This is a genomic window from Halomonas sp. CH40 (genome assembly GCA_041875495.1).
Lineage (GTDB): Bacteria > Pseudomonadota > Gammaproteobacteria > Pseudomonadales > Halomonadaceae > Vreelandella.
On the sequence record CP112982.1, the window covers coordinates 1,496,360 to 1,554,030 of the forward strand.

At 54.1% G+C, this 57,671-nt stretch carries 47 protein-coding genes, 1 tRNA gene, 1 other RNA gene and 7 pseudogenes (2 of these 56 running past the window's edge); 25 read left to right on the top strand and 31 right to left on the bottom strand.

The genetic code is table 11. From position 1 onward, the window contains the following. The 11 genes from OR573_06815 to betI form a co-directional block, all read right to left on the bottom strand. On the bottom strand, positions 1 to 678 hold the 5' portion of the coding sequence (locus tag OR573_06815; protein ID XGA81339.1) for a glycerol-3-phosphate dehydrogenase/oxidase. 975 nt of this gene lie to the left of the window's left edge; 678 of the gene's 1,653 nt are visible here — the first part of the coding sequence; its start codon is at positions 676 to 678; its stop codon lies off the left edge, out of view. Between the two features lie 199 nt (positions 679 to 877). Continuing rightward, positions 878 to 2,644: an ABC transporter substrate-binding protein gene (locus OR573_06820; protein XGA81340.1), complete on the bottom strand. Its 1,767-nt coding sequence runs from the start codon at positions 2,642 to 2,644 to the stop codon at positions 878 to 880. 180 nt (positions 2,645 to 2,824) lie between these two features. Beyond that, a complete protein-coding gene (locus OR573_06825) occupies positions 2,825 to 3,097 on the bottom strand; it encodes a DUF2160 domain-containing protein (GenBank protein ID XGA81341.1) in 273 nt (90 codons plus the stop codon). Between the two features lie 14 nt (positions 3,098 to 3,111). Continuing rightward, positions 3,112 to 4,008, bottom strand: coding sequence for a carbohydrate ABC transporter permease (locus tag OR573_06830; GenBank protein ID XGA81342.1), 897 nt, complete (start codon positions 4,006 to 4,008; stop codon positions 3,112 to 3,114). Between the two features lies 1 nt (position 4,009). Further along, entirely contained in the window at positions 4,010 to 4,897 is an 888-nt protein-coding gene (locus OR573_06835) for a sugar ABC transporter permease (protein XGA81343.1), read from the bottom strand. Continuing rightward, entirely contained in the window at positions 4,894 to 5,991 is a 1,098-nt protein-coding gene (locus OR573_06840; protein XGA81344.1) for an ABC transporter ATP-binding protein, read from the bottom strand. The genes OR573_06835 and OR573_06840 overlap by 4 nt, the downstream gene beginning before the upstream one ends. Then, a complete protein-coding gene (locus OR573_06845; GenBank protein XGA81345.1) occupies positions 5,984 to 7,081 on the bottom strand; it encodes an ABC transporter ATP-binding protein in 1,098 nt (365 codons plus the stop codon). Before OR573_06845 ends, OR573_06840 begins: the two co-directional genes overlap by 8 nt. Before the next feature lie 486 nt (positions 7,082 to 7,567). After that, entirely contained in the window at positions 7,568 to 10,054 is a 2,487-nt protein-coding gene (locus OR573_06850) for an acyl-CoA dehydrogenase (GenBank protein XGA81346.1), read from the bottom strand. A gap of 195 nt (positions 10,055 to 10,249) precedes the next feature. Next, positions 10,250 to 11,923, bottom strand: a complete 1,674-nt coding sequence (betA, locus tag OR573_06855) for a choline dehydrogenase (protein XGA81347.1) — start codon at positions 11,921 to 11,923, stop codon at positions 10,250 to 10,252. A gap of 9 nt (positions 11,924 to 11,932) precedes the next feature. After that, entirely contained in the window at positions 11,933 to 13,402 is a 1,470-nt protein-coding gene (betB, locus tag OR573_06860) for a betaine-aldehyde dehydrogenase (protein XGA81348.1), read from the bottom strand. 12 nt (positions 13,403 to 13,414) lie between these two features. Then, positions 13,415 to 14,038: a transcriptional regulator BetI gene (gene betI / locus OR573_06865; protein XGA81349.1), complete on the bottom strand. Its 624-nt coding sequence runs from the start codon at positions 14,036 to 14,038 to the stop codon at positions 13,415 to 13,417. 235 nt (positions 14,039 to 14,273) lie between these two features. On the opposite strand from betI, the gene OR573_06870 reads away from it, so the two are divergent. Together OR573_06870 and ffs are read left to right on the top strand one after the other, a co-directional pair. Further along, positions 14,274 to 14,350 (top strand) — tRNA-Met (locus OR573_06870). Positions 14,351 to 14,393: 43 nt separating this feature from the next. Next, positions 14,394 to 14,490, top strand: an RNA gene (gene ffs, locus OR573_06875) — signal recognition particle sRNA small type. A gap of 362 nt (positions 14,491 to 14,852) precedes the next feature. Here ffs and OR573_06880 read toward each other — a convergent pair. The 7 genes and pseudogenes from OR573_06880 to OR573_06910 form a co-directional block, all read right to left on the bottom strand. Then, a pseudogene (locus OR573_06880) lies at positions 14,853 to 15,560 on the bottom strand (transposase). Positions 15,561 to 15,613: 53 nt separating this feature from the next. Continuing rightward, entirely contained in the window at positions 15,614 to 17,209 is a 1,596-nt protein-coding gene (locus OR573_06885; protein ID XGA81350.1) for an IS66 family transposase, read from the bottom strand. 56 nt (positions 17,210 to 17,265) lie between these two features. Next, positions 17,266 to 17,601 (bottom strand): IS66 family insertion sequence element accessory protein TnpB, encoded by a 336-nt coding sequence (tnpB, locus tag OR573_06890; GenBank protein XGA81351.1) that lies wholly within the window; start codon positions 17,599 to 17,601, stop codon positions 17,266 to 17,268. Positions 17,602 to 17,633: 32 nt separating this feature from the next. After that, complete coding sequence (locus OR573_06895) at positions 17,634 to 17,954, bottom strand: hypothetical protein (GenBank protein ID XGA81352.1); 321 nt, start codon at positions 17,952 to 17,954, stop codon at positions 17,634 to 17,636. Positions 17,955 to 18,040: 86 nt separating this feature from the next. Next, positions 18,041 to 18,583: pseudogene (locus OR573_06900) on the bottom strand (transposase family protein). Further along, positions 18,562 to 19,173 (bottom strand): tyrosine-type recombinase/integrase, encoded by a 612-nt coding sequence (locus OR573_06905; GenBank protein XGA81353.1) that lies wholly within the window; start codon positions 19,171 to 19,173, stop codon positions 18,562 to 18,564. The pseudogene OR573_06900 and the gene OR573_06905 overlap by 22 nt, the downstream one beginning before the upstream one ends. 63 nt (positions 19,174 to 19,236) lie before the next feature. Continuing rightward, positions 19,237 to 20,254 (bottom strand): IS630 family transposase gene (locus tag OR573_06910; GenBank protein ID XGA81354.1). Its coding sequence is split into 2 segments (ribosomal slippage): positions 19,237 to 19,863 and positions 19,865 to 20,254, totalling 1,017 coding nucleotides; the frame shifts between segments, so codons are not numbered across the junction. 515 nt (positions 20,255 to 20,769) lie between these two features. On the opposite strand from OR573_06910, the gene OR573_06915 reads away from it, so the two are divergent. Both OR573_06915 and OR573_06920 read left to right on the top strand, forming a co-directional pair. Continuing rightward, positions 20,770 to 21,000, top strand: coding sequence for a hypothetical protein (locus OR573_06915; GenBank protein ID XGA81355.1), 231 nt, complete (start codon positions 20,770 to 20,772; stop codon positions 20,998 to 21,000). Positions 21,001 to 21,339: 339 nt separating this feature from the next. Continuing rightward, positions 21,340 to 23,115 carry a DUF4209 domain-containing protein gene (locus tag OR573_06920; GenBank protein ID XGA81356.1) on the top strand — a complete coding sequence of 592 codons (1,776 nt, stop codon included), beginning with the start codon at positions 21,340 to 21,342 and terminating at the stop codon, positions 23,113 to 23,115. 413 nt (positions 23,116 to 23,528) lie between these two features. On the opposite strand, the gene OR573_06925 is transcribed toward OR573_06920, so the two are convergent. The 3 genes and pseudogenes from OR573_06925 to OR573_06935 form a co-directional block, all read right to left on the bottom strand. Beyond that, positions 23,529 to 23,939: a rhodanese-like domain-containing protein gene (locus tag OR573_06925; protein ID XGA81357.1), complete on the bottom strand. Its 411-nt coding sequence runs from the start codon at positions 23,937 to 23,939 to the stop codon at positions 23,529 to 23,531. A gap of 184 nt (positions 23,940 to 24,123) precedes the next feature. Beyond that, positions 24,124 to 24,681, bottom strand: coding sequence for a rhodanese-like domain-containing protein (locus OR573_06930; GenBank protein XGA81358.1), 558 nt, complete (start codon positions 24,679 to 24,681; stop codon positions 24,124 to 24,126). A 68-nt stretch (positions 24,682 to 24,749) separates the two neighbouring features. Then, positions 24,750 to 24,878: pseudogene (locus OR573_06935) on the bottom strand (IS3 family transposase). Between the two features lie 272 nt (positions 24,879 to 25,150). Here OR573_06935 and OR573_06940 point away from each other — a divergent pair. From OR573_06940 to OR573_06980, 9 genes and pseudogenes are all read left to right on the top strand, one after another. Further along, entirely contained in the window at positions 25,151 to 25,513 is a 363-nt protein-coding gene (locus OR573_06940) for an NADH-quinone oxidoreductase subunit A (protein XGA81359.1), read from the top strand. A gap of 50 nt (positions 25,514 to 25,563) precedes the next feature. Then, positions 25,564 to 27,336: a hypothetical protein gene (locus OR573_06945; GenBank protein XGA81360.1), complete on the top strand. Its 1,773-nt coding sequence runs from the start codon at positions 25,564 to 25,566 to the stop codon at positions 27,334 to 27,336. Beyond that, entirely contained in the window at positions 27,333 to 28,229 is an 897-nt protein-coding gene (locus tag OR573_06950) for an NADH-quinone oxidoreductase subunit H (protein XGA81361.1), read from the top strand. Before OR573_06945 ends, OR573_06950 begins: the two co-directional genes overlap by 4 nt. Beyond that, positions 28,229 to 28,765 carry an NADH-quinone oxidoreductase subunit J gene (locus OR573_06955; protein ID XGA81362.1) on the top strand — a complete coding sequence of 179 codons (537 nt, stop codon included), beginning with the start codon at positions 28,229 to 28,231 and terminating at the stop codon, positions 28,763 to 28,765. The genes OR573_06950 and OR573_06955 overlap by 1 nt, the downstream gene beginning before the upstream one ends. Continuing rightward, the gene (gene nuoK / locus OR573_06960) at positions 28,762 to 29,073 is read left to right on the top strand and encodes an NADH-quinone oxidoreductase subunit NuoK (protein ID XGA81363.1); all 312 of its coding nucleotides are present in this window, start codon (positions 28,762 to 28,764) and stop codon (positions 29,071 to 29,073) included. Before OR573_06955 ends, nuoK begins: the two co-directional genes overlap by 4 nt. Next, positions 29,070 to 30,971, top strand: a complete 1,902-nt coding sequence (locus OR573_06965) for a proton-conducting transporter membrane subunit (GenBank protein XGA81364.1) — start codon at positions 29,070 to 29,072, stop codon at positions 30,969 to 30,971. The genes nuoK and OR573_06965 overlap by 4 nt, the downstream gene beginning before the upstream one ends. A 15-nt stretch (positions 30,972 to 30,986) precedes the next feature. After that, positions 30,987 to 32,456 (top strand): NADH-quinone oxidoreductase subunit M, encoded by a 1,470-nt coding sequence (locus OR573_06970; GenBank protein XGA81365.1) that lies wholly within the window; start codon positions 30,987 to 30,989, stop codon positions 32,454 to 32,456. After that, the gene (locus OR573_06975; GenBank protein ID XGA81366.1) at positions 32,456 to 33,808 is read left to right on the top strand and encodes an NADH-quinone oxidoreductase subunit N; all 1,353 of its coding nucleotides are present in this window, start codon (positions 32,456 to 32,458) and stop codon (positions 33,806 to 33,808) included. Before OR573_06970 ends, OR573_06975 begins: the two co-directional genes overlap by 1 nt. 404 nt (positions 33,809 to 34,212) lie before the next feature. Beyond that, positions 34,213 to 34,353, top strand: a pseudogene (locus OR573_06980) (AEC family transporter). On the opposite strand, the gene OR573_06985 reads toward OR573_06980, so the two are convergent. From OR573_06985 to OR573_07020, 8 genes and pseudogenes are all read right to left on the bottom strand, one after another. After that, positions 34,338 to 35,567, bottom strand: coding sequence for an EAL domain-containing protein (locus OR573_06985; GenBank protein ID XGA81367.1), 1,230 nt, complete (start codon positions 35,565 to 35,567; stop codon positions 34,338 to 34,340). The pseudogene OR573_06980 and the gene OR573_06985 overlap by 16 nt on opposite strands. A gap of 86 nt (positions 35,568 to 35,653) precedes the next feature. Continuing rightward, positions 35,654 to 35,854: a hypothetical protein gene (locus OR573_06990; protein XGA81368.1), complete on the bottom strand. Its 201-nt coding sequence runs from the start codon at positions 35,852 to 35,854 to the stop codon at positions 35,654 to 35,656. Positions 35,855 to 37,112: 1,258 nt separating this feature from the next. Beyond that, positions 37,113 to 39,218, bottom strand: coding sequence for a diguanylate cyclase (locus OR573_06995; GenBank protein ID XGA81369.1), 2,106 nt, complete (start codon positions 39,216 to 39,218; stop codon positions 37,113 to 37,115). A 49-nt stretch (positions 39,219 to 39,267) separates the two neighbouring features. Further along, positions 39,268 to 40,992 (bottom strand): EAL domain-containing protein, encoded by a 1,725-nt coding sequence (locus OR573_07000; GenBank protein XGA81370.1) that lies wholly within the window; start codon positions 40,990 to 40,992, stop codon positions 39,268 to 39,270. A gap of 8 nt (positions 40,993 to 41,000) precedes the next feature. After that, a complete protein-coding gene (locus OR573_07005) occupies positions 41,001 to 42,143 on the bottom strand; it encodes a hypothetical protein (protein XGA81686.1) in 1,143 nt (380 codons plus the stop codon). Between the two features lie 117 nt (positions 42,144 to 42,260). Then, positions 42,261 to 42,464: a hypothetical protein gene (locus tag OR573_07010; protein ID XGA81371.1), complete on the bottom strand. Its 204-nt coding sequence runs from the start codon at positions 42,462 to 42,464 to the stop codon at positions 42,261 to 42,263. Between the two features lie 470 nt (positions 42,465 to 42,934). Continuing rightward, complete coding sequence (locus tag OR573_07015) at positions 42,935 to 43,474, bottom strand: hypothetical protein (GenBank protein ID XGA81372.1); 540 nt, start codon at positions 43,472 to 43,474, stop codon at positions 42,935 to 42,937. 113 nt (positions 43,475 to 43,587) lie between these two features. Further along, positions 43,588 to 43,827 (bottom strand): annotated as a pseudogene (locus tag OR573_07020) (transposase). A 129-nt stretch (positions 43,828 to 43,956) separates the two neighbouring features. Between OR573_07020 and OR573_07025 the strand changes: the two are divergent. Beyond that, complete coding sequence (locus tag OR573_07025; protein ID XGA81373.1) at positions 43,957 to 45,663, top strand: diguanylate cyclase; 1,707 nt, start codon at positions 43,957 to 43,959, stop codon at positions 45,661 to 45,663. Positions 45,664 to 46,169: 506 nt separating this feature from the next. Beyond that, positions 46,170 to 46,361: pseudogene (locus tag OR573_07030) on the top strand (AEC family transporter). On the opposite strand, the gene OR573_07035 reads toward OR573_07030, so the two are convergent. Continuing rightward, positions 46,341 to 47,507, bottom strand: coding sequence for an EAL domain-containing protein (locus OR573_07035; GenBank protein XGA81374.1), 1,167 nt, complete (start codon positions 47,505 to 47,507; stop codon positions 46,341 to 46,343). The pseudogene OR573_07030 and the gene OR573_07035 overlap by 21 nt on opposite strands. A 989-nt stretch (positions 47,508 to 48,496) precedes the next feature. On the opposite strand from OR573_07035, the gene OR573_07040 reads away from it, so the two are divergent. The 6 genes and pseudogenes from OR573_07040 to OR573_07065 all read left to right on the top strand — a co-directional run bounded on the left by OR573_07040 (position 48,497) and on the right by OR573_07065 (position 53,763). Beyond that, positions 48,497 to 48,853 carry a hypothetical protein gene (locus OR573_07040; GenBank protein XGA81375.1) on the top strand — a complete coding sequence of 119 codons (357 nt, stop codon included), beginning with the start codon at positions 48,497 to 48,499 and terminating at the stop codon, positions 48,851 to 48,853. After that, on the top strand, positions 48,854 to 49,453 hold the full coding sequence (locus OR573_07045; GenBank protein ID XGA81376.1) for a hypothetical protein: 600 nt from the start codon (positions 48,854 to 48,856) through the stop codon (positions 49,451 to 49,453). Further along, positions 49,453 to 50,394: pseudogene (locus OR573_07050) on the top strand (ADP-ribosylglycohydrolase family protein). Before OR573_07045 ends, OR573_07050 begins: the two are co-directional and overlap by 1 nt. Before the next feature lie 61 nt (positions 50,395 to 50,455). Continuing rightward, the gene (locus tag OR573_07055; protein ID XGA81377.1) at positions 50,456 to 50,710 is read left to right on the top strand and encodes a hypothetical protein; all 255 of its coding nucleotides are present in this window, start codon (positions 50,456 to 50,458) and stop codon (positions 50,708 to 50,710) included. Positions 50,711 to 50,757: 47 nt separating this feature from the next. Then, the gene (locus OR573_07060; protein ID XGA81378.1) at positions 50,758 to 52,476 is read left to right on the top strand and encodes a class I SAM-dependent methyltransferase; all 1,719 of its coding nucleotides are present in this window, start codon (positions 50,758 to 50,760) and stop codon (positions 52,474 to 52,476) included. Positions 52,477 to 52,536: 60 nt separating this feature from the next. Further along, positions 52,537 to 53,763 carry a DUF4236 domain-containing protein gene (locus tag OR573_07065; protein XGA81379.1) on the top strand — a complete coding sequence of 409 codons (1,227 nt, stop codon included), beginning with the start codon at positions 52,537 to 52,539 and terminating at the stop codon, positions 53,761 to 53,763. Positions 53,764 to 54,216: 453 nt separating this feature from the next. On the opposite strand, the gene OR573_07070 is transcribed toward OR573_07065, so the two are convergent. Beyond that, positions 54,217 to 54,450, bottom strand: coding sequence for a helix-turn-helix transcriptional regulator (locus OR573_07070; protein XGA81380.1), 234 nt, complete (start codon positions 54,448 to 54,450; stop codon positions 54,217 to 54,219). Between the two features lie 120 nt (positions 54,451 to 54,570). Between OR573_07070 and OR573_07075 the strand changes: the two genes are divergently transcribed. The 4 genes from OR573_07075 to OR573_07090 form a co-directional block, all read left to right on the top strand. Further along, a complete protein-coding gene (locus OR573_07075; protein XGA81381.1) occupies positions 54,571 to 55,191 on the top strand; it encodes a hypothetical protein in 621 nt (206 codons plus the stop codon). Beyond that, the gene (locus OR573_07080; protein ID XGA81382.1) at positions 55,188 to 56,543 is read left to right on the top strand and encodes a helicase-related protein; all 1,356 of its coding nucleotides are present in this window, start codon (positions 55,188 to 55,190) and stop codon (positions 56,541 to 56,543) included. The genes OR573_07075 and OR573_07080 overlap by 4 nt, the downstream gene beginning before the upstream one ends. A gap of 292 nt (positions 56,544 to 56,835) precedes the next feature. Next, positions 56,836 to 57,078: a type II toxin-antitoxin system PrlF family antitoxin gene (locus OR573_07085; GenBank protein XGA81383.1), complete on the top strand. Its 243-nt coding sequence runs from the start codon at positions 56,836 to 56,838 to the stop codon at positions 57,076 to 57,078. 561 nt (positions 57,079 to 57,639) lie between these two features. Then, on the top strand, positions 57,640 to 57,671 hold the beginning of the coding sequence (locus OR573_07090; protein XGA81384.1) for an ISL3 family transposase. Its footprint extends 1,225 nt past the window's final position; the window shows 32 of its 1,257 coding nt (coding positions 1-32); its start codon is at positions 57,640 to 57,642; its stop codon lies off the right edge, out of view.

Genomic DNA, 57,671 nt, shown 5'->3' on the forward strand with positions numbered 1-57,671 from the left:
CCCTGCCGCGTTGACCAGCACCTTGGCGCGGATAGGGAAGCTCGTGCCGTCGATCACATTGCGCGCCTGTACTACCCAGCGGCCGTCTTCATAGGACGCCCCGTTGGACTCCACATAGTTGGCAATGCTGGCGCCATAGTCGATGGCATGCCGGATAAAGTTGAAAACAAAGCGCGCATCGTTGTCGTGCAGGATGGCATCGGAATATTCAAAGCCGCCGACGGCATTGTCAGTATTCACGATGGGTTCAGAATTCTTGATTCCCTTGGGAGTAAACAGTTTAGGAATCTTGGTAAACGCATTGCCCATCAGCCAGTAAAGCCAGGTGCCCGCGTAAAGGTAGCTGGGGTGATGGCGAAACCCTTTGCTGATGGTGGTCAGAAAGCGGATCTCTTCCACGGTGGAAGGATAGTTTTTGATCAGATGATTACGGCTTTTGCATAATTTACGCACCAGGCCGAAATCTTTACTCTCCATGTACTTGATGCCCCCCCAAACCAGATTGGAGGAATGCATGCTGGTACTGCCAGCGAAATCGCCGCGGTCAATCAGACCTACTCTGGCCCCTTTGCCCGCCAGCGCTGCCGCCGCTGAGGCACCGTTGATTCCGCCGCCGATAATCAGGACGTCGAAATCATCGTTAGCCAGCTTATCAAGATTGCTATTGCGAAGTTTCATAAGTGACCCATTACAGATAAAGAAGCCTCGTTTGTTCTGCCCAACGAGGGCATGGTGTTTTTGCGAGCAAATCAGGGCTGAAAAGGCGACTTTTGGGCATTAAAAATTCGCCTTGAACAGCAGTGCAATTCAAGTCAGTTCATCTTCCTCAATGTACGAAGGCTGACTGGCGAACCCCGCAGGGTTCGCCATCCAGGAATCAGCGCGTACCGGCTGACATCCAGGCTTCCATCATTTCGTCATAGGGAATGGTCTCGCCCTGTGGCATTTCATTGTCGAGCTTAGCCTTGGGTGAGCCTTCCATATTCAACCAGTACTCAGGGTCGCGCTCTTCGTTGAGGTTCGGCGCATAGGTGTCAAAGACGTTGGCACGTGCCAGACGGAACATGGTGTTGTCCATATCGGCTGCCAGATTGTCCAGACCTTCCTGAGCTGTCATATCACCGCTCATGACCGGTGCCAGATTCTGCCACCATAGCGGTGCCAGACGCGGATAGTCAGGTACGTTAGTACCCGTTGGCGTCCAGTTGGACTCATTGGGGCTGCGGTAGAATTCCACCAGACCACCCAGCTTGGGTGCCATTTCGGTCATCTGCTCAGAGAAGATGTCAGATTCACGAATAGGCGTCAGGCCAGCCATCAGCTTTTCAAGAGAAGTACTCTTGGCAACCGTAAACTGGGCAAACAGCCAGGCAGCAGTACGGCGGTCTTCAGGCGTGGAATCAAAGAAGGTCCAGCCGCCCACATCCTGATAGCCGACTTTCATGCCTTCTTCCCAATACGGGCCAGTGGGAGACGGCGCCATGCGCCACAGCGGGTTACCCTCGTCATCGGTAACCGGCAAGGAAGGTTCAGTCATATCCGCAGTGAAGGCGGTGTACCAGAAGATCTGCTGGGCAATATGGCCCTGCGACGGTACTGGGCCTGCTTCACCAAAGGTCATGCCCTGAGCTTCCGGCGGCGCGTAGTCGCCCAGCCAGTCAACCGCTTTCTGCATGGCAAACACAGAAGCCGGTGAGTTGGTGGCGCCGCCACGGCTGACGCTGGCGCCGACCGGCTGGCTATCTTCATTGACGCGGATACCCCAGTCATCCACCGGGTTGCCTGACGGTACGCCCGGGCTACCCATGCCAGCCATGGAGAGCCAGGAGTCATGGAAGCGCCAGCCCAGTGACGGGTCACGGCGGCCGTAGTCCATGTGGCCATATACCTTGGTGCCATCGATTTCATCAACGTGGACGCTGAAGAACTCGGCGATATCTTCGTAAGCCGTCCAGTTGGTCGGTACACCCAGGTCGTAACCGTAAATTTCACGGAACTGTTCCTGGAAATCTTCGCGCTGGAACCAGTCATAGCGGAACCAGTAGAGGTTGGCGAACTGCTGGGTAGGCAGCTGGAAAAGACTACCATCCGGGCCGGTACCGTACTGCAGGCCGATAAAGTCATCCAGGTCGAGTGTTGGCAGGGTGTAGTCCGCCCACTCGTTTTCCATGGCATTGCTCAGGTTGATGGTGGTGCCATAGCGGATATGCGTGCCGATGGCATCGGTATCGTTGACAAAACCGTCATAGATGCTGTTACCCGACTGCATCTGGTTCTGCATGGTATCAACCACATCGCCTTCGCCGATGATGTTATGAGTGATGTTGATACCGGTCAGCTCGCTAAAGGCTTCAGCCAACACTTCACTTTCATAGACGTGAGTGGTAAGACCTTCAGCGACAGTCTGAATCTCCATGTCGCGGAAAGGCTCAGCGGCTTCAGCAAACCACACAAGCTCCTCGATCTGTTCTTCGCGGGTAAGGGTCGAGTTCTGGAAATGCTCGTCAACCAGGCGCTCCGCAATGGCACGGGCATCGTGGTCGTCAGCGGAGAGAGAACCGGAAGCCAGCATCAGACTCGCCGCCAGTGTGGTGAGTTTGAACGGGCTGATGTTGACGTGCTTGTTGAAATTATTGTGTTGCATGATGACCTCGTTTTACGTTGAGGAGTTATCAACCAGGCTTTGTAGCAAGACTGGCGTTGGTACTGCTTTCTATCGCTACTTTCTATCGCTACTTTCAATAACTACCTGGCATCCTTGCCGTTTGGGTCTTTCCTGAACTTAAGGCTGTTTCAGATGCGGATTGCCAGTTGGCCAAAGGGCTTAGCCCCAGCGCATCAATATAAGCAGCCATAAAACTGAAATGGCGGATGCCACCAGAAGGGGCAATGTCGTAAAGCCGATAATACCCAGGTGAATAAAGGCCGCTGACAGCAAGCTGACAAACAGGCGGTCACCTCGGGTGGTTGAAATCGGTAAAAAGCCTTTCCTTTCAACTGTCGGAGAACGCAGTTCCCAGATCGTCATGCCAGCCAGCATGGCCGCAATCGAAGAAAAGAAAATAGCCGTAGGTAAAGTCCATACCATCCAGGTCATGAGATTTCCTCCTCTTAGGTGCGGCCCAGGGCAAAGCCCTTGGCGATATGGTTGCGGACGAAGTACACCACCAGAATGCCGGGGATGATGGTTAGCATACCGGCAGCCGCCAGCGTACCCCAGTCAATCCCTGATGCTGTTGACGTACGTGTCATGATCATCCCGATAGGCTGAGCGTCGGTCGACGTCAGCGTACGGGCCAGCAGTAGCTCCACCCAGGAGAACATGAACAGGAAGAACAGGACGACGCCAATACCCGAGCTGATCATGGGGATAAAGATCTTGACGAAGAACTTGGGAAAGCTGTAGCCGTCGATATACGCCGTTTCGTCAATTTCCTTGGGTACGCTGCTCATGAAGCCTTCCAGAATCCAGATCGCCAGCGGAATGTTGAATAGGCAGTGGGCCAGGGCCACGGCGATATGGGTGTCAAACAGCCCGACCGAGTAATAAAGCTGGAAGTAAGGCAGCAGGAAGACCGCCGGCGGCGCCATTAGGTTGGTCAGCAACCAGAAGAACAGGTGCTTGTCACCAATGAACTTGTAGCGGCTGAACGCATAGGCGGCTGGTAGCGCGACCAGCATGGTGATGATCATGTTCATCACCACGTAGAGAATGGAGTTGACGTACCCCATGTACCAGCTTGAGTCGGTAAAGATGCCGATGTAGTTGTCAAACGTCAGGTTCTGCGGCCATAGCGTCATCGAACCCAGAATCTCGCTATTGGTCTGCAGCGACATATTGAGCAGCCAGTAAATCGGCAGCATCAGGAGCACAATATAGGTGCTCAGCAGAATCCGCTTGCGCAGCCGGGAGCGAGAGTTACGCTTGCGCCGCTCGGCGGCCGGTACCTTGCTGAAAATGGTGTTGTACTTTTCACCCTGCTGGGTGTTTTCAATCTGGTAAGCCATCTTACGCGCCTCCCTGTGAATTCTTGTCTTTCTGCATATGCATGATGGTGGTGTAGAACACCCAGCTCACCAGCAGGATGACGAGGAAGTAGATGATCGAGAAGGCAGCCGAAGGCCCAAGATCCTGTTGGCCGATGGCCATGGTGGTCAGCGACTGGCTCAGGAAGGTGGTTGAGCTGCCTGGACCACCGCCGGTCAGCACGAAGGGCTCGGCGTAAATCATGAAGGAGTGCATGAAGCGCAGCAGTACCGCTATGACCAGGACGTTGGTCAGCTTGGGCAGCTGGATATAGCGGAACACTGCCCACTTGGAAGCGCGGTCAATGCGCGCTGCCTGATAGTAAGCTTCCGGGATGGAGCGCAAACCGCTGTAGCAAAGCATCGCCACCAGAGGCGTCCAGTGCCACACATCCATCAGGATGATGGTAAACCAGGCATCACCGGCATTACGGGTAAGGTTGTAGTCAAGGCCGAGCTCGCTCAGGCTCCAGCCCATCAGACCAATGTCATTACGCGTGAAGATCTGCCAGATGCTGCCAACCACGTTCCATGGGATCAGCAAGGGTAGGGTAATCAGGATTAGCACGGCAGACGCCTGCCAGCCTTTCTTTGGCATCAACAGGGCAATGCCGATGCCCAACGGCACCTGAATGGCCAAAATGATCAGTGAAAACGCGACCTGCCGACCAAAGGCCGCATGCAGGGCCGGGTCGTTGAGCATGGTGCGGAACCACTCAGTACCGGTAAAGAAACTGGCATTGGGGCCGAGTACATCCTGCACAGAATAGTTCACTACCGTCATCAAGGGAATGATGGCGGAAAATGCCACCAGCACCAGCATTGGCAGTACCAGTAGCCAGGCGCGGTTATTTTGGACTTTATTATTCATGAGGTAACCTCCACCCGGTATTCGTCAACAAACAGCCCCAGCTGGTCGGGGTCAAAGGTGAGATAGATATCTTCCCCAAACGCTGGGTGACCTTCGGACAGGCGCGCCTTGAACGTCTGGCCGCCCAGCTCAAAGGTGACGATGGAATAGGTGCCCAGATCCTGCACCTGACGCATGCGCGCAGGCAGGGCACCATCACGTTTGGCCGCATGCACGGAGACAAACTCGGGGCGAATACCGATTTTCACATTCGAACTTTCAGTATTGGCAACGGCATCAACAAACTTCTGCGGGACAGGCAGTGCCATATCCGCAAAGATGACCTCACCGGCGCGATAGGTGACATCCATGAAGTTCATGCCGGGGCTGCCGATAAAGTAGCCAACAAAGGTGTGGGCAGGAACTTCAAACAGCTCCTGGGGCGTACCGAACTGGACCACCTGGCCTTCATACATCACCGCAATCTTGTCGGCAAAGGTGGAGGCTTCGAGCTGATCGTGGGTAACGTAGATCATGGTGATATTGAAGCGCTGGTGAATCTCCTTCAGCTTGCGGCGCAGCTTCCACTTGAGCTGGGGGTCAATCACCGTCAGCGGCTCATCGAACAGAATTGCCGAGACATCGTCACGCACCAGACCACGGCCCATGGAAACTTTCTGTTTCTCATCCGCCGTCAGCCCCTTGGCCTTGCGCTTGAGCAGTGGGGTCAACTCCAGGATATCGGCGACTTCCTCGACCTTGGGGGTGATGCGGTGGTCAGGAATATTGATGTTGCGCAGCGGAAACGCCAGGTTATCAAACACCGTCATGGTGTCGTAGATCACCGGGAACTGGAAAACCTGCGCAATGTTGCGCTCTTCAGGCGGCAGTTCGTTAACCCGTTGGCCGTCAAACAGCACATCCCCTTCGGAAGGCTCCAGCAGGCCAGAAATAATATTCAGCAGGGTGGATTTGCCACACCCGGATGGCCCCAGCAGGGCATAGGCGCCGCCCTGGTGCCAGACGTGTTCCATCTTGCGGATGGCATAATCCTCAGGCGACTGCGGATTAGCGCTGTAAGTATGCGCAAGGGTTTTGAGTACGATCTCAGACATGCTGGCTGCCTCCCCGTGTTTCCGGCGTATGAACGATATTGCCCTGCTGATCAAACACAAACAGCTTATGGGTGGGGAAGTAGACCTTGATGCGTTGGTTCACCTCAGGCGTTTGAATGCCCAGCAGGTGAAGCACCAGGGGGAACAGTTTGTGGCGCACGTGGAGAAAGGTTTCAGAACCGCTGATTTCGGCCACATCAACGGCCACTTCCAGTTCCAGGTCATCCGCCGCATTGGGCTTCAGGCTGACGTGGGAGGCGCGCACGCCAAAACGGTATTCACCGGCGGGCAGGTTGCGCAGGCCTTCATCGCAAGGGAAATGAATATCCTTATCAAAGGTGATTTCATTTTCGGTAAGGTGGCCCGGCACGATATTGATCGGCGGTTCAGAAAACATTTCAGCGCTGAGGATACCGTTGGGCTCGCGGTAGACCTGTTCCGTTGGGCCGTATTGCAACAGCTTGCCTTCATGTAGAACAGCCGTGTTACCGCCCAGGGCCAGCGCCTCGTTAGGCTCAGTGGTGGCGTAAACCGCAATGCAGTTCCGCGCCTTGAAAAGCTCGCGCAACTCGTCGCGCAGGTCTTCGCGCAGCTTGTAGTCCAGGTTGACCAAAGGCTCGTCAAACAGGATCAGATCGGCATCCTTGACCAGGGCGCGGCCCATGGCGGTGCGCTGCTGCTGGCCACCGGAAAGCTCCAGCGGTAGGCGGTCCAGCAGGTGATCAATCCCCAGCATGGCAGCTGTTTCGCGCACCCGCTTGTCGATTTCCTGCTTGGAAGCCTTGGCCAGTTTGAGCGGCGAGGCGATGTTGTCATAGACGTTAAGGCTTGGGTAATTGATGAACTGCTGGTAGACCATGGAAACGTTGCGATGACGCACCGAAACTCCGGTCACGTCCTTGCCATCCATTTTGATCCGCCCACGAGTAGGTGGCTCAAGGCCCGCCATCAGGCGCATCAGGGTCGTTTTACCCGCCAGTGTTCTCCCCAGCAAGACGTTGAAAGAGCCCGGTTCGAGCTCTAGGTCGATGCCGCTTATATGGGTTTCACCACCGACGATATGATCGATGTGCTGCAGGTGTAATGACATGCAAATCTCGCTGACGTCGTTGTTGTTCGTTATCGGGTTGTTAGGTTTTCTGGTGATTGAATTTTATGGTTGTTAACCAGAATGGCGTTTTTGTGTTGCTGCTGTGCTGTTTTAGGGGTCGCTTATAAGCTCGAAATGATTTTGTGATCGATTTTTTTCATAAACGAAAGCCTAGTTGATCGTAATTGAACCTGCAACACGTTTTTACGCCTGACTGTCACTTTATGAAAACCACTTCTTGGATAACCTTTTTGTTAATTAACTATTTGATTTAAATAGATAAATATATTTATTTCGAAGCCGGGAGGGCACTTTTAAGAATGGGCTTAGACTATCGTCTTAAGACGAATGTTCGAAATCAAACACCTTAAATTATCGTCAGCAAGTGCGTTTGTAGAAATAACGCCACGATCACGCACAAAAAAGCCCCGGATTTCTCCAGGGCCAAAGGTTGATCAAGTAAAGCGATTGAGCGCTCGCGGCTTCCTAGCTGGTCTCAGCCTGGGGTTGAGTCGTCGCGCTTTTGGCCACTTTAGCGTTGTGGTCAATCAGGGTGGACTTGTCGTTGGCAAAAGCATCATAGGCAAAGTCATCGACGGTCAGCATTTCCAGCACTTCAGCTTCGAAAGTGCGCATGAACTGAGCATCCTCTGCACTGATCAAGCCCTTTTCCAGGCCTGCTTCAATCCGCTGTTCAGGGTGCAAGGCGGTTGGCGGCAGCTCGCCCTTGGCATAGGCCTTGTTAACAGTGCGGTAAAGGGTTTCAGCGCGCTCATAGTCGAGCAGCAAGGCGTTATAGCGGGCCAGCGGGTTGCGCACCTCACCATCCTCACTCCAGGTGTTGCCAAGCAGTTTGCTGCGCAAGGTGCTATGGGTGGATACCCGCTGGGCAATATCACGCGCCAGATCGTCATGGGGTTTGTTCCAGCGCCGACCCGTGGGCATGACCATGACCTTAAGCGCCTTGCCAAGCGCACGGTTGGGCAGGTTGTCGAAAAGTTCCACAAACGCCTGCTCAGCACGCTGCAACAGGAAACGGCAGCTGTAATGCAGCAGGGCTTCTTCACCGTCTACCTTGTCGCTGCTTTGCCACTGCTTGAGTACCATGGACGCCAGGTAAAGATTGGAGAGTACATCCCCAAGGCGCGCCGAGATCATTTCGCGTTTTTTCAGGGATGACCCCAGGCTGGCCATGGCCGCATCGGCACACAGGCTGAAGCCTGCAGAAAGCCGGGCAATATCCTCGGCATAGGCCTTGGCTGGTCCATCAAAGGGAACCGCCGGTTTACCCAGCCCCAGCCCTTGGGTAAAGGCGCGGGCGGCATTGCCAAAGATCATGCCTGCATGGCTGAAGAAGGCTTTATCAAAGGCCTTGACATCATTGGCGTCTTTAGCTGCCAACTCCTCAAGCACATAAGGGTGGCAGCGAATGGCCCCCTGGCCAAAGATCATCAGGTTACGGGTCATGATATTGGCGCCTTCCACGGTAATCGCCACCGGGTTGGCACTGTACGCAATACCCAGGTAGTTGCGTGGGCCTAAGGTCACCCCTTTGCCGCCGTGGACATCCATGGCATCGCTGAGCAGCACACGCTGGAACTCGGTCAGCTGGCTTTTCAGAATTGCCGAGGGCACCGCCGGTTTTTCCCCATGGTCAATCAGGTTGGCAGTCTGATAAACGGTCGCCGTTGAGATATAGGCCAGTGAGGCAATTCGCGCCAGCGGCTCCTGAACGCCTTCCATTTCCGCCACCGGCACGTTGAACTGACGGCGAATGCGGGTAAAGCCACCGCTCCAGCCCAGAGCGTAGCGAGCAACGCCGCTGGCACCGGAGGGCAGGGTGATGCAGCGCCCGATGGAAAGGCATTCCACCAGCATGCGCCAGCCTTCACCAATCATTTCCTTGCCACCGATAATGGTATCCAGCGGTACAAAGACATCCTTGCCCTTGATCGGGCCGTTCATGAAGGGGCTGCCAATCGGATGGTGACGACGGCCAATTTCCATGCCTTCGGTTTCACGCGGAATCAGCGCCAGGGTAATACCTCGATCTTCTTCTTCGCTGATCAGCTTGTCCGGGTCAAACAGACGAAACGCCAGGCCAACCACGGTGGCAATCGGTGCCAGAGTGATCCAGCGCTTTTCAAAATTCAGGCGTACGCCCAGCACTTCTTTGCCATCCACTATCTGCTTGCAGACGATGCCGGTATCCGGCAGGGAGGTGGCATCCGAGCCTGCACGCGGGCCGGTCAGGCCAAAGCAGGGGATTTCACGTCCATCGGCCAGGCGCGGCAGATAATGGTTTTTCTGCTCATCCGTACCGTATTTAAGCAGCAGCTCACCTGGGCCGAGGGAGTTAGGTACGCCGACGGTGACCATCAGGGTTTCATTGAAAGAAAGCTTTTGCAGCACCATGGACTGCGCCTTGGCCGAGAAGCCCAGGCCGCCGTATTCCTTGGGAATGATCATCCCAAAGAAGCCTTCCTTCTTCAGGTAATCCCAGACTTCCTGAGGCAGGTCGGCGCGTTCACGGGCAATATCCCAGGCGTTGCACAGGCTGGCAGCCTGGGTGCACTGTTTATCCAGAAAAGCCTGTTCATCATCGCGCAGGCCGTCATCCTTGAAGGCCAGCAAGGTTTCCCACTGGGGCTTGCCGGAAAACAGCTCGCCATCCCAGGAAACGCTGCCCGCTTCCAGCGCGGTGCGTTCGGTATCAGAGACCTTGGGCGCGACCTTTTTGAAAATCGCAAAAATCCGTGGCGTCAGCCACTGGCGGCGCAGGGCGGGCAAACCGGCGATGGCCGTGACAGCGGCACCGATCAGCAAGAGGGTGCCGATGACGGCAGCGTCCAGAACAAGGCCGGCAACACCGAGCACCACCAGCACCGCGAGGGCGGCTTTGGCACCCGCTTCGCGGCGCATGACCACCAGCAGGCCGACAATTGCCAAGAGGATGAGTAGTAAAGTGAACATAGCGCACTCCTGTTATTTGAGTTAGGTAGCGTCAGAGGTCATCGTTAAATGAAAGATTTAAACGCATGTTTGAATATTGGCAGAGGCCGGGCGACGAACGCAAGTTTTTTGGTGTTTTTTTACCGGCAACAAAAAACGCCATGACAGGATGTCATGGCGTTTTGATCGCGATTTTTACCAGAAAGTGCGTATTTTTCAGGCCTGTTTGGCAGGCGCGCCCTTGGCAACGTAATAATCGACCTGAGCACGGGGCAGAGGTGTCTTGCCGCGTACCTGGTCGGCAATCTTTTCCGCCAGCATGATAGTCGGGGCGTTAAGGTTGCCGGTGGGAATCACCGGGAATAGGGAAGCATCTACCACCCGCAGGCCTTCAAGGCCATGAACGCGCCCCTGGCCGTCAGTCACCGCCATATCGTCTTCCCCCATGCGGCAGCTGCCACAGGGGTGATACGCGGTTTCGGCGTGCTGCTTGACGAAGCTGTCAAGTTCCTGGTCGCTCTGCACATCCGGGCCGGGGGAAATTTCACGGCCACGGTACTTGTCAAACACCGGCTGGGCGATGATATCCCGGGTCAGGCGGATGGCATCGCGAAATTCCTGCCAGTCCTTTTCCTGGGACATATAGTTGAACAGAGTGCTGGGCGCCGCATGGGGGTCTTTGGAGGTCAAGCGGATACGCCCGCGGCTTGGGGAGCGCATCGAGCCCACATGGGCCTGAAAACCATGGGCCTGAACGGCACTCTTGCCATTGTAGCTGATCGCGATGGGCAGGAAGTGGTACTGCAGATTCGGCCACTCCTCCGCATCATCGCTGCGTATAAAGCCACAGGCTTCAAACTGGTTGCTGGCGCCGACCCCGGTGCCATTAAACAGCCACTGCGCGCCAATTTTGGGCTGGTTGTACCATTTCAGCGCCGGGTAGAGGGAGATCGGCTCCTTACACTCATACTGAATGTACATTTCAAGATGATCCTGCAGGTTTTCACCCACACCCGGCAGGTCATGAACCACCGGGATATCCAGCTCTTTCAGCCATTCAGGGTTACCCACCCCGGAGCGTTGCAGGATCTGCGGCGAGGCAATCGCCCCGCCACACAGCAAGACCTCGCGACGAGCGCGCACCTGGTGCGTCTGGCCTTTGTGTTCGTAACGCACGCCCGCGGCACGCTTGCCCTCAAACTCGATCACATCAGTGACCGCATGGGTTTCGATGGTCAGGTTGCTGCGCTGTTTGGCGATATCCAGATAGCCCCGCGCGGTAGATGCCCGCCGCCCCTTGGGGGTGACGAAACGGTCCATAGGGCCGAAGCCTTCCTGCTGGTAGCCGTTGACGTCCTCGGTTTCCGGGTAACCTGCCTGCTTGCCAGCCTCAATAAAGGTGCGATACAGCGGGTTGTTGCCCGCTTTTGGCGTGGCCACACTGACCGGGCCATCGCCACCGTGATAGTCGTTAGGGCCGATATCGCGGGTTTCGCACTTTTTGAAGTAGGGCAGGCAGCTGAGGTAATCCCAGTCTTCCAGGCCGGGCTGTTTGGCCCAGTTGTTGTAGTCCAGAGCATTGCCGCGAATGTAGCACATACCGTTGATCAGCGAGGAACCGCCCAGGCCCTTGCCGCGTCCGCATTCCATGCGTCGGCCATCCATGTGCGGTTCCGGGTCGGTCTCAAAGGCCCAGTTATAGCGCTTGCCCTGCAGCGGGTAGGCCAGCGCCGCAGGCATCTGGGTGCGAAAATCGAAACGGTAATCAGGGCCACCGGCTTCCAGCAGCAGGACGCTGACGTCGCTGTCTTCGGTCAGCCGAGTAGCCAGCACGTTACCCGCCGAGCCTGCGCCGATAATGATGTAATCAAATTCACGTAGTTCAGACATGGGGACTCCTTAAAACACTGACTCAAACGAACCCATTTCAATCTGCACAGACTTGGTTTGGGTGTAGTGGTTAAGGGTTTCGATGCCGTTTTCGCGGCCAATGCCTGATTGCTTGTAGCCACCCACTGGCATTTCAGACGGTGACTCGCCCCAGGTATTGACCCAGCAGATACCCGCCTGCAACTGATGAATAACCCGATGCGCACGGTTGAGGCTTTCACTGAATACCCCAGCGGCCAAGCCGTAATGGGTATTGTTGGCGCGGCCAATCACCTCGTCTTCATCATCAAAGGCCAGCACGGACATCACCGGGCCGAAGATCTCTTCCTTGACGATGCGCATCTCGTCACTGCAGTTGGTGAATACCGTCGGCGAGGCCCAGGCACCCTTGGCCCAGTCGCCGCTGTTCCAGTGTTCTCCGCCGACCAGGGTGCGCGCGCCTTCCTGTTGGCCGATGGCAATATAGGAAAGCACTTTTTCCTGATGTTCAAAGCTGACCAGGGGGCCGAAGTTGACCTCAGGGTCCATGGGGTCGCCGGCCTTGATGCGCTTGACGCGCTCAACCAGCTTGGCCTCAAAGGCTTCTTTAACGTTACGCTCAACAAACACCCGGGTGCCGTTGGTACAGATCTGGCCGCTGGAATAGAAGTTGGCCATCATGGCCGCGTCCGCTGCACGATCAAGATCGGCGTCAGCAAACACAATCAGCGGCGATTTTCCGCCCAGTTCCATGGTGACGTCTTTAAGCGTCGAGCCACCGGCAGCGGCCATGACCTTCTTGCCTGTGCCCACTTCACCGGTAAAGGTGACCTTGTCGATGCCTGGGTGCTCGGTAAGCATGGCGCCCACGCGGCCATCACCCTGTACCACGTTGAACACGCCATCCGGCAGGCCTGCCTGGGTGAAAATCTCCGCCAGACAGGTGGCGGTCAGCGGGGTCACTTCGCTGGGCTTGAAAACAATGGCGTTACCGGCTGCCAGGGCAGGGGCGGCTTTCCAGCAGGCGATCTGGATGGGGTAGTTCCAGGCGCCAATCGCACCAATCACTCCCAGTGGCTCACGGCGGGTATAGACAAAGGAGCTATCGCGCAGCGGAATCTGGCTACCTTCAATAGCAGGAGCCAGGCCCGCGTAATATTCCAGCGCATCGGCACCGGTCACAATATCGACGCTTGCAGTCTCGCTGATTGGTTTGCCGGTGTTGCGGGTTTCCAGTTCGGCCAGTTCATCGTTGTGCTCGCGCAGTAGCTCAACGGCGCGCAGCATGATGCGTGCGCGCTGCATGCCGCTCATGGCGGCCCACTCGCGCTGGCCGCGCTGGGCGGCTGCCACGGCGCTATCCACATCGGCCTGGCTTGCCTGGCCGATGGTGGCCAGATGGCTGCCATCGTAGGGGTTGGAAACACTGAAGGTTTCGCCGGAAGTGGCGCTTACCGGGCGACCGTTGATATAAAGCGGCTGAATCTCCTGAGTGGCCATGGGGGTCTCCTGTTAATACGTGAGTGTGGTAGAGGCCGACTGGTGGCAGCCATGATGACGCAGTAATTGATCCAGATAGGTGTGGGCCAGATAGCGCGCTTCGGCGGCATCAAGCCCTTCGGGCGCCAGCGCACCGCGCAACCACAGGCCGTCGATCATGGCAGCCAGGCCATGGGCGGCGTTTCTGGCATCACGGCGGGGCATTACCCGCTGAAACTGGTAGCAGAGGTTGGCGTACAGGCGGCGATCATTGACATACTGCAGCCGTTGCAACACGGGTTTGTGCATACTGCTGGCCCAGAACGCCAGCCAGGTTTTGGCCGCAGGGCCGGTGACCTGGGTGCGGTCGAAGTTGCCTTCAATAATGGCGCCGATATGGGCGCGGGGCGTATCGTCTTCCAGCGCCTTGCGCCGAGCTGCAACGGCATTGTTAAGGTCTGTCAGAATCTGGCGCATGGTGGCCTCTAAAAGGCCATTCTTGCCACCGAAATAATGGCTAATAATGCCAGCGGATACGCCCGCACGGCGGGCAATCTGAATAACAGTAGCTTCCGCCAGGCCCACTTCGTCAATGGCTTCCATGGTGGCTTTGATCAACTGTTGACGGCGTATTGGCTCCATTCCTACCTTAGGCACAGCAATCTCCTGATAACCTGAAACACCCTAAAGGCAGGTCTGCCATCCGGGCGTAAACGAAAGCCATATGGTGACATTTTTTTATTGAACGTTCAATCAATAAAGTGGCGCTGCATTCAGCAAGGCCTACCGATAGTGTTGTTTATGCCTATTAACAAGGCCAAAGATTCTTCGCATGCAAGGCTTGCCTTTCGTTAACCAAGCATGCATAATCTGCACCCGCTGTGAGGGAAAAGGCTACGTAGCTCAGCTGGTTAGAGCACATCACTCATAATGATGGGGTCCCCTGTTCAAATCAGGGCGTAGCCACCACAGCGTAGGCGCAATTTTTATGACGGCGCCGTTATGGTGGCCCCTTAGGTCCTCCCGCAACGCTAAACTGCAAACCCCGCCAGGCCCGGAAGGGAGCAACGGTAGTGGTGGCTGCGTGTGCCGGGATGTGGCTTTTGGGGCCGCCTCCATTTATGTCGTTTCCGGTCTGTTTTGACATAAATTCCGGATAAAATGACATAATTTGCGGTTTCTCGTGACATAACCTATTTTTGTAGTAAACCTACGAAATGGGGTGTTGTCATGTACAGGCGTAAGCTCCGTCATTCCCGTGTCAAGAACCTCTACAAATTTGCTAGCTTCAAAACTGCCTCTGCTCACACTGTAGAGTCTTCCCTAGAATTTGATGCCTGCTACCATTTTGAATACTCCCCCCAAGTTAAGTCTTTCATTGCCCAGCCTATAGGCTTTACTTACTCAATTCATGGGAAAACTAACCCTTATACTCCTGATTTTAAGATAATAAATAAGGCTCTTCGTCATTTCATGTGGATTTGGCCTGATCAAGCAGGCGGCCCACCGGGCTACCAATCAGGTAAATCATAGCAATGAAATTAGCTTCATTTCGGTAGCCCCGTGCACGTGAACGAGCCGCCTGAAACAGGCCGTTCATTCCTTCTAGTCGCGCGTTTGTCAGCCCCGAGTGCCAGCGCCTGACTACCGCTTTAGCGTGTCGCTCAAGTGTCTCCAGCGCTTTCCCCATCGGCTTCAGTAGAGGCTTCTCAGAAACTGCTGCTTTCATGATTTTTAGGTAGTTCGTGATCCGCCAACGCGCTGCCCTGGGCGTTGACGCTTTCTGGATCCAGCTTAACTTTTCCTTGATCACCCAAGCATCGGCCGTGGCGCTCTGATCGGCAACCAGCTCCTGAAGTGCCGATATCTGTTTAGGTGTGTGGTTCTCATTTTCCAGGCTCTTCAACAGTGCCCAGCGCAGCGACTTGGGGTGTTTCTGCTCGCGGCGTTCTTTCTTGCGCACCTCGTCCAGTCGCTTGGTGAAGGTCTGCACGATATGGAACCAGTCGACCGTTACCTCCGCCTTGGGAAGAGACTCGGTGACGCCACTAAGGAAAGCAGGTGACATGTCACAGACAACCTCGACCACATTGTCCACATCGCCACCATGAGCCGCCAGGAAGGCACTGAACGCCTTGATGGTGTCCTTGCCGCAGCCTGGAACAGCGAAAATCACCGGTTCCTGCTTGGTAAGCGCCCTTAAATCGACACACTTGACCTAGCCGTGTTCTTTCACTTTTTTTCGGCGGGCGCCAAGTTCACGTTCCAGGGCAGCAGCGTTTCCAGTGCCTCTAACGTATCAGCGGTGGCGATGTGCTCCAGCACATAATGGATATAGGCAGCAGGCTCCAAGCCATTGGCTTTTGCCGTTTCGATGAGTGAATAACAGGTGGCACTGGCGTGAGCGCCGCGGGAGGTATCCGCGAACAGCCAGGCTCTTCGACCAACGGCAAACGGGCGAATGGCGTTTTCTGCCAGAACATTACTGATATGCAGGTCGCCGCGCGCACAATAGCCGATGAGGAAGTCCCATTGGTTCAGCGTATATTCCATCGCCTGACGCGTCAGGCTGCCTTTCATGACGCGGGTAACATTAGCCTCTAGCCAAGCCTTGAAGGCCTCAAGACGCGGAAGGCTCAGCTCCTGGCGGACACGGTAGCGTTCCACTTCGCTGAGATCCTTGATCTGCCGTTCGATGGCGTAGAGTTTGTTGATATGGCTAAGCCCTACCTCGGCCTTGGCCGGCGTGGCGCCCTTGCCTTTCGCGTTGACCTTGGCTGCCTTAGACGCTTCCACGAACTTGCGTCGCGCATGGTCCCAACAGCCAATGCGGGTAATGCCGTTGGCACGGCATACCTGGCCGTAACCGGCGTAGCCATCGGCCTGCAGGATCCCTGAGAAGTCGTCGAGTAGGCGCACCGGCACGCTGCCGCCGCGGGACGGGTCGTAGGCAAAGAGCACCGACGGTTGATCCGGTGGGCCACCTCGGGTGACCCACATCCATTTATCTGACTGAGCGGTCTTGCCGTCTTCCTTGAGCACTTGCAGCCGCGTTTCATCGGCTTGCAGATACGCGCTGCTGTTTTGCACTTCGCGCATCAGCGTGATCAAGGGCGTGAAGACGTCATTCAGGCGGATGATCCAGTTGGCCATCTGCGTGCGGCTAACAGCGTGGCCTAACCGCTTGAACATGCCTTCCAAGCGGTACAGCGGCAAACCGTCTGCGTACTTGGAGGTGATCACGTACGCTAGCAGTGACGTCGACGCCGTGCACTTGCCTAGCGGATGAACCGGACGCTCCGCAGTAAGGAGATGGTCGTTGCCCTCAAGCGGGAACACCGCTTTTTCCTGCCAGTATTCGAGGACTTTCAGCTGCGCGGGGATGAACTGAAGCTCTTCTTTTACCTTGGCGAAGAAGGTCTTGGTCGCCCCGACTTTTTCTTCTTCGCTGAGCGTAAGCTCAATACGCTCACGGACCAGAGTGTCGGAGAAGCCACGTTGGCGACGTTGACGTGAGGGACGCGGCGCGTCTTGCTCTTCGACATCGTCGGGTAACTGATCGCGTAGCGCCTCGATGTCAGCTTCCAACTCCGTCTCATCGAACAGATGAGCCTGGTTCGCAGACTTTTCACTGCGCGCGGCGAACTGCTGAATGCGCTGCAAGCGCAGCTTCTCTTCGAGCAATTGAATATAGAGATTACGTTGCTGTAACGCCGTCTGTTGAGCCGTCACCTGTTGCTGAAGCCCCGCCACAAGAGCCACTACCTCAGCGGCGGAGAGGCCACTGAGATCAGGCAGTTGGGAGGAGACTTCGGGGTGCTTTTTCATGGGCCAATGATACCAGATTCGGTGTGTTAAAGCACTGAAAATAAGAGCTTTATGGCCTATCCGACGCTGTCGTAATGCAGTGTTTTATGGCCGCGCATCAGGGTGATATCGTAGCCATCCAACAGCCAGTTGATCTGCTCGCCAGTCAACGCCATAACGTCATCCGAGGGGCCGGGCCACTTGAAGCGCTCCTCGGCCAGCGCCTTGTAGTAGAGCACGAAGCCATTGTCTTCCCACATCAGGCACTTGATTTTATTTCGCTGCCGGTTAGTAAAGGCATACAGCGCCCCGCTAAAGGGGTTGTGTCCCAGTTCTTGCTCCACCAGTAACGCCAGGCCGTTGGCTTGCTTGCGAAAATCGACCGGTGCGCGGTACAGGTAGATCTCGGGCATTTCCCACGCGGGGCGTAAATAGCGCGGCCGCTTCACAGTTGCCTCAGGATATCGCCCAGTAACGCCACGTTGCCCGCGTGCAAGCCCGTGACCGTGATACCGCCGGGCAGTGATACCGTAAGCCCCGTGGAGTCTATTTCTTTTGCGGTGCCGGTATTGGGATATGCGACGGTGGCAAAACTGGCGACTGGCTCTTTTGTTGACGATGCGCTGGCCAAGAGCTTTTGACGCCAGTAAGAAAACTGATGGTACTTTAGCGCTTGTTGCTTGCAAAACGCCATGCCGGACAAGCCAGAGGTTTGCCATTCGGTGACTTGTTGCTGCCAATATTGCTCACGTTCTTGATGCGTCATGACACCCCCTCACAAAGATCTGATGGCATCAGTGTGAGGGGATAAAAGCGAGAGCGGTAGATGCCGGTTTAAGGGCGCTTACCCTGCTTGCGCTGCATATCGAGGAACACGGTGACGTAACGATGCCCGCGTCGGGACGCGGTTTCGTCCACGCCAACCATGGTCACATTGGACAGATCCAGCTCTCCCAGCATGCGGTTCACGTAGTGGTGCACGATGCGCCATAGTCGTTTGTCGGAAATCTCCAACTGCCGGGAGACAGCCAGCACTGGCATCTCCTTGACGAGCGACATGGCCGCCTGCTCGAACAACAGGGTAAAGTCACTGCCGGGCCGCGCCCAGGGCACCTTTATGCGTTTGACGCCATGTTCAGGACACTTTGTACGAGGGACGCGAGCATGCAAGTAACAATGGTGCTGAAAGAAGTTCAGATGTCGCCAGGTTTTGTCAGCAAAGTCGTGGGCTTGGCAGGCCTTACCGCACTCTGGACAGGGATAGAGGCTGCCACGCTCCGCCTCGACATACAGCTCCAGGCGGTGAGGCGACACAGCGGTATCCAGGTGCTGATCCTTGAGAATCCAGGGCGCTTCCAGGCCAAGGCCGAGTGTTAAAATCTGGGTGCCGTCCATGTCGTACCTCCTGCTAATATGGAGGCAATATTCTGGCTCAGCTCAGAGGGCGAATTCCACACCCAACGACGAAGAGCCAAGTTTTTCGTACGACGATATATCAGTGACGCTTTGGTGCGGCGCATCGTGTGCGTGCCATAAATTGACGCATCTAAACCTATTTCGGTGACCCAGGCTTTCACGATACGGGCATATTGGCGCGTGGACAGATGCTTTGCGCTATTAATGCGGCTGGGAAACAAGAAGTCTTCGCTTCTGAGTTGAGCAAGCTTTATCCAGTCCACAATAGCGACACGGGTTTGCTCGGTTATTTCGAACTGGACAGGTCTATGTGTCTTTTGCTGCATCACAATGGCTCGTGGGGATATGCACGCACCATGGGCTATATCCCGTACTCGTAAATTGACGAGGTCGCAGCCTCGTAATTTGCTATCGATGGCTAAATTGAAGAGGACGAGGTCTCTTGTCTTATTGGCAATCTGTAGACGCACACGGATGGCCCAAATATCTCTAAGGCGCAGTGGAGCCTTCTGGCCAACCAGCTTACCTTTATTCCAAGGTGTACATGAGATTTCATTCGTAACGTTCATGGCATGATCCTCCAGGTGGAGGTTAAAGAATGGCTCAATTCACGCTCGTCATGTGCTAAGTGCCTATTCAAAATTAATCGCGTGCAAAACTCCATAGCCGCCGAGTAGGCGATGAACCTCATTGCAGAGGCGGTCAAACGAAAGGTAGGCGCTTAGCGGCAACCATGCATACTTCATCTGCTTCCACAAAATCTCAATCAGATTCAGCTCTGGCGAGTAAGCTGATAGGTAGATCAGATGCACACGATGCGACATCCATTCCACTATTTTTCTTCTGAAGGCCATGGAGCGATGCATACTGGCATTGTCGAGCACCACAACGGCGAAGGTGTCAGGGTCTTTCTGAGCCACAAACTTGTCGAAGGCTTCGATGACCGTCTCGGCCGTCACTGATTCCGTCGTGGTATGGTAGACAAGCTTCCCTGCACGGCTGAGGAACCCTAATACGTTTAGTCTTCGGCTACGAGAGTAGGCGGTCACTTCGCAGGGTTGACCGACAGGGCTCCACGCGTATGGCACTGACGACGATTGGGAAAAACCCGATTCATCAAAATAGTAAAGCTCGTGCTCGCCTTCGTCTTCCTGCTGCTGAAGCGCCTTAAGAAGGCCCTGAGTATTGCGGAAATCCCTTTCGTTACGCCGTGCCTTCAGTGAATGCCGAATGCGCTTGAAGCTGAGATCATTTTTTTTTCAACGCCCGGCGAAGGGTCACCGTGCTAACTGTCTTGCCAGTCTCTTCCTGAAACCGAGCCTGTAAGGATCGAATCTGATGAGGCTGTTCAACAACCATTTCTTTCAATCGCTGGTAGTCGTGCTCGTCCAGAATAGGTGTCCGACCACTGCGGGGCTTATCGGCGAGCCCGTCAAGCCCCAACGTTTCCCATTGTTTGAGCCATCGAGAGACGGCATCGCGGCGAACCTGCAGAATGTCACTGATCTGGTTGATGGTATGGCTCTGATCACTCAGCAGGATGGCGTGCGCACGTCGACGTAAAGCCCGCTTCTCGCTTTGATGATAGGCCGTGGTTAGTGCCTGCTGTTCAGACTTTGTGAGAGGATCAACAAAGCGACGCCTTGCCATAGGTTTATCCGTGTCAGTGATTTTAAAATCGATGTTACACGGAAATTTATGATCAGGCACTTAAGGTTAATTTACAGTCAGGGTTCGACCCTGAGCGGACATTCCGGAAAATGCAGCAGGTGCGCGAAATTTAATTATACGGCCTGATGGAAATTAATAGCATAAGAATCATAGGCTTGGAAGAAGCTGGTAGGCTGAATTTGCCGGAAAAAAGTGCCAACACGCTCACTCAATCATAGAACGCGCCATCTAATACGCTGTTGAGAGCTGCTGGTGTGCTGCAAAGCCAAGGCGCTAAGCACTAAGAGCCCTGTAAATTTGTTCGTTAGGAGCTTATCTATTGAAAGTTAAAGACATGAGCAAGTCGAAGCGACTGGAGCTATGAGCTGGTTACAAGGGCGCAGTCTTTGCAGAATGAGTTCAACCATTATTGTGGCGGCAAGCAATACTATGTTGAAGACTATGAGGCCGTTAGCTCAGTTTTAGTGTTTTATATTATCTATTAAGGATGGGGTATGAATTTTTTTACAAATGCTTTTAACCTTTTCTTTGGCATCCTCATGTATGGGGGTATGCTTTTGCTTGGTCTAGGTGGGCTGTACTGGCTATGGGTTGCAATACAGATTGGCAGTTTTATGATGTTTGTTGTTGGGCTGTTTCCTCTTTTCTATATTGTAACAGTCCCTGTTGGTGCCTGGTCAATTTTATTCGGAGTGCCTGATTGGGTGTTTAGATTCTTCGGATGAAAGAGGATGACAGCCTCCTGATTCTGAAGCTACAGTGTAGTTATACAGAACAGGAGGCTATTTTTATGTCTATTTTAGACTCGCTTAAGCTTGTTCAACACAACCCGTAGTCTGCAAATAATCCGGTTGTTAATCGTAGGAAAAAGTTGGTTGAATTGGTTCTGGCAAAACGCGCCCGCGCGCGAATTTTAGATAGGTGGCAGAGATATGGTTATACGCATTTAAAATCAATGGGTTGGAAGAAATGTGGTGCGTCGGATAAAACTGTTAAACGCGCGACGTTGTTCATCCAATATCAGGACGCGCAGCCCAATCACTGTTAGATTTCCGGGGTAACGTATGAGCGATGCTGAAGAAGCGGCGGTGATGGTCAATGCGATCGTCGAAAAAGCCCGAAAGGGTGAGTGCGTCTATTGCCACGGCGAGATACTCTCGAAAGCGCGGGATGACGCGACAGCCGAAAAGCTCAAGCCGTACCTCAAGCCGGTTGGTGAAGTCGCTTCGTATCAGTTCCGCCAGTCCAATCCAACAGAACCATTCGATGCCTTGTTTCAGAGCTCAGATAGACGTTCTGCAATTCCGTCAGATTTGGGCGAGGATGATCTAGAACGGTTGCAAGCGATTCTCCCTCACATTCGCAGCATCGAGATTCGAGCTAGGATTTCTGATGTCTTGTGGTTGCGTCAACGACGACCAGAGGATGCAAAGGCTGCGGTTGCGAGCTACATCGAAGCAGCTCATGATGGTTTCGATCTGGACCATTGGACTTTTTCAGCGGAAGCGGCCGAACGCGCTCTACGGCTTGCCAGCTTATTCCGCCGAAAAGAGCCGGATTTGTGCCAATCGGTCGCCAATGTTCTGCTGGGCTGGATAGAGGAGCACTCTGCAACAGGCCAGCGGTTTCTGACCGCAAGGTCAATATCGCTGTTGTTGCAATTTGGCTACGGCGATCCCTCCGATCTGCATCAGCGCGCCACGGCCATTGCGAAAATCGCTCAAGAAGCTTCCGACTATCATCGAGCGGAAGAATACTGGCGCCTGGCCGTTGAAGCAGCCCGGGCAGCGGGTGACGAAGCAGCGGCGAACGGGGCTCAAGTTCAGCTAGCGGAGTCGTACGCTGCATGTGCTCGGATGCACGGCAAATCGGGAATGCTTGCATCACACTGGATGCAGAAGGCGGTGGAAGCGTATAAGGCCGTTCCTGGCTCAAAAGAGACGCGCGAAGAGCTCTATCAGGAACTGCTCAATTTCCAAAAGCAATCTCTCTCAGAGATGGGACAATTCGATCATTCTGTTGATATCACTGACATTTTGAAGGCGACCGTTGAGGCGATGGAGGGGCTCGAAGCCACTGACGCCCTCTTCAAGCTTGCTTTTGGACTTGCGGCACAACCGAACTACGAGAAACTTAGGGCACAAGCGCAAGAGTTGGCGCAAAAATACCCGCTTTCATCATTGTTTGGTGGCGTGCATCTTGATAGAGAAGGCAAGGTGATTGCGAAGTCTGAGGGTAGTTTCCGTAGCGAAGACGGGGTATCGAGCCGAGAGGTCTATCGCCTCGCGGCGCATGAGCACCAGTTCATAGTCATTGGTCAACTAGCTCCCGCGATTGATGTCCTGATCACCGAACACGCCATATCTGAGCAAGACATTTTGTCCGTCGTTGTCAACAATCCTTTTGTGGAGCCCGGGCAAGAGAGGCTATATGCGAAGGCGTTGTGGGCGGGCCTCAGTCGGGATTTCATCGTTGCAACCTCTCTCCTGCTCCCCTTGCTGGAGAATTCACTTCGACACGTACTCAAAGGAGCGGGGGAACGCGTTTCGACACTGAACCCATCTGGGATTCAGGAAGCGCTGAGAATCGGAGCCTTGCTGGATCACCCAAAGACTGAAGAAATCTTCGGGAAAGACGCCGTCGCAGATCTCAAGGGAATCTTGATCGAGAGAACCTACGGAAATCTGCGAAACCAAGTGTCACACGGATTGGTGACATGGGGAACGTTCCAGCAACCGTACTGTGTCTACCTGTGGTGGCTCGTTCTACGGTTCGTCCTGATGCCGTACTACGAAAATTGGGCCACTCAAGAGCGAGGCGATGGCGAGCCGGAAATCTAACAAATCGCTGCAGAGGACGTTTGACCCGCCAGCCAAATGCGCTTCCGCAAAATCGTCTGTCGCCTCAAACGCCACTGAGCTCAGGCGTTAAGTCGCTACATCAGTAATGCCTAAAAGACCGCTCCTGGCCGGCTGCGGAGCTTCACGCTAATCTTATAGAGGTGAGGCTGTTGACGACCCAAAGCGGCCTTTTAGGTGTTTCAAATATACGCCCAAAGCTTTTCACTATGTGCAAAAGTTAAAATGAATGATTTTTGCACATTTCTAAATGCTCATAGGGAGTAGTGGAGAGGTCAGCCACAACACCTTGAAAGGCACTTTGTAATCCAGGGCCAGATTCAAAGAGATAATGGTGGCTTGCTTCAGACCAATGACAGGCTAAGTGTTTTACTCAAGCTACAACACACCGAAAGCTATGCTTTTTCGGTCTCTATTCCGGCATCAGCAAGCTCCTTGAATCCGCCGATGTTAAAGACGGTTTCGTAACCCATGTCCAGGAGCGTTTTTCCGGCGACGGCAGAGCGAATGCCCACGACGCAGTAAACCAAAATCGTCTTGTCATTTTGGAATACCTGACTGTAGTGAGGACCCTCGGGATCGACGCTCAGTTCTAACAGACCACGCGAGACGTTCACTGCGCCTTTGATCTTGCCGCTTTCCTCTACCTCGGACGGGTCACGCACGTCCAATATGAGCACCTCTTCTGAACGAAGCTTCTCTGCTGCCTCGGCGGGTGAAAGCTTCGGTACTACTGCATTGGCTTCAGACAGTAGATCATTAAAACGGACAAGCGTGTTGTTATGAGATTGGCTACCGTTGCTCATGTTCATCTCCAGTTAACGTTCTTATCAGGTGTGGTAGTAATAATCATGATACTAAGTGCGGCCATTAGTAGGCCGGTTCAGAACAGTTCCTGGGCCAGCTTTGCCAGCGCTATTCTCGCTAGGATGCTGAAGAAAATGGCTAGCCAAACCCACAGTTTCTGAGTCAGCAGTGAGTTGCTCATGGCTAGTTCACAGGCAGGCCCGCCGCTTTCCACTCGGGGTAGCCTTCTTCGAAGCGTCGAACCCGGTACCCCAACTGTCGAAGGCGTTGGACGGCTTCATGCGAGAGTGCGCAATAGGGGCCTCGACAGTAAGCAACAATCTCCTTGTCGCGGGGCAGATTGTCGAGCATCGCCTTCAGCTGCTTCAGCGGGATATTAATCGCCTCCGGCAGATGTCCTGCCCGATATTCGTCCTCAGGGCGCACGTCAAGCAGGGCCACCTCGCCGCGCTCCAAGGCGGCCAAAAGCTCACGTCTCGATACGGCTTCCAGGGCCCCACTCGCGTCGTCTTCGGCAAATAGCTGGCTTACCAACCGCTCCATCTCAGCCAGGTTGGTCTCGGCGACCTGCCTGAGCAGCCCCTGCAAGGTGATAATTCGCTCGTCGGTCAGCCGATAAATCATCTGCTTGCCCGAACGATTAGCGATCACTAAACCGGCTCGCCTCAGCTGCTGGAGGTGCTGAGAGGCATTACCTATGGAAAGATCGGCAGCGCTGGACTGCGCTAATCGTTCGAGCAATGCCAAGCGATGACCATTGCCCAGAGCGCGGGCAACTTGGAGTGGTCAAGTAATTTGTGACAACTCAATTAAGCTACTTTTTTCAACTCAACAACCATCGCTGATTCGTAGTCGTTGGGGCTGGTGTAATCCAGCTTCGAATGCAGCCGACGACTGTTGTAAAACATCGCAATGTAATTCAAAACATCTTGCTGAGCTGAAGTGGCTTGGCATCTAGCAGAACAGCCGGTGCCTTATGAGAGCTACAACCGTTATACACCGGGCACGGTGTCTCGGTATGCTTGGGCGTATGGGTGGATGTCCGGTCAACAATTCGCCGCGCAACTTAACGGCTCTTGTTGTAGATAAGGGGCAAGGTATACACATTTTTTGCCAGCATTTTATAGCTCTCAGGAGACCGTAGACCAGAATTTTGCTGGATTCAGCGCTACCCTTATGGTGGGTGGTTGCATGAAATGGAGAACAGTTGATGAATCTTTTGGAACAATATGGCCTGTTACTAGCCTTGACGATCAGCATCGCAGGTACGGTTTTCTGTCTGTACGGGCTTGCTCGCGCGATAGGCCCAACCCGTCAGGAGCCGGGCAAGGATGTGCCGGCGAGTTCCGGAGTGTTGTCGCGGGATCCGGTATGGGGTCGCTATCACGCACGTTACTACGGTTACGCGCTACTGTTTCTGGCCTTCGATATGGAGATGGCTTTCATGTACCCGTGGGCGGTTGTTTACAAGGAAGTAGGAATGGTTGCTTTGCTTGATATGGGCGTGTTTCTGGCCATCCTGTTTCTTGGCCTGCTTTACGGATGGAGCCAGGGGGCTTTCAGGCGGCAATGAGTTCTGATTCAGCAATAAACATAACGGGCGCACGACAGAAATGGCCCTCAGTGCTGCAGAGACTGGTTTCCCGGGCTCTGGCGCATAATCTGGGCTGTCTGGTCGTTCCCGGGCCCGAGATTGCCCTGGCACATGGTCTGGACGTGACCGCGGCAGGCATGCGAACTAGTAATACGCCTCGCGATGCCAGCGTACTCCTGATCGTCGGTGAGCTGTCAGAAAAAATGAGCGATGCTGTGGCCGTGCTCTACGCCCAGATGCCCCGGCCGCGCGCGATTCTCATGGTCGGCGGGCAGGCACCGTCAACTTTACCTGGCGCCGATATTTCTGTAGGTCTGTCGCAAGAGAAGCTGACCGAAGCTGTAGGTAAACTACAGCGCGCATTGGCTGACGGGGCCTTTACCGACTCGCCGGAAGATTTCGACGCTGATGTCCTGCACGCCAAAATTGAGTATGTCTGCCCCATGCACCCGGAAGTCGTTAAAGACGAGCCGGGCAGCTGTCCCAAATGCGGCATGGACCTGGTAGCCCGCGAAGCCGGGGAATCGACGCCCGATCATGATCATGAACACCATCATGACGAACACCAGCACCACGGCCCCGAGCACGAGCATGATTACCATGACCACGGTGACGGGAACGAACACGACCATTCACAGGAAAATACCGGAACCGAATATACCTGCCCCATGCATCCGGAAATCGTCCGGTACGAGCCGGGTAGCTGCCCCAAGTGCGGGATGGATCTGGTAGTCCGTGAGGACGCTGAAGATGAGGGCGACTCAGATGAGAGCGCCGCGCACGATCATGAAGGCTATGATCACGGCGGTCACGATCATGGTGCCTCGGGATTCATGTCGATGATTGAAGTCACCAAAGACCTGCCGCGCAGCGCCGACGGTCTACAGATGGACTGGCTTGAGGTGCCATTCGGTCCGGTTTTCCCTGGCTTGCCCGGTGGTCTGAAGTTGACCCTGACGCTCGACGGTGACGGCGTAACCGAAGGGCTGGCGACCTCCCTGGTGGGTATAACCACCGAAGGTGAAGAGGGTGAAGGGAGTCAGGAAAGCGAAGAGATGAATGCCGATACATTCATCGAGCACTTGTCCTCGGCAGTGCCGCTGGCGCCAGTGAGCTACCGTTTACTGGCATGTCTTGCGATCGAGAAAGCGACTGGGCTGAGTGACGATCAGGCGCTCACTCAGGCCCGTAATAGCGCCCTTGAGCGTGAGCGCATCGGCAGTCATCTTGGCTGGCTCGCTCAGTCAGGGCGCCAGCTCGGCTTCGCCTGGCTGACCCAGCAAGCTTCGACTCTGCAACTGCAGGTCAGAGAGGCTGACCGGGACAGACTTGTGGCCCTGGAACCATCACTGCGGGCATTGGGGGCCCGCCTTGAACGAACGCCTTTGCTTAAATCGCGGCTTAAGGGTATTGGCGTACTGCCAGCCGACTCTTATGACCTGCGCGGCCCAGTATCGCGTACTGCGGAAGAAGGCGGGGATGCCTGGGCGCGCCTGTGGCAACGTCTGGCCGAGGTAACTGCGAGTCTTGACCTGATCAAGGCGAGCGGCGAACCGGAGCTGCCATCCCTACGCGACATCGGCGATGTATCAGGAACCGGTGAGGCAACCGTTGATACGCCCCGCGGCGAAGCCCGGTTAAGTCTGAAACTGGAGCATGGAAAGGTGAAATCCTACAAGCTGGACACCGCGTGCAGTCACCATATCGACCTGGTCCCGAAGCTTGTTGAGGGCCAGGAACTGGGCGACGCGCTATTAGCGGCCGGATCGCTCGACCTCTCGCCCTGGGAGGTGATCTCGTGACCGTCGCCATCGTTCTGCTGGCATTGTTTGGTAGCGCCTGGCTGCTGGCCGTCATCGAGGGCTGGATGGTCACTGGCCGCCTGAGTCCGGCGGCGCCACTGTTCAGCGGTCTGGCGCACCTCGGCCGTGAGTCCATTCTGCCTCGTTCACCAGACCGGGTCTTCTTCGAGGCGGCGCCGGTGCTTCTTCTGGTTGTCGCGGTGCTGGGTATGGCGGTCCTGCCGTTGGCGCCGGACCTGATCATTGCAGACCTTGGCACGGGCGCTCTGTTCATCAACGCGGCCCTGGCTTATGTGCTGGTCGCGGTGATCATGGCGGGCTGGGGGCCGGACGGCGCCTACGCGATGATCGGTGGCTGGCGCTTTCTGGGCCAGCTTATTGCCTATTCCATGCTTATTGTCATGCCGATCACGGCCGTGGCCATGCGCGCCGAATCCCTGTTGAATACCGCGATCGTTGGCTCCCAGGCGGTGCTATGGAACATCGTCTACCAGCCCCTGGGCTTCGTGCTGTTTTTCATTGCGGCCATGGCATTGGCATTCCGTGCGCCTTTCGATCTGCCTACCGCAGAGGGAGAGCTTGGCGGGGGCGTGGACGCCGAGTACACCGGGGTGCGCCTGGCAGTGCTTCGTCTGGCCCGACTGACCCTGGTGGTTACCCTGGCTTCGGCGACTACCGTGTTCTACCTCGGCGGCTGGCATGGGCCGCTGCTGCCACCTTGGGCCTGGAGCCTGATCAAGACCCTCGCCGTCGCCGTGTCTATGCTGCTCGTTGGTCGCTACCTGCCACGCATTCGCGAGGCAGATCTGATGCGGTGGTGCTGGATACTGGGGATTCCCCTGGCACTGCTCAATATCATTATTGTCGGTTTACTGATCCTGGTGGTTCCCTAATGTACGCACAGGCTTTTTTCGTTACCGTTTTCGGACTGGCCGCGATCGGCTTCGGCGTGGTGGTGTTTCGCACCTCCTCGATGGTCCGTTCCGCGCTGGCGCTGCTGTTTTCCCAGACTGCCGTCGGCTGCATGTTTCTGGCGATGCAGACCGAATTTCTGGGTGTACTGCAAATCATGATGATGGCCACGGAGATGAGCATCATGGCCATCTTCATGGTTATGTTCATGATGGATCCCGGTGGGCTTGGCGGTATGGACATGAGCCATCAAAAACGTTTTTCGATCGGTGCTGGGGGGAGTGCCGCCGTTGTTGCAATCGCCGTTGCGCTGCTCTCCAACTGGGGCCCTGCAGCGGAGCAGGTGGTGGACGCAGAAGCGCAAACACGAGCGCTGGGCATGGAGCTGCTCGGGCGCTCGATGATGATCTTCGAAACCGCCGGCATCACCATCCTAACCGCGATGATTGCAGCCACGGCCGTGGCAATACCGGTGCAGAACCTGGCGAGTAAAGACGACAAGGAGGCATCGGAATGACCATAGTTCTGATAGTGGCGCTTGTGACCGGCGCCATCCTGTTTGGTATTGGCGTCTATGGCGCGCTGTCCCAGACCAACCTGGTGATGATTATGATGGGCGTGGAGCTGATGCTGGCTGGTGCCATGGTGAACCTGGTGGCTTTCTGGCGCTTCCTGCACCCGGAAGCCTATTCCGGCCAGATGTTCGTGTTGGTGGTGATGACGGTCATGGCGCTGGAGATGGCGGTCGGCTTTGGCGTTGCTATTACGCGCTTCCGGGCCAAGGGTTCGGTCGAGATGGAAGAAGCGGAGGACCTGAAAGGATGAATGCAGTACTCCTGCCGATACTACCGCCGCTGATCGCCGCCCTGGTCGTGTTGATACTACGCCGTGGGAGCGCTGCGTTGGCCCTGGCTGGAGCGATGCTCAGCCTGGCGGGAAGTCTATGGCTTCTAGCCGAGGTCGTTGATGGTCAGGCCGAAGCTCTACTTCTGCCTGGCCTGCCGGACATGCCACTGCGCCTAGTCGCCGGGCCAATGACGGCGCTGCTGATTGTGGCGGTAGCCACGGTGGCAATGTTCGTGCTGATTTATGCCGTCGGCTATATGAAGCGGGAATCCGGTCAGACACGCTTCTATGCCGTGATGTCAATGTTCCTGGCGGCTATGCAGGCGCTGGTGCTGGCGGGCGACTGGATTCTTCTGCTGGCGGCCTGGGAACTGATCGGCCTGTGCAGTTACCTGCTGATCGGCTTCTGGTTCCAGCGTCTCGAAGCCGCGAACGCAGCCAGCCGCGCTTTTCTCTATACTCGCAGCGCCGATCTCGGGCTTTACGTAGCGATATTCATACTCATCGGGTCCGCAGGGACCAGTGAGATTGCCGCCTCTCTGGAAGCTGGCGGTGGTGCGTCCACCATTGCCGGGCTTCTGTTGCTGCTGGCGGCGATGGGCAAGTCGGCCCAGGTTCCCCTGCAGGACTGGCTTATGCGCGCCATGGCCGGCCCGACGCCGGTCTCGGCGCTGCTGCACTCGGCCACGCTGGTGGCGGCAGGCGCCATTCTGCTGATCCGGTCGACCCCGCTGCTGACTCCTGAAGCGCTTTTCGCTGTCGGGCTTGTCGGTGGTATCACCACGGTGGCAGCGGGGGGCATTGCGCTGGCTGAACGTGATCTCAAACGTCTGTTGGCTGCTTCCACGGCCAGTCAATACGGCCTGATGCTGATCGCAGTGGGCGCCGGGGTTCCGCTTGCCGCGTTGTTGCATCTGCTCGCTCATGCTGTCATTAAAAGCACCCTGTTTCTTGCCGCCGGTGACTTTCAACATGCCCGCGAGGGTACCGCTTTCGATCAGTTGACGGGCGTTGCCCGAGACCGACCCTGGGCCTTTGCCAGCTTTGCACTGGCAGCGCTGGCACTGGCTGGCATCCCGCCTTTGAGCGGGTTCTTCTCCAAGGATGCGGTAATTGCTGCCGCGCTGTCGGGGCAGGGCGCCGTCTGGCTCGGTCTTCTGGCCTTGGTAGGTACTCTCTTAACCGGCGCCTATATGGCCCGGGCTTTGCGGGAGCTATGGCAGGGCTCAGGCAACAGCTGGCCGGTCGAAGGTACTGGCTGGATGCGGGCTGGCATCTGGGGCCTGGCGATACCCGCCGCTATGCTGGGTCTGGCCTTTGGCCCCCTGGAAACAATACTTGATCTGCCCGCTCCGGAAACCGCGGGCATCGTCGCCATATTGCTCGGGCTGGTCGCCGCATTGGGTGGGCTGGCCTTGGGTTGGCTGGTGCCGGTCCAGCGTCTGCTTGGCCCTGCCCATCAATGGGCAGAATCGGGTTTGGTAGTTGCGGGCGGGCTTACCGTCTGGGTAGGTCGGCCCGCAATGGCCGTTGCCCGGGGGTGTGACCGCCTGGAGAGCCATCTTTACCTGGCCGCGCTTGGCGTCGGTCATGCAGTTCTCATCATTGCCCGTGGGGGCCAGCGCCTGGAACAACGTTTTTACTTGGCCGTGCTTGGCGTCGGCCGTGCCAATCTGGCGGTGAGTCGCTGGGTTAGGGGCGGGGATGAGCGCGGTATCGACGGTCTGATCTTCGCCTTGGTGGCCGGTGTGCGGGCACTGGGCGCGCAGGCGAGAACTCTGCAAAGCGGCATGATTCACCACAGTCTGGCGATCAGTGCGGTAGCCACCGCTGTGCTTTTTGTTGTCATCCTGTTTTCAGCTTCACTGAGTTTCTAAAGGAACCCTGTACTCATGTTACCACTAGTATCTCTGACCCTATTTTTGCCACTTGTCGGCGCTGTGCTGATTCTGTGTTTGCCGAAGCCAACGGCGCGGACGGTTCACGGCATCGCAATCGTCAGTGCCGCCCTGACGCTGATCGGCGCGTTGGCCATGTGGCTGCAGGGCGTGGGTGGTGAGGGCTTTTCCCAGATTGAAGAGCTGGAATGGATGCCAGCCATCGGCGCCGCCTACCGTGTCGGGGTTGATGGCATCAGCCTGCCGCTGGTGCTGCTGAGTGCGGTGCTATTCCTGGTTTCCCTGATCTACGCATCGTCGCTTCGTGATCGTCCGCGCGCCTACGTGGCTTTGATACTGCTTCTGGAGACCTCGGCAATCGGTACCTTTACCGCGCTGGACGGGATTCTGTTCTATGTATTCTTCGAAGTTTCTCTGGTGTCGATGTATTTCATGATTGCCGGTTGGGGACACGAGGATAGGCAGCGTGCAGCGCTGATGTTCTTTATTTACACCCTGCTGGGCAGCCTGCCTTTATTGCTCGCGATTCTGGGGCTTTACCTCGGTAGCCCTGATCCTACCTTTGATATGCGGGCCTGGATTGCCAATCCTCCCTTGGAGGGAGCGGCGGCCATGTGGGCGCTGATTGCCATGCTGATTACCTTTGCGGTCAAGATTCCTGCGATACCGTTACACACCTGGTTGCCTGCGGCCCACGTTCAGGCACCGACCGTTGGTAGTGTCATCCTGGCGGGTATCATGCTTAAGTTCGGAACTTACGGGCTGGTGCGGTTCGCCCTGCAAATGACCCCAGACGCTTTCCGCGAGGCCGGAATCGTAGTTCTGTTCTTCGGTGTCGTCAGCGCGATTTACGGCGCCTTTGCTGCCTTGGCTCAGACCGATCTCAAACGTCTGGTGGCCTATACGTCCGTCAACCACATGGGCTACGTGATCGTCGGGGTCTCCGTGGCCGCGTTAACGCTGGACCCGGCGATACGCGCCACGGCACTAGACGGCGCGGTGCTGCAGATGTTCAGTCACGGCTTGGTCACCAGTGCACTGTTCTTTCTGGTAGGAATGATCCAGGAGCGCGCTCATACCCGCGAGATGGGTGAGTTTAGCGGCTTGCTAACAACAGTGCCGCTGCTGGGATGGTTTTTTGTGTTGGCTGCTTTCGCCTCTCTGGGGCTCCCGGGACTGGCGCATTTCCCGGCTGAGTTCCAGATATTCCTCGCGACTCTTGGCACCACTCCCATCGCGGTTGTGGTGATCCTGGGTATTGCCATTATTGCCGGAACTTTTCTCAAGGCTCTGCGTGAAATATTTCTGGGTGAGCCCCGGGATCGCTGGAATAAAATGCCGGACCTGAGCCCACGCGAAATTCTCGCAGTGGCGCCCTTATTGGTACTCACTGTCTCCACAGGTGTGGCGCCGTCCTGGGTGCTTGACGTCATTCACCGGACTACCTCGGCACTGGTGCTGTAATGGGTCATGATCTCGCCTTATTAGCTCCGGAAATTACCGTATTGTTGACGGCGGTTGGTGCCCTGATCGCGGAGATGCTGCGCAGGCCCCAGATTTCCCTGGTCGTTGCCGTTATTGGCCTGTTTGTGGCCACGGGAATGACCCTGCGCCTGCTGGGCACTGATACAACGGTGTTTGACGGCAGCTTCCGCATCGATACGTTGAGTCTCTGGGCCAAGCTCATTTTGCTGCCGGCTACGGTGCTTTCGATGCTGTTGGCGCGGGTGGATGTCCGGGGGAGCGCCCGCGAGGGTACGGTCTACAGCCTGCTGATTTTTTCCACCCTGGGTGCCCTGGTGCTGGCGGGAGCAGGGGACACCATGTTTCTGGTGCTTGGTACGCTGCTGACTGGTCTGGCGACTTTTGCCCTGGTTGCTTATCCGGATACCGATCCGGCGACCGAAGCCGCCATGAAATTCTTTGTGTTTGCTTCAGTCACCACATCGATCATGATTTTTGGCCTGAGTTACTGGTTCGGTGCCTCCGGCTCTACGCTACTCGCCGATCTGCCGGGCATGGAGACGATGCCGCTGGCTGTAATTCTCGGGTTCGTGGCTGTGGTTGTGGGGCTGGGCTACAAGGCATCACTGGTTCCGTTCCACTTCTGGGCACCCGACGCCTACGAGGGTGCACCCTTGTCGATAGCCGCCTACCTGTCAGTAGTGCCCAAGATTGGCGCTCTGTTCGCGCTGACGCAGGTGGTTCGTGAGCTGCCCCCGGAAACTGGCTGGGTGGTCGTCATGGCGGGGCTGGCCGTGCTGAGCATGACCTATGGCTACCTAGCGGCGCTGGTGCAGGATAACCTTATCCGGCTGCTGGCCTATTCATCAATTGCCCAGTCCGGTTATTTCTTGCTAGGCATTCTGGCGGTTGGCTCCAGCGACCTTGCCTTACCATCGATCATTCTGTTCGCTGCCGCGTATGCGGCCATGAACCTGGGCGCTTTCGCTGTTGTCGCTACTACAGGACGGAGTCTGAAAGATTTTGACGGGCTGGGGCGCGGGCGGCCACTGATCGGAATCGCAATGGTGATTTTCCTGTTGTCACTCGTAGGCATACCACCACTGGCTGGCTTTGTCGGCAAGTTTATGCTTTTTGCCGCCGCCATTGATGTCGGGTTTACCTGGCTTGCAGTCGTGGCAATCGTCAACAGTGTACTGTCATTGGCTGTATATCTGCGCATCATTGTGCCGATGTACAGGTTGGGGAAGCCGGCATCCGGTGCAATGGAACCATGGCATAGAGGCGTGGTGATCATGGCATTTGCGGCTACGCTTGTCATTGGCTTGGCTGCCCAGTTTTTACTCGTGTAGGACTGAAAAGTGGGTAACTTCATCAATTATGCGCAAGGTAGTATTTGGCCTTAAAATTAGCGGACTTATCGACGTCAGGTGACAGGGTAGGCGGAGCGTAAAGCCTGGCGGCTCAAAGCTTTGTGCAGCGAACGACCAACTATGAAACTGGAGTGCTTGTAATGAACTATTTAGTAAAACTCTGGGTTCTGATCGCGGGGCTTCACTCGCCTGTCCTCGCTCTCGCTCATGAATCTGGACACATGGGGAATACCATGATGGGTGGGCATATGATGTCGGGTGTAGGAATTATGGGAATCTTGGTCTGGACTCTTGTAGTGGTCCTATTGGTGCTAGGCATTCTGGCATGTATAAAATATCTCAGGAATAAGTAACGAGCCTTGAGTCACAAAGAGGGAAATTACCTGAATTATCTAGTCGCAGAACAGTACAAGCTGTCACCGCATCATGTGGCGTCGCTGATGCTGATCGGCAACCTCGGTAGCTTGGTGGTTATGCCGCTGACATTAGCGGACGCCTTTGCGTGGTTTTATGCGCCGTTATAAGGCAAGGGGCCGGGTTTTCCAAGTAGGTAGCCCTGCATTTTCTGGACGCCGATATGCTTTAACGTGTCGAATTCCTGTTGTGTCTCAACGCCTTCAGCAATCAAGCGACTGCGTGTTTTGGAAGCAAAGCCTACTAGGGCAGCAGCCAATGCCTGGCTTTCAGAGCGTGAGTCAATGTCCCGAGTAAGTGACTGATCCAATTTGATGATATCAGGTGCCAGTTTGAGAATGTGACGAAAGCTTGCATAGCCAGCGCCTGCATCATCAATGGCAAGCTTTAGCCCTTGCGCACGCATATTGCTCAGCGCCTCGTATAGGCCGTCATAGTCATCGACAACGTCATGCTCGGTTATTTCTAGCATCAGGCGATCAAGCGGATAGGGTGCTAGCACTTCGTTTAGTCGGTTCGATACTATGGTATTCGGTGATGCATTAAGAGAAAGGTAGGCTGTATCTGGCAGGGAATTGAAGTGCTTAAGGGCATGCTCTATGGCGGTTATTTCGAGAGTTTCCTGCAGGCCAACCCCTACAGCTTCGTTGAACCATTTGTCTGGAGAGCGTTGGGGATCGGCATTGAAGCGTGTTAATGCTTCATAACCGGCAATACGTTGGTTAAGAATGTCATGCATTGGCTGAAAAACACAGTGCAAAAGATTCTGTTCCAGCACATGGTGGATGCGCGTTTTGATCATTCTATTTTCTTGGCGTTGCTTGTCCTGGTGTTCTAACTGATGGGCAGCAAATTCGGCAAAGACATGCATCATGGACAGGTCACGGCTGTTCAGCGTCGCATCAGGTTGACGATCAAAGCAGCATAAAGTCCCGTAGATACTGCCATCTTGCATACGGATGGGTACACTGAGATGAGCACCAATGGGTAAACTCTGCGTCGCTTTAATGCTTAAGGCTTCGGATTCCTGCTGTGCATCATGGATAAGCTCAGGTAGGCGACCGTCAATAACCCGTTGGCAATAACTGTCTTCGCTGGGACCGCTATCATCAGCGTTAACAGGAATGTTGTCATCAGCTTTGTCGACCAACTCCAGCGCGCGTTGATCGTTTTCAATCCTGGAAATGAAAGCGACGTCCATATCAAAGTGCTTGCGAATTGCTCGAAGCGCTTTGAGTAAAGACGCCTCAGTTGAGGTCGTTGATTCCTGCTCCCAACCTAGTGAAATATTCAACAACGGAGTCTGGCCGTGTGGGTTGTTCAAAACTCACCTCATGATGAAACCTACCAAAACATTTTTATCTTCTTAGCTAACCGAACCTTACTAGCTTTTTGCCTTGAAATTAAGGCTTAGTTGGTTTTTTTGCCAAGTGTGAACAGAACACTGCCAGCAATCAGAAAGACGCCTAAGCCCAGCTCCTGACCCCTGAGTTGCCGCGGATCGAGATTCATCATGATTCTGAGAGAGAAAACTGCCAGTGCGGTTGTCAGTTGCGGCGGATCGGTGATGAGACCAGTGCGAAGCAGGACTACACACCAAGCGTATTTCATGTTGAACGCCACATCTGTTGTAGTAAATAGGTGTGCGATCAGTGTGAGTCACTTATACAGGTGCCGCACCTCGGAACAGTGGCAAAGCCTGGTAGAACAACAGCGAGCCAGTGGTTTATCAGCGCCGCAATTTTGCAAACAGGGGAACATTGCTGATGCCAGTTTCTGCCACTGGCGCAAGCGTTTGTCAGAAAACCCAACGGTGGGTGATGCTTTGGATGCCAGCGACGTCAATTTCTTGGATTTGTCATCACTGATGGGCACGGCATCATCGACTGAGCCAGGCTGAGACATTGTGCTTAGCCTGGGCAATGGGGTCGAACTTCGATTGAGCCAGAGCAGGTGATTGGCCTCGATAGCCAGGCACGCATCTGGTTATGTATCAAGCCCACTGACATGCGCAAGTCTTTTCAAGGCTTAAGCGCCCTGGTGAGGAACCAGTTGAAGTACGATCCACTCAGTGGTCATTATTTTGTCTTCGTCAACCGCCGTAAAACCCAAATGAAAATGCTTTATTGCGGGAACAGCTTGACGCTCAGGCCGGCATCATTCGCCAGCTGACACACTCGCTGGACTGGTTCAAGAAGCAGCCTTTTGGCCCCAAACTCGAAAACAGGGTTACGATATTCCGGTGCAGGATAAGCTGTTCCAGCCGAATTACACGGTTGGTGCGGTTTCGTCCGCAACGCGAACAACGTGCCGAGACCTTCGACTTTCTGGGGTTTACCCATTACTGGGGAAATCTCGACGGAATCGGATGATCATCAAACGCAAGACAGCCAAAGACCAGCTTAAGCGAAGTCTGAAACGCATTGGAGAGTGGTATCGCCGACACAGGCATCTGCCTATTGTCGGTCAGTATAAGATGTTGAGACGTAAGGTTCAGGGGCACTTTTCGTACTACGGTATTCGCGGCAACATGAAATGCCTGAAAGGATTTCGTTACCGCGTAGAGCGTCTCTGGATCAAATGGTTGAGTCGTCGCTCCCAGAAAGCGCATATTGCCTAGGATCAAGGGCATCAGCTATTGCAGCGTCTTTCCCTTCCAATGCCAAGAATCGTGCAATCATACTGAATTTTTCAGCGAAACTGATGGATTGAGGAGCCGGATGCGTCAATCGCGCACGTCTGGATCTGTGGAGGCCAGGTCGAGCAATCGCCCGGTCTCCCTGACTTAAGGTTGCCAGCCAGCTTCCTCATTTGTCCCGAATGGGCCGCAGTCTGCTTCAAGAAAGCCTCGGATCACCTACCTCCTGTGCTAGGCGCCCGGATCCTCGCCATTGACCACCACCCTGTTGCGACCGGTTTGCTTTGCCTCGTAGAGCACGGCGTCCACACGTTTCAGCAACGTATTGGACGTGTCCCCCCTCTGAAAGTTGGTGATGCCCAGGCTGATGGTTAAGGTACCCACTTCGGGAAAGGGCTCGACTTCAATACACCTGCGCAGTCGTTCCGCCTCTCGGGCGGCGTTGGAGGGGCTGGTTTCCGGGAGGAGGGCTACGAATTCCTCGCCGCCCCAACGGGCCAAAAAATCGGACTCCCGCATTTCCCTGGCGAGTCGCTTGGTCAGTTCCACCAGCACCTGATCGCCAACGTCGTGCCCGTAGGTGTCGTTGACCCTCTTAAAATGGTCCAAATCGATCATCACCAGAGCAGTTTCAGTGCCATAACGTGCGTGGCGAGCCACTGCGCGCTCCATCTCCGCATCGAAGCGCTGACGATTGTAGAGGCCGGTGAGGGTGTCGGTGGTGGCCTCCTGCTCCAATAACGCTTCCAGCTGCTTTTGCTTGGCAATGTCCAGCCCTATACCCAGCAGGGAATTCTCACCATTCAGCTTGACTCGCAACCCGTTGAACAAATAAGAGGTATCCCCCTCAACGGTGTTCAGCTTGCTTTCGATCACCACACTGCCTTCCGAAAAGGTTCTGGCGATGGCTCGGGCGACACGAGTTTTCTCTTCCTCCGGGACGAGCGCACAGGCGTCGAGGCCATCGAGCTCTTTGGGGCTGCGGCCCGTCACCGCTTCCATCTGGTCATTCCATTGAACCAGACGGCCCTGCTCATCGAAGAGGTAGAAGATGCCCGGCAAACTGTTCAGAATCGACGCTGAAAGCTCCTTCTCGCGTCGAAGCGAGTCCTCAAGATCCCGGCGCCTGGAGATATCGTGAAGGAAGAAGGAAGTCTGACGGATATCCCCAACATCGTCCCGGTTGACAATAATTACCTGAGAAACAGGAACCTCCTTCCCCTCCCGATCCAGCATCACGGTCTCCCCCTGCCAGGATCCCTCTTGCCAGGCGGTGGGCAGCCCTTCGTTTAAAATCTTTTCCGCCGCCCAAGGCGGATGGATCCACCGCAACGTCCCTTCCAGGCTTTCCGTCTCAGGCGGCAGATCGGATCGATCCCAGCCCGTCTCTGGTTGCCAGCGATCTCGACTAGAGCGCTCGGGTAGCCCCACAAGGCGTGCGCCGGTGGCGTTCAGATAGAGCATGGCACCATCGCTATCGTGCATGGCGACGATGTCCGGCGTGCTGTCCAGGACCGCTGCAAAGCGCCGCAGACTATCTTCCAGCTGGCGCTGTTCGGTGATGTCGTGGACGGTGCCGAACATGCGTAGCGGCTTGCCGTTGGCATCGAACTCCACGTAGCCGCGCTCAAGCACAGTGCGCTCCTCGCCGTCGGGCCGCACTACTCGATGATCCACCTCGTAGGGCTCGCCATTGAACGAGGCTTCGAGCGCTGCCTGCACCTTCGTCCGATCATCGGGATGCACTGCGGCTATGAACGATTCCAAGGTTGCGCCCCACTCTCCCCGGTTCAGACCGAAGATGCGGTAGACCTCGTCGGACCACCGGATTTCGTTGGCGCGGAAGTCGGAGACCCAACTGCCCAGGTGGGCAAGCCGCTGCGCCTCGGCCAGTTCCTGTTTATCGGTGCGCAAGGTCTCGGTCTCTTTGCGGTCGCTGATGTCGCGCACTCTCCCCTGAACCATTACGCCATCCTTCATGACAATCCGGCTCAACAAGATCTCGGTTGGAAAATCGACACCGTCCCACGTGCGGTGACGCCACTCGAAAAAGACCTGCCCCTGGTTCAGGGCCTCGTCGATGAAACCTGCCGCAGCCTCCCGACTGGGGCGACCGTCAGGTTGGTGAGAGGGGGAGAGGTCGCCGGGATGCATGCTCACAAAGGTGGCCATATCAGGCACCCGAAACATGGTCAGGGTCGCAGGATTGCAATCCTGGAAACTCTCTCCCTCAAAAAACATAATGGCGTCGCGGGATTGCTCGAACGCCAACTGGTACTTCCGATATTGCCGGGCCGCATCCGCTTGGGACGTCTCCAGACCGTTGCCATGCGTCATGACTGCTCCTCTATACCGGGTCGGGGTCAATTCTCTCGGGTTGTAGCGGCTACCATTTCATCCAGCGCACGAATTCGGCGGCCGGCATGGGGCGGGCGAAGTAGTAGCCTTGGACGTTATCAACCCCCCGTGACTGCAGGAAGTCTGCCTGGGATTCGTATTCTACGCCCTCTGCCACAAGGCCCAAGTGAAAATGATGGGCCAAAGAAATGATGGCCTCCACGATCCCCACACCGTCATGCTCGTCCGGGATCCGGTCAATGAAACTCTTGTCGATCTTGAGCACGTCGACCGGCAGCTCTTGCAAGTAGCTGAGCGACGAATATCCCGTCCCGAAATCATCTACCGCAATTCGCCCCCCCTTGGCACGGAGTTCCCGTAATCGCTCCAGCACCACCTTGGCGACCTCGCAAAGCATGGTCTCGGTCAATTCAAACTCAAGGTTCTCGGGAAGCACTCCGTAGCGGATCCTGAGGTCATCCACGCGATCGATAAAATCCGGCATTCCCACGTCAGCCGGCGTGATGTTGATGGCCATCACGAAATCCGGCTTCCAGTCCCTCCAGTTCGAAAGCACCCGAAATGCTTGGTCGAGTACCCAACGGCTAATTTTTAGAATCAGGTCGCTCTTCTCCGCGACTGGAATGAACTCTCCCGGCGAGACCAGTTCCCCAGAGGGCCGTCGCCAACGAACCAGCGCCTCAGCCCCGATCACAACTCTATCGGCAAGGCGGATCTTGGGCTGAAACCACAGTTCCAACTCACCATCGTCCACAGCCTTGGAGAGCTCGTTCTCGGTACGGATGTGCCAGAGTGCCTTTTCCTGAGCTGACGGGGAATAGAAGGCAGGTTCGCCGTCGGTGCCATTGGCCTGCCCTGCTGCAGCCATCGCAGCGCCAATAAGGCCGGGCACATCCTCGGAATCATCGGGCCAAATCGCGATTCCTACGCGAGGAGGGAGCCGAATCTCCTCTTGGCCGACGTGCAACGTCCGATCCCTCAGTCCGTGAATTTTTCGAGCCTGCGTCATCATTGACTCGACGCTCGTGCCGGTTCGAAATATGATCCCCCAGTCATTGGTTGTTAGCCGCGCTGGCTCAATATCGTCCCCCAGCCATGATCGAAGCCATGAGGAGAACGCCCGAGCGGCGGCGTCCAGGCCCAAAGTTCCCAGTGAACCCATGACCATGTCCATAGGTACGTGGATCACCGCTAAGAACACCTTTTTATCCTCTCTTGAGAGAGCTGCCAGTGCTATTTGCAGACGATCCTCGAACAGCGGGCGATTGGCCAGCCCCGTCACCGCGTCGTGATTGATGATGTAGGCCAATCGGTCAGACTGTTCCAGTGCCATCCGGCGGGCCCGGAGGAGGATGCAGGCCCGTTCCACCAATTCCACTGTATTGGTCGGTGTTATCACGAATGCATCGACGACCTCGGAATCCTGTTGTATCCGATGGTGTAGCTTGTCCTTGCCTAACACCAGCATCACTGGGAGAAAGATAGGCTCGCCTCGTCGTTTTGCAGCGACCAGCGCCGCCCTCCATTTCTGGAGACCTTCTATATCCACTACGGCCAGGTCGAATTCGAGCATCTCCCGGGAGCCATCGGTGACGGCCTGGACTGTAAAATGCGATTCCAGTATTTCCATCAGCCGCAGCCGATTGCCTGGGGCGGCCACGGCCAGAAGTACCCTCCCGCTATGCTTCCCAGTTTCGTTTTTTTTCGGTCCGGTCGACGGCCAGTCTGAGCGTGTATCCGAGTTCAACGACATTGCCCCTCCTAACTAACTGGCCCACGGCTGGACGATGGCTCACTTTTTGGCAGGCTGGGAAATGTTGCACCCACTCGGAGGATGTCGTCGTGGAGCTGCACGCCATCGGAAGTAATGCTGAAACGTATTGGATACTCGGAAAAATTACCAGTGCGTTTTTTCAGAAATCCGATGGCGCGTCCAAGCCCGCCCTCGTGGTCGATGTAGCGCAGGAGCATGATGTTGTCGGTCAGATAGCTGATACGCTCGGCGGTACTCTTGGCCTCGCCGGTGATTTCCGTCGTCTCCTCCAAGAGAAAGGCGGTCACCCCCATGTTCGCCAGATAACGGCAGATCTCGTGCAGCCGCTGGATCATTTCCTCACCCGCGTTAATGGAAAGCCGGAAACTGCTCACGCTGTCGATCATTACGATACGGACATCACGCCGTTCGACCTCATCCCGGATAAGGACGGCCAGTTCATCGGGACTATAGCTTAGAGCCTCAATCGAGTGGATGGACAGCAGGCCGTTTTCAACCATGTCGTCCACCGGCATACCGATGCCCCGGCAGCGCTGGAGAATCAAGTCTTTCGCTTCCTCGAAGCTAATGACCACTGAACGGAGACCTTGGGCGGCCAGTTCCCTCATGTACACCATACCCAGGTTGGACTTTCCGACTCCAGCAGGCCCGGAGATCAGGTTCGTCGAGCCTTCGTGTATGCCGCCGCCAGAGAGATCATCCAAAGCGGCGATCCCTGAACTCAGTATCCGGGGGGAAAACTGCCGAGTATGCTTCCGGGCCTGAAGGCGGGGCGCGATTTTCAGGCCATGGTCGGTGAGCCGGTAAGTATGAGGGCCGGGCGAAACATCGCTGCCTCGCAACTTGGGTAGACTGATTTGGTGAGGCTGATACCACGAATCCAGTTCAATGATGCCGTCGCTGAGAAACGACAGGTTGCCGTTCTCATCGCTGGCCCCTGCCTCGGACGTAAACACCACGGTCGCCCCCTGGTCCTTGAGGAGGTGGAGTAGCCCGAGCGCCTGGTGGCGGAAGTGTTGCTGGTCTTGGGCGAGATAGCGCAGGTGGCTCATGGAGTCGATGACCACGCGCGTCGGCGACTCCGATTCGACCTTCTTACGGATGGCGTCCATGACCGGTTGGCCTTCCACCTCCGCTACAGAGACGACGTCATAGCTCTCTTCGGGTGTGAACGCCGAGGCAGACGGCGATAGGTCCAAAACTCGAATGCTGGAAAGGTCTAAGCCGCCTGGCGCGTTATCACGGATCTAGTGCTCCCGTTCGCCGAAAGTGATCAGCAGGCAGGGTTCCTTGCCAGCGGTGAGAAACTGTAGGCACAAGGTAGTCTTGCCGGATCCGGGACCGCCCTTGACGAGATAAGCGCCACCCTGCGGCAACCCGCCTTTCATGACCTCGTCAAGTTCCTCGATCCCTGTGGACAGTCGGGTTCGTTCAACCGCAGTCTGTTCCATGCCTTTCTTCCCCTTTGTAGGCAAGAGCTGGTCATTTCAATTCCGAAACGGTATATAGAAACACTAGCACACATTACCCAATATGCAATTACAACACGGGATCATCCAGAATTGAGGAAGTCATAGTAGACCACCAAACGGTGGTGCTTATTCACGATCTTGATCATTTCAAGAACATCAACGATTGTCATGGTCATTTGGTAAGAAACCATGACCTCAGTCAAGCAGCGGAGATTGTCGTGGGTCAGCTTCGGCCATCGGATAATGCCTACCGTTTGGGGGCGAGGAGTAAAGTTGAGTGCCATATCCGTGATCACTGAAGGGGCTACTACGCTTGGCAGAACAGAAGACGTGTGGAGCAACTTTACGATAATTTCTAGAGGACGCCAGGACGATTGCACATCATGAAACGCGGCATTGTAGGATTTCCTGAGCTGTTTGAGGCCTGACGAACCCCCACGAATTTAGCGCTATGCGTCGCATAATGCCTGATGGCGAGCTTCTTCTCGGAGGCTTTCTTGAAGCGATACCCAGCAAAGCCAGGGCACAGCGCCGGAAGGTTGTCGACGAAGCCATTCCAGCCCAAGGCGCCATACCGATAAAACGTTTCGATGATCGATACTGTTGCTCTGGTAGTGTTTCTGTTGCCCTCTGGTTATGACGCCCAGGCCGGCAACCATCATTGCCATATTGGCTAACATCGCGATTAATGCATACCAAAATCCAGCCCGAACAGGGGCTTTTGACATCGCGAAAACCTTCTTCGATCTGCATTCGTTGCCGGTAGATGGCAACCACTCGACCAGAATCAGGGAACGTGTCATATGACCGATCAACACATTAGTCACCAGCCAATAAAACAAGGGGCGCTCCTCGTGCAAATGGTGGTTGCCCAATAGCCGATCCGTCAGCAAGGCACTCACCGTATCCAGAAGTGCTTGAAGACGTTTGGCATGTATTGAGGGGAGTGCTGATGTGAGCCAATTGTGTAAGAATCGTGGGGCCTGCATGGATCTCCTTAGGTATATTGTTTGTTTGGCGATTAACAACATGCCGACTCATGCAGGCTCTTTCAACATTACTCGCTGATTTCATTAAAAATATTCGCGGGATCTCTCAGCATTAAAAGTACTTGATCCGACCAGAGTGACTTGGCGACGAAATGATGTAGTGCTTGGTGACGCGCCTGCAAGTGGGTGGGATCCACGCTCGCTGCCATCGGTTCGATACTCTTCCGTGATAAGGACAGCATTAGGCCATAGCAGTAGTCCTTGAAGCTAGAAATGCGGTCTGCATGCCCTAGCTGAGCGGCCTATGTATCAAGGTATGAATCAAAACATTCATGTAGTGCATCGAGTAGCATAAACATTTGATATCATTGGATATGTTGCTTTTATTATAGCAAAACATATTTATGATACAGTAGGATTAGTTTTTGGATAGGCACTAACTACAATCAGGGCTCAACGTTATAGGCTGGATAACTTCCATTATGGATTTACCTCTTAAGCTGTATAAAGAGACTTTGGAGCATATCTCTGAAGCAATCACCATAACCGACGCACACATAGCCCCCCCCGGCCCTCGCATCGTTTATGTTAATCGAGCCTTCGAAGCCATGACGGGTTATCTTCGTTCAGAAGTTCTTGGAATTTCCCCGCGTATTCTGCAAGGCCCAAGCAGCTCACAAGAGGTCCTAAAGCGTTTGCAAGACGACATGCGAAAAGGTATCTCTTTTGAGGGCGAGACCTACAATTATCGAAAAAATGGAACGGTCTTTCTTATGAAATGGTCAGTCACTCCCGTAAAGGATAGTGCTGGCCAAATTACTCACTTCGTAGCGGTACAGCGTGACATAACCGAACAGCGTGAGCGCCAACATCGACGGGAACAGTTAGAAGAGGTAACCTCCATTCAACGGATGGTGGTGACAAGCAATCTGGATCTTCAGCGCGTTCGTGAAAAAGTTGTGGAGGCCGCTCTTGCAATGACCAATGCCGATGCAGCGGTGGTGGCAGAGGCAGAGGGTCAGGAGCTTGTTTACCGGGCAGTTGAGGGAGCCGCTAAAGACTCACTTGGATTGCGTCTGCTTGTGAGCCGGAGTCTTTCGGGTTTGAGTTATCGTAAACAGGAAGTTCTGCGGTGCGACAATTCAAGAATCGATAATCGTGTAGAACTCAAAGAAGCGGCTGAGAAGATTGGCTTTATTTCTGGCATTCTTGCACCGCTGGTTCATGAGCAGAACTGTTATGGTGTCCTCAAAGTGTATTCCTCGAAGCCGATGGCGTTTAACGAAGAAGACTGTCAGCTTTTGGAACTCGCGTCCGGGACTCTCGCTTCCGCATTATTCAATGCTGCGGCCTTTGACACGGAAATAAGCAGAAGAACCTTGCTAGTCGATAGCTTTCCAATGTTAGTCTCCTATATTGACCGGGAACAACGTTATCAGGAGATGAATGCCGCTTATGAACAATGGTTTGATGTAATTGCCAGCGAGATTCGCGGCAAGTATGTGTGGGAAGTGCTCGGTAATGAGGCGTATGAAACAGTTCGGCCTCACTTAAGCAAAGCTTTAAGTGGTGAGTCAGTAAGCTATGAGGCCCGCGTTCTCTATCGTACAGGGGGCGAGCGCGAAATTCATGCTCGATATGAGCCCCATTTTTTATCGAATGGGAGTGTCGCTGGAGTGTATGCTGTTATTTGGGATATGACCAAAAACAAACAAGCAGAATTGGACTTTCTCACGGGTATCTTTAATCGACGTAAATTTGATGAGATAGTAACCGATGCGCTGAAAACAGCCACTCGTTATGAACAGCCGGTTACGTTGGCCATGCTCGATATCGATTACTTCAAGGCGGTAAATGATTACCACGGGCACTTGGTTGGTGACCAAGTGATCAAAGAGGTTTCCCAACGAATTGTCAGTATGTTGCGAAATACCGACACTCTGGCACGGTGGGGCGGCGAAGAATTTATAATACTGTCACCGGGAATTAATGTAGAGCAAGGGATCCAACTGGCTGAGCGTGTGCGCAAGACGATTGGGTCAAAGGCATTTGCCGAGGTGGGACCAATAACTATCAGTATTGGTGTTGCTCAGTGGTTTCCTGGCGAAACCTTGAGCTCACTGCAGGCGCGAGCGGACAGGGCGCTTTATATGGCCAAGGAGACCGGTCGCAATAAAGTTTGCGTATAAAAGAGGCTTACGTTAATTCCAGTTAGTTGTTTTTACTGGGGATGCTTCGACCTTGGTGGTACTTACATCCGTCTAGCTGAGCGTCGGTGTAGTTCGCGACAATAAAAAGGTTCTGCACCCAGCGTCCCAGCATCTGGGAGTTGATACCCAGGCTTCTTGCGGCTTCAGTTCTTGTGTAATTCTGCTCAAGCACCAGACTGATGGTATCCAGTTTGAATTCTTTCGAGTACTTGTCTTATTGGCAATCTGTAGACGCACACGGATGGCCCAAATATCTCTAAGGCGCAGTGGAGCCTTCTGGCCAACCAGCTTACCTTTATTCCAAGGTGTACATGAGATTTCATTCGTAACGTTCATGGCATGATCCTCCAGGTGGAGGTCAAAGAATGGCTCAATTCACGCTCGTCATGTGCTAAGGTTAATTTACAGTCAGGGCTCGACCCAGAGCGGCCCTTTCGGCGAAAGTGAGATACTGATTCAGCCGTGTTATGCAGCTGGCACAGTAATTACGACTGGATTCGCTGCAACTGGCGGTTTTACTGGTGTTTGGAGCCTTACCACCTGCTGTGTTGAATTATCTGGTTGCCGAACAGTACAAGCTATCGCCGCATCATGTCATGTCGCTGGTGTTGATCGGCAACCTGAGCAGCCTGATCGCCGGCCGCCTTTGCATGGTTTTATGCACCGCTATGAGGTAAGGGGCCGGGTTTCCCAAGTAGGTAGCCCTGCACTTTTTGGACGCCTATATGCTTTAACGTGTCGAGTTCTTGTTGTGTCTCAACGCCTTCAGCAATCAAGCGGCTGTGTGTTTTGGAAGCAAAGCCTACTAGTGCAGCAGCCAATGCCTGGCTTTCAGGACGTGAGTCAATGTCCCGAGTAAGTGATTGATCCAGCTTGATCACCTCAGGTGAAAGCCTGAGGATGTGACGAAAGCTTGCATAGCCGGCGCCTGCATCATCAATGGCTAGTCGTAACCCTTGCGCACGCATATTGCTCAGCGCCTCGTATAGGTTGTCATAGTCATCAACGACGTCATGCTCGGTTACTTCGAGCATCAGGCGGTTGAGGGGATAGGGTGCTAACACTTCAAGTAGGCGGTCAGATACTATGGTACTCGGTGATGCATTAAGAGAAAGATAGGTAGAGTCCGGCAAGTAATGGAAGTACTCAAGAGCATGTTGTATGGCGGTTATTTCGAGGGTTTCCTGCAGGCCTACCCTGGCAGCTTCGTTGAACCACTTGTCAGGGGAGCGTTGGGGCGTGGCATTGAAACGTGTTAGCGCTTCATATCCAGCAATGCGTTGATTGAGAATGTCGTGCATTGGCTGAAAAACACAGTGTAAAAGATTCTGTTCCAGCACATGGTGGATGCGCGTTTTGATCATTTTATTTTCTTGGCGCTGCTTTTCTTGGTACTCCAGTTGATGGGCAGCAAACTCTGCAAATACATGCATCATGGACAGATCACGGCTGTTCAGCGTCGTATCTGGTTGACGATCAAAGCAGCACAAAGTCCCGTAGATACTGCCATCTTGCATGCGGATGGGTACACTGAGGTGGGCCCCAATGGGTAAACTCTGAGTCGCTTTAATGCTTAAGGCTTCGGGTTCCTGCTGTGCATCATGGATAAGCTCAGGTAGGCGGCCGTCAATAACTCGTTGGCAATAACTGTCTTCGCTGGAACCACTGTCATCAGCGTTAACAGGAAAGTTTTCATCGGCTTTATCAACTAACTCCAGCGAGCGTTGATCGTTCTCAATCCTGGAAATGAAAGCGACGTCCATATCAAAGTGCTTGCGAATTGCTTGAAGCGCTTTGAGTAAAGACGCTTCAGTTGAGGTCATGGGTTCCTGCTCCCAACCTAGTGAAATATTCAACAACGGATTCTGGCTAGGGGAGTTGTTCAAAGCTCACCTCATGATGAAGCGGTGTGTGAAGTGAAACGTACGCTAAGGTCATTCGTCCAGCTCCGATGGTTGCCTCAGCGACTTGAGTTGCCCATTTAATACTTGCTCAATAAGGGTAAACGAATGGTGCCCGAGCATGTGCTTGTGGCTGAGCGGGGAAAATCTGGTTTCATTTTTTTCACATCCTCGTCTTGCTGTGTCAAGTGATCAAGAGCAGTCTGCATTTAAATTGTGTGCCACAGTGAAGGCAACTGTGGCATTGAACAGGCATTTCGGATCTTTGGTATGCGATTAAGATTTTAGAGAAATCAATGATCTTACAGCCGGTCACAACAATTTCAGCACTTTTCATGGGTTGCTAAAAACCAAGTGCTTCACTCTACTTAGCTGACGTTAGCGAAAACACCGAAGAGATGAAGTCTTAACAATTATTTGCAAATGACCTCTGATCTTTTGCTTTGGAATCCCTGTTTAGTCAAGGTCTAAGACAATAAGCCAGAGTGAATAGGCCGGCGACAACACATAGGAACCTGTTCTGGTTCATCGTTTACGCACTGCGCTGCAGCAAATTCAGGGTTGTTCTCATTACCGTGCTTTTTCGCAAAGGCGCCAAGTTTACCCCAAGCATATCAGCCTCTCATTCAACCGCTTTCAGTAATGAGTCATCTGAGAGCTTCGTAGTCAGCTCACAATTACTTTTAATGATATGACTCAGTCCAAACAATCAGCGGATCATGGTGCCATTTTTTTTGGAGGCTCATGAGTGCTCACAAGACTACTACATGCTGAGCCGTCTTAATCAGAATCTCCTAAACATCCGCTTTTGGCCGAAACCGGCCTTTTCAGGTTCTGATGTAGTGGGACTGTGCAACCTGCAGGCTTTTGCGGCAAAGTAGGGTACAGCTGCAGATTGCAAGGAGATGCGGATGTCCGCCGCCAGTACCTATCGTCATTACCCCAGCTTCACGCGTCGTTTCACACGCTCCATCCTGAAGCAGATTGGGCTACCTAAGAAGCATGAAAAGGAAGTGTTTCTCGATCTAGTGGAAGACCCCAGAACCATGACCAGTATCAACGGTGAGGCACTTGTGCTCGAATACTGGCATGAGCGTCAGGGGCGAATCATCGTGCCGGAACCCTCGCTTTCGGCCTGGTTGCAGCAGGTGTCTTTGAGCAAGGTGCAAGGTGATTCGTTTGCCTGGCCGTATGAGTTCAGTACGATTTCTCTGCCGACTGCCCAGCTGTTTGAAGGCCATGCCATTGAAGGCATTATGGTGAGCTAGATGCAGGCGTCCTCTCTTCAACAGCGGTATGATGATTTTCTCCGCCAGTATGGTTCTTCTTTCCAGATGGAAGTGCCTGCCTCTCAGCCGGAGCAGTGGTTAACTATCAGTATTCATAATCCGCTGGAGCCTCAGTCGACCCTTAATCCTTCCCTTTTACGGGCAGCTTTTACGCCGGAACAGCTGACGGATTTCATCAACCGGGAAGCCATGAAGACCGTTGGGCTATCCGGTATGTCTATGAACGCCGATGAGCAACGCATCCTGAATGCCGTGATCCGTTATGTGGTCTCGCTGGGTATGTATCTGTCTGCCTACCCGGAGTCTCTAAACAGTGGCGTGCCATCGTATATGAAAAACAAGCACCCCAGTGGCAAGGGCGGTATGCCCTTTGCGCAGGTGGAGTACGACAGACATGATCGCGAACTGGTGGCCGCCATGGTGTCACCCCATTCCGTTTCACCTTACTGGCGGCAGCTGCGCGACGAACGTTTTTACCGAGGCAAATGGAAAAGTCATCGCCGTGGCAGCCGTTATGTTCTGGTCAGCGGCTATGAAGTAGGTAGCGATAAAACGGTTGCCGTAGAGAGAGCACAATAGTGAATCTTTCACCGGATCCATCTCAGTGGACAGGATGCCTGTTGGGTCTGGCCGTAGGTGATGCTCTGGGGGCGCCGTTGGAGTTTCATCCTCGCGACCGGCTTAAACCGATCACCGGTATGATTGAAGGTGGCAAGTTTCGGATGCGCCAAGGGGAGTGGACGGATGATACAGCCATGGCACTATGTCTGGCGGATAGTCTGATTGCCTGTGATGGCTTTGATGCAGCAGATCAGATGGTACGCTATTGGCGTTGGGCTGAAGAGGGAGAAAACTCAACCCGTCCACGTGCCTTTGGAATCGGTAAGACGGTTGCGGGTGCACTGGCAAGATATCAACAGTCTGGCTCCCCCTGGTGTGGAAGTGAGTCTTCAGCATCTTCCGGTAACGGTTCCCTTATGCGCCTGGCCCCGATTCCAATGCGTTACGCAGGATCAGTCATGCTGGGTGAGTATGCTGAGCTTAGTTCGCGAACTACGCATGCCTCTTCACTTTGCGTCAGTGCCAGCAGGCTGATGTCTCAGCTGATAAGCAATGCGCTTCTGGGGGCCACCGATAAAACAGCTTGGTTAATGTCAGTGCCTTCCGATGCACATGCACCCTCACTTATCAACGCATTGGCAGAGGGTGAATATCGCGTTAAAGAGCGAGTCGATATTTTTGGCAGCGGATATGTCGTCGAGAGCCTGGGAGCTGCTCTATAGTGTCTGTGGCGAACTGATTCATTTGAGGACGCGGTACTAATGGCAGCGAATTTGGGTGACGATGCCGATACGACAGCGGCTGTTACCGGCCAGCTGGCGGGTGCATTTTACGGTGTGGCTTCCATTCCTGATGCCTGGCTGGAAGTGTTGCATCAAAAGCAGCGAATAAAAGGTACTGCGCAACAGCTTTACAAAGCTTACTGTCTTGATGCTTCTTTGGCAGTTACCAACAAATAAGGACGTGATGATGTCTCTGGAAATACGCGATGATCACTTTATGGTGTGTACGGACTGTCAGATGATTATCGTCAATGATGACGCCAGCAGTCTGGATTATTCACTTAGTGAGGACGCAGCGAACGAGCGTGAAGAGCAGATTCGTAAGGCGATTACCGACATCCAGTCAGACGGCAGTTATCTTGTTGCCGGTGATGACGATCAGAATGATGAGTTTTCATCTAGGGCCTGCGATTGCTGTGGAACGCGTCTGGCTGGAGAAAGGTACCATTGCAGGCTTTTAAGGAACGTACTTCAGGAAGGTAGAGGATATTGACATTAAGAATTCATACGTCAGCACTGATACTGCTAAAGCAATAGAGCATGGCGACGCCTAATTCTACCCATTTCTACGATGAGCATGCTCAGCGCCTGTTTGATCAATATCAATCGCTGGAGTTTGATCGGGTTCATGGCGAGTGGTTGCATCATTTGCCGGAGCAGCCCGGGTTAGTCTTGGATATTGGAGCAGGCAGCGGGCGTGATGCCAAGGCATTGGCTCAGCGGGGTTGGCAGGTGGTCGCTGTTGAACCGGCTGATAAGCTCCGCGGCCTGGGGCAAACCACTACAGCTGGTCTGGACGTCAGCTGGTTGGAAGATAGCCTGCCTGCCCTGAACTCGGTGCGTCAGCTATCGCAACGCTTTCAGCTGATTCTGGTGTCCGCCGTTTGGATGCATTTGCCTGTTGAGGATCAGCAACGTGCCTTGCGTGTGTTGAACTCCTTGTTAGCACCGGGTGGGCACCTGGTGATGACCTTTCGTGAAGGCCCGAATAACGATGCCCGCCAGTTCCATCCGGTCGACATGGGCTTGCTGGATCGCTGGGCACAAAACCTTGCATTGTTACCGGTTCAAGCGAGTCACAATGGTGATCAGTTGGGACGAGATGGCGTGACCTGGCATTTACGTGTATTCCGGCTCCCTGATGATGGCACCGGTGCTCTGCCGTCACTACGCCATATTATCGTGAACGATGACAAGGCCTCATCTTACAAGCTGGGGCTGCTGCGCGCACTGATACGCCTAGCAGATAGCGCGCCGGGAATCGTAATGTCGCGTACGGATGAATGGGTCACGGTGCCACTGGGTGCCGTAGGGCTTTTCTGGATTAAGCTATACCGGCCCTTGTTAATCGAGCGTGATCTGCGCCAATCACCTGGCCAAAAAGGCTATGGCTTTGCCAAGGATGATTTCTATCGCCTTCGGCAACTGTCACCTCATGATCTGCGGGTAGGATCGGCTTTTCTTGATCCTCAATGTGCCGCCAGTGTGATGCGCGCGCTGCGTGATGCTTGCCAGACCATTCTCAAAATGCCCGCGCATTTTATTACCTGGCCTGGCAGTCAGCGTCCGGTCTTTGAAGGCCAGTATCAGGGCATGCGTGTCCGAGAACAGGCTGTTCGCCTTGATAGTGCAACGTTGGCATCTTTCGGCACGTTTCAAATCCCGACACCGCTCTGGGACGCTATGAGCCGTTACGCCTGCTGGCTGGAACCCGCCATCGTCCATGAATGGGTGCAGCTGATGCAGCGATATGACACCGGCTATGATACCGGCACTCTCCATCACGCCTTACAGTGGCAGGAAAGCCGTCGTGATACACAGCAGGTTCGTCAGCTGGTGGCACAGCGTCTGAAACATCCTGCGCCGTTGCCTTGTGTCTGGACGCACAGCGATCTGCACCGCAGCGCTTATGCCATCGATCATTGTTTCCCCTGGTCGCGCTGGAATAACAACGATCTCTGGAACCTGCTACCTGCGACGGAAAAAGCCAATCAGGCAAAATCAGATCGACTGCCCGCGGCTCAGGTGATGCACAAGGCAAGAGAAGACATTCTGCACTGGTGGCAATGCCTGGATGATAACCCGTCGATCCATCAGCAATTTAGGGATGAAGCAGCCGTTGCTTTGCCACTAACAACCCCTGATGCCTCTCTGGATAAACTCTTCGAAAGCGCTCTGTTGCAACGTCAGCGTCTAAAAGCCAATCAGCAGCTGGTAGAGTGGTTGGGAGCGTTCAACGCAAGGTCAGCCACGGGATGATGAAAGCCTTGATCCCGGTATGCTTCAGCCTCCAGCAAACACTTTTTAAATGGGTAGGAAATGGCATTTCGATTTCAGCGGCGGATAACACTCGCTCCCGGTGTTCGGCTTAACCTCAGCAAACGGGGCTTGGGGCTCTCGGTTGGGCCGCGAGGAGCCAGTGTTAGTATTGGGCCAAGCGGTGCTCATGCCCATGCGGGGATTCCAGGTACTGGGCTTGCCTATCGCACTAAACTGAATCGTAAGGGAGCACGGAGCACTTCGCCTTCCAGGGAGGCTCGCGCTGGCAGGTCTGACAACGTCTCATCACGCTTGCCCGAAGCAGGGCATATCGACTTGCAGCTTGTGGTCGACGATCAGGGGGACGTAAGTTATCAATGGCCAGATGGCGAACCGCTTTCCTCTGAGGACGCCCGAGCAGTGAAACGTCAGGGGGAGGCGATGATACGTGAGCGTCTCCAGGTTATCTGTGAGCAACGCAATGAGGCTGTCGATATACTGGGTCAGCTGCATTGGAGCACGCCCTGCCCAGAGACGCGTGGTTATAACCCTCAAGCATTTCCAGAACCCGCGCCACAGTCACCTGCGGCGCTTAACATGAGCTGGTGGCAACGGCTCTGGCCGGCCACGCGAAGGCGACTGGAAGCTGAGCAGGATCAGCGTCAACATGCCTTTGACAGCGCCTACCAACAGTGGGAGAAGCGTAAGGCAGAATTTGATACTGCAGAGTTTGCCCGCCAGCAGCGTGAGGAAGTAGGCGTCTATACGGATTTAGATGCCATGCAACAAGCGTTACGTGAGCGATTGGAAGAGACTGACTGGCCGCGAGAGACCCAGGTTGATTTTGATCTGGGCAGTGATGAGAGCACCATCGCCGTGGACATTGATCTGCCTGATGAAGACGAAATGCCTGATCATTACTGGCAAATGCCTGCCAAAGCATTGAAGCTGACGCCTCGAAAACTCAGTGCCACCCGCCAACGTAAGCTCTACCGTGATCATGTACATGGTGTGGCGTTTCGCGTGATCGGAGCAATTTTTGCTCGCCTGCCCAGCGTCGAAGAAGCCCGAGTATCAGGGTATCGGCAGGTTGTTGATCCTGCGACCGGTGGTGAACACGATCAATACCTTTACAGCATCAAGGTGACCCGTGATCAATGGTGTCGTATCCATTTTGATCAGCTGGAGCAGGTAGACCCTGTGGCAGCGGTAGAAGTCTTCAACCTGCGTCGCAACATGACCAAGACGGGGATCTTTCGGGACATAGAGCCATTTCAGCTGGTTTAAGAAAGCCTGAGAGAAATTGAACGGCTTGATGCTCTTGGTAAAGTCCAGAATAGCTGGCAATGTACTTGGGTGATAAAACTCGTTGAGTTCTCCATTGATTGCAGAAAACTGCTTGTTTATAGACATAAAATACGCAGATCTTCGGCCTTGAGGATATACACACCGTGAAAGACAAGTCAGTTTCTGCTTATAGCACCTCAATGGGAGTGCGTTACGTGAGAGTTCACGGGCTCCCTGAAGCATTTCAGAGAGGTTTTGAATAAGCGTCTGTGACGTGAAGCATGGCAACTCGCATTCAAGCTCTTTGTTACGCCACCGACCAGCAGCTTTGGTTAGTGGCGCTGGCGGCTGGGCAATAACGTTACACTATAGAATAACGTTACACTATAGAATAACGTTACACTATAGGGTGGTGGGTGCCATGAGCTGAATTTATCCCTATGAAGCACGTCATCACTGCCCAGCACGTAAAATAGCCTTGGAGGGCAGCAGGGAGGCTGGCTCGCATTGGAGAACTGCAGCGATCTCATATAATTTTTCTACAGTAATATTAACTTCTCCTCGTTCGATTCTTCCTACATAGCTACGGTCGATGCCAGCAGCTAAAGCAAAGGCTTCTTGTGAATACCCTGCCATTTTTCGTTTTTCTCTGATATTTCTTCCTAGAGCCGTCGCTAGCTCACCCATATCCGCCCTATCTCCTTTTGGGCGGGAATATCCTTCGTTGCGGCTTATCTAGCCACAGTCTATAATCCGCAAAATGAACTGTAGTCCTTTTTATGGCTGATTCTTATCACGGTGATCGTTATGCCAGCTCCATCCCCTTCGATTGATCGACGTATCTTCGAGCTCCTTTTGGAGCAAGAAAATTCGCATTTCACTGTTCGTGGTATACGGGATCAGTACGCAGAGCGATATGGGATTGCGAAAAACGATAGGGCAAAGCTAAGGAGCTTCCTATACGAAGGCATCAATAAACTGCTTCGCGTTGGTGCCGTACAGCAAGATGAGCAAAAGCGGAAAAGGGATCAGGTTTACCACGTGTTGCCGACCATCCATGACACGCCAATTAACTGGGACGGTGAACGCTTTGAGGCATGGCATAAAAGACAAAAATCTTCTTCAAAACAGAAGGCGCTGAGCGTAATTACTGCTACTGATTTGATCAGTAATGAAGAAGATAGTAAAGAAAACGATGATATACATGAAAGTCGTAACCTTGCATTGGAAAAAGAGCTTCTAGAAACCCAGAGCGAGTTTCTGTCTGCTATGGGGGAAACGGAAAAATTTCGCCATCTGATGACTCAGTACCCTGACTTGCGGTCAAGCTTTGACAGTGATCATCGCGAGGCCTATGAACGTAGTGCTCGCCTCCTTGGCAGCGTCCGTGCTTTAGAAAAATCACTACAGCGATTAAGGGGAACATGAAAAAGCCTCTACGCTCATGGCAGGAAGACTGCCTCACATCAGCAAAAGAGCACTATCTTCGGCATAGTGATTTTTTCGTCCAAGCAACACCAGCAAGTGGAAAAACGCGACTGGCAGCCGAAATTGCGCGCTGGCTGCTCGCAGAAAAACGTATCGATTTCGTTGTTTGTTTTGCACCGACCAGAGAAGTGGTAGCCGGTATACAGCGAACGTTTGCTGAGGTATTAAAATCACGCTTTGGTGATGCGTTAGCCTCAGTAGGCGCGGCCTATACCTACCAATCTATGGAGTATCAGCCTGAGGAATTCTGGGCGTTATTCGAGCAGTACGCCATATTGGTCGTCTTTGATGAGATTCATCATTGTGCCGGACATGACCCACTGTTGAGTAATGGGTGGGGTCAACAGATACTCCTGCGAATTCAGGACAATGCTCGCTACACTCTGGCGTTGTCAGGAACACCTTGGCGTTCCGATGAATTGCCGATTGCCTTGGCACGATATAGTGATCCAGAAGGTAAGTTGATCTGTGATTATCGCTATGATCTTCAAGCGGCTGTTCAGGATGGTGTATGTCGTTCGCCACGCATTACGTTAGTTGATAACTTACTGATTCATCTAACTGAGGAGACTGAGACTACAGCATCAGTGAAGGCATTCTCATCCTTCCAGCAGCTCCTGGGAACATCACCCATCAGTTACGAAGATCTATTACGGCATGATGACGTTTTGAACGCAGTACTGGATATGAGTATTGAAAAGCTCAGCCATGTGAGACAGCGTGTGCCCAACGCAGGTGGACTCGTCGTAGCAACTGATATTGAGCATGCCCATCAAATTGCAGCGCTTTTACGCGATAGAAGTGAAAGTTTTGTGGTTGTCACTAGCCAGACACCTGGAGCGCATCAGCTAATTGATCAATTTCGGCATAGTGATACCCGTTGGATTATTGCCGTCAGCATGATTTCAGAGGGTACTGATATACAACGGTTGTGTGTATGCGCGTATCTCAGCAGAATCCGCACGGAGTTGCATTACAGGCAGGTGTTGGGGAGGATCCTGCGAAGGATGGGCATTATAGATGACGCTGCATGGCTCTATGTGGTTGCCGAGCCTCTGCTACGACAATATACTCAACGCATTGCAGACGATCTGCCTGATGATCAGGCGACGCTTCAGGTTCAAAAGCTGAATCAACGTCTAAAGAAGGTAAGATCTGGCCAAGAAGCATCAAACGATGAGCAGTGCTCGCAACAGGACTCAGAACAGCATGAAATGCCCTTTGATGAACCACCCTTGCTGACCCTGAGCTTCTCAGAGCACTATCGTCAACAATTGTTAGCATTAATATGATGCCAACCTCTCGCAAAATCACTTTGGAAGGTTTTGGCTATGACTTACTCTGCCTCATAGCTAAGCAGACCCTTTTAACTGATGCTGTGGAAATGCCGAAGTGCTCATCGGTCGCCCTAATACTGGCGTTACTGGAATACTGAAACAATCCCGCTTACTGTGAGGGTGGTGAGCACTGATCTTCCAACCACATAGAAAAAGTGCCATGTCGACCACGAAGCTATGGAATTTCTTGACCCGGTTAACGCCTTACCCTTAAGTAGGAATAACACGTTTTGCTACTCGGAGAGAGATGGCTACGGCAACGCTTACGTCGAAAGGGCAGGTCACGATTCCTGTTCAAGTTAGGGCTTCATTAGGGCTTGACTCAGGGGATCGCATTGAGTTTGTGGAATTGGAAAAAGGGCAGTATGCCATCATTGCTGCTACCCATTCGGTAAAAGACCTGAAGGGCATGATACGCACCCCAGCTAATCCGGTGAGCATTGAGGATATGAATGCGGCAATTGCAGTGCACGGAGCTAGTACACGATGATTGGTCTGGATATCAACGTATATTGGTTTGATGTGTGTCACAAGATGACCTAGTTCAATCTCCGAAGGCGACTGACTCGATCGAATTGTTAGCAGCTGTGGAGCCAGGCTTCATCGCCATGGTTTCGGGTGTGTAGCTGGTATGGGTGCTTCAGAGCTGCCTTGTTGCAGCGGTAAAGGTAAAGATAGAGGCCTTCAGTCTGCATCGCAACATGACCAAAACGAGGATCTTTCGGGATATAGAGCCATTTCAACTGATTTAGGAAAGCCTAAAAGACCTGCATAGTAGCTTCTATTGCTAAAAAGTGTGTATTTGAGCTAGTTTGCTGCTATATCTTGATAAGCATTACTTAGCAAAGGGTTGCTATGAAACTACTTATTAGGCCTGAACCATATAGAAATGAATCGCTTGAGAGCTACATGCTCCGTTTGTCACAAGAAAACTTCTTTGAATATTATCAACAGCTTAGTCGAGCTATAAAAGGGCTCTTCGTCGTTGGGTGTGGAATTCGCCCCCTGAGCTGAGCCAGAATATTGCCTCCATATTAGCAGGAGGTACGACATGGACGGCACCCAGATTTTAACACTCGGCCT

Excerpts from the sequence above, each read along its gene's own strand:
- OR573_06820 (XGA81340.1), bottom strand. The coding sequence starts at position 2,644 with ATGCAACACAATAATTTCAACAAGCACGTCAACATCAGCCCGTTCAAA.
- OR573_06825 (XGA81341.1), bottom strand. The coding sequence starts at position 3,097 with ATGACCTGGATGGTATGGACTTTACCTACGGCTATTTTCTTTTCTTCG.
- OR573_06830 (XGA81342.1), bottom strand. The coding sequence starts at position 4,008 with ATGGCTTACCAGATTGAAAACACCCAGCAGGGTGAAAAGTACAACACC.
- OR573_06835 (XGA81343.1), bottom strand. The coding sequence starts at position 4,897 with ATGAATAATAAAGTCCAAAATAACCGCGCCTGGCTACTGGTACTGCCA.
- OR573_06840 (XGA81344.1), bottom strand. The coding sequence starts at position 5,991 with ATGTCTGAGATCGTACTCAAAACCCTTGCGCATACTTACAGCGCTAAT.
- OR573_06845 (XGA81345.1), bottom strand. The coding sequence starts at position 7,081 with ATGTCATTACACCTGCAGCACATCGATCATATCGTCGGTGGTGAAACC.
- OR573_06850 (XGA81346.1), bottom strand. The coding sequence starts at position 10,054 with ATGTTCACTTTACTACTCATCCTCTTGGCAATTGTCGGCCTGCTGGTG.
- betA (XGA81347.1), bottom strand. The coding sequence starts at position 11,923 with ATGTCTGAACTACGTGAATTTGATTACATCATTATCGGCGCAGGCTCG.
- betB (XGA81348.1), bottom strand. The coding sequence starts at position 13,402 with ATGGCCACTCAGGAGATTCAGCCGCTTTATATCAACGGTCGCCCGGTA.
- OR573_06885 (XGA81350.1), bottom strand. The coding sequence starts at position 17,209 with ATGAAAAAGCACCCCGAAGTCTCCTCCCAACTGCCTGATCTCAGTGGC.
- tnpB (XGA81351.1), bottom strand. The coding sequence starts at position 17,601 with ATGCCCGAGATCTACCTGTACCGCGCACCGGTCGATTTTCGCAAGCAA.
- OR573_06895 (XGA81352.1), bottom strand. The coding sequence starts at position 17,954 with ATGACGCATCAAGAACGTGAGCAATATTGGCAGCAACAAGTCACCGAA.
- OR573_06905 (XGA81353.1), bottom strand. The coding sequence starts at position 19,173 with ATGAACGTTACGAATGAAATCTCATGTACACCTTGGAATAAAGGTAAG.
- OR573_06915 (XGA81355.1), top strand. The coding sequence starts at position 20,770 with ATGAATTTTTTTACAAATGCTTTTAACCTTTTCTTTGGCATCCTCATG.
- OR573_06920 (XGA81356.1), top strand. The coding sequence starts at position 21,340 with ATGAGCGATGCTGAAGAAGCGGCGGTGATGGTCAATGCGATCGTCGAA.
- OR573_06925 (XGA81357.1), bottom strand. The coding sequence starts at position 23,939 with ATGAGCAACGGTAGCCAATCTCATAACAACACGCTTGTCCGTTTTAAT.
- OR573_06940 (XGA81359.1), top strand. The coding sequence starts at position 25,151 with ATGAATCTTTTGGAACAATATGGCCTGTTACTAGCCTTGACGATCAGC.
- OR573_06955 (XGA81362.1), top strand. The coding sequence starts at position 28,229 with ATGTACGCACAGGCTTTTTTCGTTACCGTTTTCGGACTGGCCGCGATC.
- nuoK (XGA81363.1), top strand. The coding sequence starts at position 28,762 with ATGACCATAGTTCTGATAGTGGCGCTTGTGACCGGCGCCATCCTGTTT.
- OR573_06965 (XGA81364.1), top strand. The coding sequence starts at position 29,070 with ATGAATGCAGTACTCCTGCCGATACTACCGCCGCTGATCGCCGCCCTG.
- OR573_06970 (XGA81365.1), top strand. The coding sequence starts at position 30,987 with ATGTTACCACTAGTATCTCTGACCCTATTTTTGCCACTTGTCGGCGCT.
- OR573_06975 (XGA81366.1), top strand. The coding sequence starts at position 32,456 with ATGGGTCATGATCTCGCCTTATTAGCTCCGGAAATTACCGTATTGTTG.
- OR573_06990 (XGA81368.1), bottom strand. The coding sequence starts at position 35,854 with ATGAAATACGCTTGGTGTGTAGTCCTGCTTCGCACTGGTCTCATCACC.
- OR573_06995 (XGA81369.1), bottom strand. The coding sequence starts at position 39,218 with ATGACGCATGGCAACGGTCTGGAGACGTCCCAAGCGGATGCGGCCCGG.
- OR573_07000 (XGA81370.1), bottom strand. The coding sequence starts at position 40,992 with ATGTCGTTGAACTCGGATACACGCTCAGACTGGCCGTCGACCGGACCG.
- OR573_07010 (XGA81371.1), bottom strand. The coding sequence starts at position 42,464 with ATGGAACAGACTGCGGTTGAACGAACCCGACTGTCCACAGGGATCGAG.
- OR573_07015 (XGA81372.1), bottom strand. The coding sequence starts at position 43,474 with ATGCAGGCCCCACGATTCTTACACAATTGGCTCACATCAGCACTCCCC.
- OR573_07025 (XGA81373.1), top strand. The coding sequence starts at position 43,957 with ATGGATTTACCTCTTAAGCTGTATAAAGAGACTTTGGAGCATATCTCT.
- OR573_07035 (XGA81374.1), bottom strand. The coding sequence starts at position 47,507 with ATGACCTCAACTGAAGCGTCTTTACTCAAAGCGCTTCAAGCAATTCGC.
- OR573_07040 (XGA81375.1), top strand. The coding sequence starts at position 48,497 with ATGTCCGCCGCCAGTACCTATCGTCATTACCCCAGCTTCACGCGTCGT.
- OR573_07045 (XGA81376.1), top strand. The coding sequence starts at position 48,854 with ATGCAGGCGTCCTCTCTTCAACAGCGGTATGATGATTTTCTCCGCCAG.
- OR573_07055 (XGA81377.1), top strand. The coding sequence starts at position 50,456 with ATGATTATCGTCAATGATGACGCCAGCAGTCTGGATTATTCACTTAGT.
- OR573_07060 (XGA81378.1), top strand. The coding sequence starts at position 50,758 with ATGGCGACGCCTAATTCTACCCATTTCTACGATGAGCATGCTCAGCGC.
- OR573_07065 (XGA81379.1), top strand. The coding sequence starts at position 52,537 with ATGGCATTTCGATTTCAGCGGCGGATAACACTCGCTCCCGGTGTTCGG.
- OR573_07070 (XGA81380.1), bottom strand. The coding sequence starts at position 54,450 with ATGGGTGAGCTAGCGACGGCTCTAGGAAGAAATATCAGAGAAAAACGA.
- OR573_07075 (XGA81381.1), top strand. The coding sequence starts at position 54,571 with ATGCCAGCTCCATCCCCTTCGATTGATCGACGTATCTTCGAGCTCCTT.
- OR573_07080 (XGA81382.1), top strand. The coding sequence starts at position 55,188 with ATGAAAAAGCCTCTACGCTCATGGCAGGAAGACTGCCTCACATCAGCA.
- OR573_07085 (XGA81383.1), top strand. The coding sequence starts at position 56,836 with ATGGCTACGGCAACGCTTACGTCGAAAGGGCAGGTCACGATTCCTGTT.